The organism is Neorhodopirellula pilleata (assembly GCF_007859915.1).
Classification (GTDB): domain Bacteria; phylum Planctomycetota; class Planctomycetia; order Pirellulales; family Pirellulaceae; genus Rhodopirellula; species Rhodopirellula pilleata.
Map to the genome: position 1 here is coordinate 302,552 of NZ_SJPM01000004.1, position 57,671 is coordinate 360,222.

Annotated in this window: 38 protein-coding genes (2 of these 38 running past the window's edge); 24 read left to right on the plus strand and 14 right to left on the minus strand. The window is 54.9% G+C overall.

What is annotated here, in order from left to right; genetic code table 11:
- A protein-coding gene (gene thrC, locus Pla100_RS12130) for a threonine synthase (protein ID WP_146577941.1) crosses the window boundary here: on the plus strand, positions 1-1,381 show its 3' portion. 47 nt of this gene lie to the left of the window's left edge; 1,381 of the gene's 1,428 nt are visible here — the last part of the coding sequence; its start codon lies off the left edge, out of view; the stop codon is at positions 1,379-1,381.
- A gap of 134 nt (positions 1,382-1,515) precedes the next feature.
- Here the strand turns inward: thrC and Pla100_RS12135 are convergent, their stop codons facing one another.
- Together Pla100_RS12135 and Pla100_RS12140 are read right to left on the minus strand one after the other, a co-directional pair.
- Positions 1,516-1,983, minus strand: a complete 468-nt coding sequence (locus Pla100_RS12135; protein ID WP_146577942.1) for a thioredoxin family protein — start codon at positions 1,981-1,983, stop codon at positions 1,516-1,518.
- 343 nt (positions 1,984-2,326) lie between these two features.
- A complete protein-coding gene (locus Pla100_RS12140) occupies positions 2,327-3,265 on the minus strand; it encodes a DUF1571 domain-containing protein (protein WP_146577943.1) in 939 nt (312 codons plus the stop codon).
- Between the two features lie 315 nt (positions 3,266-3,580).
- Here Pla100_RS12140 and Pla100_RS12145 point away from each other — a divergent pair, with 315 nt between their 5' ends.
- Positions 3,581-4,042: an eL24 family ribosomal protein gene (locus Pla100_RS12145; RefSeq protein ID WP_146577944.1), complete on the plus strand. Its 462-nt coding sequence runs from the start codon at positions 3,581-3,583 to the stop codon at positions 4,040-4,042.
- Positions 4,043-4,161: 119 nt separating this feature from the next.
- On the opposite strand, the gene aroB is transcribed toward Pla100_RS12145, so the two are convergent.
- On the minus strand, positions 4,162-5,289 hold the full coding sequence (aroB, locus tag Pla100_RS12150; RefSeq protein ID WP_146577945.1) for a 3-dehydroquinate synthase: 1,128 nt from the start codon (positions 5,287-5,289) through the stop codon (positions 4,162-4,164).
- Positions 5,290-5,394: 105 nt separating this feature from the next.
- On the opposite strand from aroB, the gene Pla100_RS12155 reads away from it, so the two are divergent.
- Entirely contained in the window at positions 5,395-6,039 is a 645-nt protein-coding gene (locus Pla100_RS12155) for a hypothetical protein (protein ID WP_231602990.1), read from the plus strand.
- A gap of 11 nt (positions 6,040-6,050) precedes the next feature.
- On the opposite strand, the gene Pla100_RS12160 is transcribed toward Pla100_RS12155, so the two are convergent.
- From Pla100_RS12160 to Pla100_RS12190, 7 genes are read right to left on the minus strand one after another with little or no spacing between them, the layout of a single operon-like run.
- Entirely contained in the window at positions 6,051-7,823 is a 1,773-nt protein-coding gene (locus Pla100_RS12160; protein ID WP_146577946.1) for a hypothetical protein, read from the minus strand.
- The gene (locus tag Pla100_RS12165; protein ID WP_197167871.1) at positions 7,820-8,389 is read right to left on the minus strand and encodes an RNA polymerase sigma factor; all 570 of its coding nucleotides are present in this window, start codon (positions 8,387-8,389) and stop codon (positions 7,820-7,822) included. The genes Pla100_RS12160 and Pla100_RS12165 overlap by 4 nt, the downstream gene beginning before the upstream one ends.
- A gap of 50 nt (positions 8,390-8,439) precedes the next feature.
- On the minus strand, positions 8,440-9,747 hold the full coding sequence (locus Pla100_RS12170; RefSeq protein ID WP_197167872.1) for a TIGR02679 family protein: 1,308 nt from the start codon (positions 9,745-9,747) through the stop codon (positions 8,440-8,442).
- A complete protein-coding gene (locus tag Pla100_RS12175; protein WP_146577948.1) occupies positions 9,740-13,879 on the minus strand; it encodes a TIGR02680 family protein in 4,140 nt (1,379 codons plus the stop codon). Before Pla100_RS12175 ends, Pla100_RS12170 begins: the two co-directional genes overlap by 8 nt.
- Positions 13,876-15,207, minus strand: a complete 1,332-nt coding sequence (locus tag Pla100_RS12180) for a TIGR02678 family protein (protein WP_146577949.1) — start codon at positions 15,205-15,207, stop codon at positions 13,876-13,878. The genes Pla100_RS12175 and Pla100_RS12180 overlap by 4 nt, the downstream gene beginning before the upstream one ends.
- The gene (locus Pla100_RS12185; protein ID WP_146577950.1) at positions 15,204-16,769 is read right to left on the minus strand and encodes a TIGR02677 family protein; all 1,566 of its coding nucleotides are present in this window, start codon (positions 16,767-16,769) and stop codon (positions 15,204-15,206) included. The genes Pla100_RS12180 and Pla100_RS12185 overlap by 4 nt, the downstream gene beginning before the upstream one ends.
- A gap of 37 nt (positions 16,770-16,806) precedes the next feature.
- A complete protein-coding gene (locus tag Pla100_RS12190) occupies positions 16,807-17,088 on the minus strand; it encodes a hypothetical protein (protein WP_146577951.1) in 282 nt (93 codons plus the stop codon).
- 13 nt (positions 17,089-17,101) lie between these two features.
- Here Pla100_RS12190 and Pla100_RS12195 point away from each other — a divergent pair, with 13 nt between their 5' ends.
- Together Pla100_RS12195 and Pla100_RS12200 are read left to right on the plus strand one after the other, a co-directional pair.
- Positions 17,102-19,960, plus strand: a complete 2,859-nt coding sequence (locus tag Pla100_RS12195; RefSeq protein ID WP_146577952.1) for a DEAD/DEAH box helicase — start codon at positions 17,102-17,104, stop codon at positions 19,958-19,960.
- A gap of 345 nt (positions 19,961-20,305) precedes the next feature.
- Positions 20,306-22,912 (plus strand): hypothetical protein, encoded by a 2,607-nt coding sequence (locus Pla100_RS12200; protein ID WP_231602991.1) that lies wholly within the window; start codon positions 20,306-20,308, stop codon positions 22,910-22,912.
- Between the two features lie 405 nt (positions 22,913-23,317).
- Here Pla100_RS12200 and Pla100_RS12205 read toward each other — a convergent pair whose 3' ends face one another.
- Positions 23,318-23,917: an RNA polymerase sigma factor gene (locus Pla100_RS12205; protein ID WP_146577954.1), complete on the minus strand. Its 600-nt coding sequence runs from the start codon at positions 23,915-23,917 to the stop codon at positions 23,318-23,320.
- A 307-nt stretch (positions 23,918-24,224) separates the two neighbouring features.
- On the opposite strand from Pla100_RS12205, the gene Pla100_RS12210 reads away from it, so the two are divergent.
- The 6 genes from Pla100_RS12210 (at position 24,225) to lepB (ending at position 31,391) form a co-directional block, all read left to right on the plus strand.
- Entirely contained in the window at positions 24,225-25,667 is a 1,443-nt protein-coding gene (locus Pla100_RS12210; protein ID WP_146577955.1) for a HEAT repeat domain-containing protein, read from the plus strand.
- A gap of 81 nt (positions 25,668-25,748) precedes the next feature.
- Positions 25,749-26,330 carry a DUF3365 domain-containing protein gene (locus Pla100_RS12215; protein WP_146577956.1) on the plus strand — a complete coding sequence of 194 codons (582 nt, stop codon included), beginning with the start codon at positions 25,749-25,751 and terminating at the stop codon, positions 26,328-26,330.
- A gap of 6 nt (positions 26,331-26,336) precedes the next feature.
- Positions 26,337-29,402 (plus strand): bifunctional serine/threonine-protein kinase/formylglycine-generating enzyme family protein, encoded by a 3,066-nt coding sequence (locus Pla100_RS12220; RefSeq protein WP_146577957.1) that lies wholly within the window; start codon positions 26,337-26,339, stop codon positions 29,400-29,402.
- Between the two features lie 331 nt (positions 29,403-29,733).
- The gene (locus tag Pla100_RS12225) at positions 29,734-30,297 is read left to right on the plus strand and encodes an RNA polymerase sigma factor (protein WP_146577958.1); all 564 of its coding nucleotides are present in this window, start codon (positions 29,734-29,736) and stop codon (positions 30,295-30,297) included.
- A 4-nt stretch (positions 30,298-30,301) separates the two neighbouring features.
- Entirely contained in the window at positions 30,302-30,589 is a 288-nt protein-coding gene (locus Pla100_RS12230) for a hypothetical protein (RefSeq protein ID WP_146577959.1), read from the plus strand.
- A 10-nt stretch (positions 30,590-30,599) separates the two neighbouring features.
- Positions 30,600-31,391, plus strand: a complete 792-nt coding sequence (gene lepB, locus Pla100_RS12235) for a signal peptidase I (RefSeq protein ID WP_146577960.1) — start codon at positions 30,600-30,602, stop codon at positions 31,389-31,391.
- A gap of 189 nt (positions 31,392-31,580) precedes the next feature.
- On the opposite strand, the gene Pla100_RS12245 is transcribed toward lepB, so the two are convergent.
- Complete coding sequence (locus Pla100_RS12245) at positions 31,581-34,061, minus strand: dockerin type I domain-containing protein (protein WP_231602992.1); 2,481 nt, start codon at positions 34,059-34,061, stop codon at positions 31,581-31,583.
- Positions 34,062-34,692: 631 nt separating this feature from the next.
- Here Pla100_RS12245 and Pla100_RS12250 point away from each other — a divergent pair.
- Positions 34,693-37,569: an SHD1 domain-containing protein gene (locus Pla100_RS12250; protein ID WP_146577961.1), complete on the plus strand. Its 2,877-nt coding sequence runs from the start codon at positions 34,693-34,695 to the stop codon at positions 37,567-37,569.
- Between the two features lie 82 nt (positions 37,570-37,651).
- On the opposite strand, the gene Pla100_RS12255 is transcribed toward Pla100_RS12250, so the two are convergent.
- A complete protein-coding gene (locus Pla100_RS12255) occupies positions 37,652-37,912 on the minus strand; it encodes a hypothetical protein (RefSeq protein WP_146577962.1) in 261 nt (86 codons plus the stop codon).
- 256 nt (positions 37,913-38,168) lie between these two features.
- Here Pla100_RS12255 and Pla100_RS12260 point away from each other — a divergent pair, with 256 nt between their 5' ends.
- The 3 genes from Pla100_RS12260 to Pla100_RS12270 all read left to right on the plus strand — a co-directional run bounded on the left by Pla100_RS12260 (position 38,169) and on the right by Pla100_RS12270 (position 43,229).
- Complete coding sequence (locus Pla100_RS12260) at positions 38,169-40,157, plus strand: hypothetical protein (protein WP_146577963.1); 1,989 nt, start codon at positions 38,169-38,171, stop codon at positions 40,155-40,157.
- Between the two features lie 83 nt (positions 40,158-40,240).
- Complete coding sequence (locus Pla100_RS12265; RefSeq protein WP_197167874.1) at positions 40,241-41,662, plus strand: hypothetical protein; 1,422 nt, start codon at positions 40,241-40,243, stop codon at positions 41,660-41,662.
- A gap of 223 nt (positions 41,663-41,885) precedes the next feature.
- On the plus strand, positions 41,886-43,229 hold the full coding sequence (locus Pla100_RS12270) for a sulfatase family protein (RefSeq protein ID WP_231603016.1): 1,344 nt from the start codon (positions 41,886-41,888) through the stop codon (positions 43,227-43,229).
- 14 nt (positions 43,230-43,243) lie between these two features.
- Here Pla100_RS12270 and Pla100_RS12275 read toward each other — a convergent pair whose 3' ends face one another.
- On the minus strand, positions 43,244-43,441 hold the full coding sequence (locus tag Pla100_RS12275; protein ID WP_197167875.1) for a hypothetical protein: 198 nt from the start codon (positions 43,439-43,441) through the stop codon (positions 43,244-43,246).
- Positions 43,442-43,828: 387 nt separating this feature from the next.
- On the opposite strand from Pla100_RS12275, the gene Pla100_RS30725 reads away from it, so the two are divergent.
- The 9 genes from Pla100_RS30725 to Pla100_RS12325 form a co-directional block, all read left to right on the plus strand.
- Positions 43,829-46,774 carry a sulfatase-like hydrolase/transferase gene (locus tag Pla100_RS30725; RefSeq protein ID WP_197167876.1) on the plus strand — a complete coding sequence of 982 codons (2,946 nt, stop codon included), beginning with the start codon at positions 43,829-43,831 and terminating at the stop codon, positions 46,772-46,774.
- A gap of 201 nt (positions 46,775-46,975) precedes the next feature.
- A complete protein-coding gene (locus tag Pla100_RS12290; RefSeq protein WP_146577966.1) occupies positions 46,976-48,478 on the plus strand; it encodes a sulfatase in 1,503 nt (500 codons plus the stop codon).
- Between the two features lie 469 nt (positions 48,479-48,947).
- A complete protein-coding gene (locus tag Pla100_RS12295; RefSeq protein ID WP_146577967.1) occupies positions 48,948-49,139 on the plus strand; it encodes a hypothetical protein in 192 nt (63 codons plus the stop codon).
- Between the two features lie 127 nt (positions 49,140-49,266).
- Positions 49,267-50,520 carry a DUF1559 domain-containing protein gene (locus tag Pla100_RS12300; RefSeq protein WP_146577968.1) on the plus strand — a complete coding sequence of 418 codons (1,254 nt, stop codon included), beginning with the start codon at positions 49,267-49,269 and terminating at the stop codon, positions 50,518-50,520.
- 629 nt (positions 50,521-51,149) lie between these two features.
- A complete protein-coding gene (locus Pla100_RS12305; protein ID WP_146577969.1) occupies positions 51,150-51,683 on the plus strand; it encodes a sigma-70 family RNA polymerase sigma factor in 534 nt (177 codons plus the stop codon).
- Positions 51,680-53,236, plus strand: coding sequence for a LamG-like jellyroll fold domain-containing protein (locus Pla100_RS12310; RefSeq protein ID WP_146577970.1), 1,557 nt, complete (start codon positions 51,680-51,682; stop codon positions 53,234-53,236). Before Pla100_RS12305 ends, Pla100_RS12310 begins: the two co-directional genes overlap by 4 nt.
- 29 nt (positions 53,237-53,265) lie before the next feature.
- A complete protein-coding gene (locus Pla100_RS12315) occupies positions 53,266-54,741 on the plus strand; it encodes a sulfatase-like hydrolase/transferase (protein WP_197167878.1) in 1,476 nt (491 codons plus the stop codon).
- 159 nt (positions 54,742-54,900) lie between these two features.
- On the plus strand, positions 54,901-56,475 hold the full coding sequence (locus tag Pla100_RS12320) for a sulfatase (protein ID WP_146577972.1): 1,575 nt from the start codon (positions 54,901-54,903) through the stop codon (positions 56,473-56,475).
- A gap of 15 nt (positions 56,476-56,490) precedes the next feature.
- On the plus strand, positions 56,491-57,671 hold the 5' portion of the coding sequence (locus Pla100_RS12325; RefSeq protein WP_146577973.1) for a sulfatase family protein. Its footprint extends 310 nt past the window's final position; only the first 1,181 of its 1,491 coding nucleotides appear in the window; the start codon lies at positions 56,491-56,493; its stop codon lies beyond the right edge, outside the window.

The window sequence follows — 57,671 nt, forward strand, 5'->3', positions numbered from 1 at the left end:
CTTTCAACGCTGCATCAACCCCCAGTGCGGGGCCACTTACGAAACACACAGCGTTCGGACTTCATGCGATCGCTGCGGCGATTTGCTCGACATCGCCTACGATTGGGACCGCGCGGGCGTGCCTGATTCGCTGAGCTATTTCGAGCAGATGTGGAGTCAACGGACCAATCCGGTCCGATTCTCAGGCGTTTGGCGGTTCCATGAGCTCTTACCGTTCGCGTCCCAGAACGAATTGGTGACCGTCGGCGAAGGACAGACGTTGCTGCAACAGGCCAACGAAGTCGCCAAGTATGTCGGTTTAAACGAGGGTCAATTGCACCTCCAATACGAAGGCATGAACCCGTCGGGTAGTTTCAAAGACAACGGTATGTGTGCCGCCGTCACCCATGCGAAGATGATGAACGCCAAACGGGCCGCCTGCGCCAGCACGGGCAACACGAGCGCGTCGCTGGCGTTGTACTGCAGTGCGACCCAAGCGATGAAAGCGGTGATCTTCATCGGTAGCGGCAAGATCAGCTACGGTAAGCTCAGCCAAGCACTCGACTACGGCGCGTTAACGATCCAAATCGCGGGCGACTTTGACGACGCGATGATCCGCGTCCGCCAAGTCGCCCAGGAACTCGGCATCTATCTGGTCAACAGCGTCAACCCGTTCCGATTGGAAGGACAGAAAACGGTCATGTACCGCGTCCTCGAAGCGCTCCGTTGGGAAGTTCCCGATTGGATCGTCGTGCCGGGCGGAAACCTGGGCAATAGCAGCGCGTTCGGCAAGGCGTTTCATGAACTCAAACAACACGGTTTGATCGATCGCATCCCACGCTTAGCGGTCATCAACGCCGGCGGAGCCGACACGCTGTACGAATTGGTCGAACGCCGCGGCGTCCGTTGGAACGGTGGCAACGTGAACATGGAACCGATCGTGTCGTACAACGATCACATGGATCGCGAAGGCATCCGAGCCGATACGATCGCCAGCGCGATTGAAATCAATCGTCCCGTCAATCTCAAGAAGTGCTTGCGTGCGCTGGAATGGATGGACGGCGTGGTTCGTCAAACCGACGATCAGGAGATTCTGGATGCGAAAGCCAAGATCGGCGCGGGCGGATTCGGTTGTGAGCCGGCGTCGGCGGCCAGCGTCGCCGGGGCGAGGTTGTTGCGACGCGAAGGCGTGATCGCGCCGAGCGACAAGGTTGTTTGCATCCTAACCGGTCACGAATTGAAAGACCCGACCGCAACGGTCGCCTATCACACGACCGATCAAGAATTGTTCAACAAAACGTTGGGCAGCCGCGGAGTCACCAAAGCCAGCCACGCCAACCGCGCCGTCGCCGTGCCCAACGATCTGGACGATATCATCAAAGCCATCCAGCTGTATTCATAGTCTTCTCAGAAGAATCGGTGGGCTTTGTTGTGGTCGCTGGACTCGCAAGAGTTCAGAAGAGTGGATGGGGAGCACCGAAGTCTTGCGACTCCGGCTACTTTCGTGCGGCTCCGGTTACTCCATGACGACGCCGATTAGCGATGCTCGCCGATCCAGGACTGCAGTTCCGCTTTGCTCATGAAGCCGGTTTCGTCCGCAACGACTTCGCCGCTGCGAACGAGAAGCATCCGGGGAATCCCTGTGATTTGAAACTCTTGAGCCAAGTCGGGGTTCTCATCAACATCGATCTTCAAGACTTCGACATCGGCGGGAAGTTCACCGGCGAGCGATTTCAATTCTTGGTCGACACTGCGACAAGGACCGCACCAGGTCGCTCCGAACTTCACCAAGACCAGTTTGTCTTGATTGACGATCTCTTCAAATCGAGCCGGGCTGATGGCGACGGCCGGTTCGGCAGTCGTCCGATCGCCCAAGTTTGGCGGCGTGCAACCCGCCGTTCCCAGCAATGCACTACCACCGAGCAGCAACCCGCCAAGCAGCAACCCTGCGGTCAACAGGTAACCGGACCGGGGTTTGCCGGCGGAAAACAAACTTCTTCTCATAACATTGAACTCTAATAAAGGCATCACAAAGGATCTCGTTACCAAGACACAAGCATAACACTTAGCAAAAGGTGAGCCATGCTCGGCATGGTGATGGACCCTATTAAAATGGACATCCGCGAGGAATCACCGCCAAGGCTTCCGTCCCCGGCTATTCCAACACGACGCCGCCACCATTATGCAAGCCCGACGCGCGACGGCTCGTTGATTTAGTGCACGTTTGGGCGTTTTCGTTTAACGGCAAGCCGCAGGCGCCTGCGTTTTCAAACTCTGTCGCCTGCGGCTTGCCGTTAAACGATTAGATCAACAGCCCGTCGCGCTTCGGGCTTGTATCCATCGACTATCAATAGAAGTTGTACGTTTTATTGTAGGGGTCGAAATCCGCGTCGGTCAGTCCGACGTTTACTTGGAGATTCAAGTAGTTGTATTCCTCGATCACGCTGCCAGGTTCTCCGTTTCGCGACGGCCAATCATAAGCCACGTATCGGATCGGCATGTTCAGTTGATCGTCCATGAACACCTGAGCTTGATAGAACTCCGCATCAGGACGCTGAGTCGGTTGGGTCACTTCGAGGACCGTGCAAACGCGGTCTTTCAGCTTCGCACCTTTGCGGAATTCGCATGTCACGTCTTCGTGCGCGAGAGCTTTCTCGCCACGTTCGATCAATTTAATGATCATATTCTCGACGCCGATTTCGGTCATCGGATACCGTTGACCACGCATCGCGAGCATCCCGTCAACCGGCAGATTGACCGTCGGCAGGAACTTGCCTTTGAAGCCACCTTCGTGAGCGATCAGTTTTCCGTCGTTGCGGTTTTCAACGAAGATCACCTCGCGTCCTTGCACCGAAGCCGGTTTGAGAAACGAAATGTATACGCTGAACGGCTGGATCATTTGACCGCCGGAGACCTTTCGGTTGCGGACCTTGATTTGCATGTATTCGTGTTCACCGGTCACTTCGCCGATGCGTTCACGTTTGACCAAGATCGCTGTGTAGTCGTTGACTTCCGAACGAGAGATTTCGAGCGATTGGCGAGCCATGTCCAGGCCACGACGCAGAGCGGCTTTACCAGGCGAGTCCATCGGCATTGCTGATTGCTTGGGAACCGCCATCGCCGCGTTGGCCACGCGATGAACGGGATTAGCCCATTGGCCGGGAGCCCCGGGGGCTTGGGCGGACGCATGCGCGGCGAACGCGCCTGAGACGATTCCGGTCGCGAGACCGAGAAACGTCCGTCTGGGTAGTTGCTGGTTCGGCGAGGGGCGTTGAGACGTGTTCATGACAATCCGTTGTGCAAATCCGGGTAAAGCGGGAGTCCGAGGTCGACCATCCTTGTTATCGACGAACCGTCGATCGTCAGGACAGTGATTCAGGTGATCGCCCAATCGACCGAATCAATCGACACGACCAACACGATGGGCCGGGGCGTCTTCATCGTGAAACTAACAGAAACCGCGAATCCAGGACCAGACGAATCATTCAATTGACTTTCGGGTGTCCGTCTCGCTAACCTGTAGGGGTCAGGCAAAGCCGTCTGGCGAAGTGGAGAGGCCGCTTCGGCCTCAAAGAAAACACAATTTCGAGAGAGAAACCTGATGAAAAACCGTCTTTTATCGCTGTTTGCCGTGTTGATGGTCGCTTCGGTCACCGTCATCGCCGGCGAGACACAACTCGCCAGCGACGTCAATTTGGACGGCGTGAAATGCATCGTCGCTCCTCGTGACGCCCAAGCGAGCAAGTCTGCCGAGTACAAGGAAGGCAAAGTTTACTTCTGCTGCGGCGGTTGCGCCGGCAAGTTTGCCGCTTCAGAAAAGAAGTACGCCACCCAAGCGAACCGACAATTGGTTCAGACGAAACAGTACGTTCAAACCGGTTGCCCGTTGAGCGGTGGTGACGTCGATCCCGCGACTGAGGTGACCGTCGACGGTACCAAGGTCGCGTTCTGCTGTGGCAAGTGCAAAGCCGCCGTCGAAGGTGCCGAGGACAAAGAAAAGTCAAGCATGGTTTTCAGCGACAAGGCATTCGCCAAGGCTTACAAGAAAGCCGACAAGTCGTAAGCTGTTAGGCGAGCGGCGGCAGTTTTTCTACCGTAGCGGGATTCGCAAGAATTCCAATAACAAGCGGGGAATGCTTGCGAATCCCACTACATTGCGTAGGTTTTCATATGCCGCTCGCCTTACTGGCAAGCGTCGATCGCGAACCTGACTTGATCAACGGGCACGTCGCCCACCAATTCGACGTGTCCGATGCGGTCCGGTAAGACGAATCGTAACTTCCCGTGCGCGACTTTCTTGTCGCGAGCCATCACGGGAATCATGGCCTCGGGGTTAGCCTGCGGCCATACCAGTGGAAGTTGGGCATTGTCGAGCAATCGAGTCTGTCGATTGATTAAGTCGGCCTCACACTTGCCCAATGCGACGGCCAATCGCGCCGCCATTTGCATCCCGATCGCGACCGCTTCACCGTGCAGCATCGTTCCATAGCCGGCGGTCGCTTCGATCGCGTGGGCAAACGTGTGCCCGTAATTGAGGATCGCTCGTCGACCCGACGTCTCGCGTTCATCGTCGGCCACCACGCGTGCTTTTGATTGGCAGCTACATGCGATCGCGTGCCGAACCGATTGGGGATCACGTGCGACGATCGCTTGCATGTTGTCTTCGAGGTAGGCAAAGAACTCGGCATCTTCGATCACCCCGTATTTGATCACTTCGGCTAACCCGCTGAGGTATTCACGATCCGGCAGCGTCGCCATGAAGTCGGTGTCGATCCAAACCAGGTGTGGTTGCCAGAACGAGCCGACCATGTTCTTGCCACCGGGTAAATTGATCCCGGTTTTTCCACCCACGCTGCTATCGACCATCGCCAACAACGTCGTCGGCACCTGAACGAAACGCAGGCCTCGGGTGTAAGTTGCCGCCACGAATCCGGCCAGGTCGCCGACCACTCCGCCGCCGACAGCCACGATGACGCTTCGGCGGTCCGCGTTGACTTCGATCAACCGATTCCACAAGCGACCGAGGTTGTCGATCGACTTACTCGTTTCACCGGAAGCCACTTCCAACGCATCGACCCGTCCCACTCGTGCCTGTAAGGTTTTCTGCACCGACGCGGCGGCGGAATCTTTGACGGCGGCATCGTAGACCATGACCGCGTGCGACACGTCGCCGAGACTGCCGAGCAAATGTTCGCCCAGGGTTCCGCCCGACGCATCGCCCGCCTCCACCGCCGTCCCGCTGCCGATCACGATGGGATATCGGCGGTCCCCGAGTTCGACGGGGATGATGGTGGGATCGGTTAGCGGCATCGTATGAGTGAGTTTGGTGAAAGGCTCGGGAGGGATTGTCGTGTCGGGTATGCTACAACGTGTCTGATTATTTTCCTACTGTCCTGTCTTGTTTGAACTGTCCGCATGACTTCTCCCGGTGTTGTTCCCATGTCCGCGAATCCCGATGACGGCGAATCGATTACCGATGCTGCCGCCGACCGCGTCGGTGCATTGCAAGCCGAAAAGTACAATGATCCACGTGCGAAGTTCGGTGCCAAGGGCTGGATGGCGTTGCTCGCGATCGCGATCGGAGCGAGCCTTTTTACCTACTTCAGCGTCGCGGCGAGGCGGACCCGGTTGGTCGAAACAACGCGCTTTTGGGGACCCGAAACGATCACGGCGATCCAATTGGGCGATCACGTGATGTTGTTGCCCAAAGAAGGTTCCGATTTCGAACCTGTCGAACTGACCGCGTTCCCCGGACTCGGTCACCTTCGCAAGGCTCTCTTGCACGAGGATCACTACGAGTGGTCGACCGAGCAAGCGTCGAGTGTGGCGGAGTTGTGTGCGAACGAAGACGACACGCAGTGCGTCCGTTTGGAATTTTCCGACCCGTCGCTGAAGCGATTCGAGACCGCCCGAATCGACATCGAATTGAAACGCGGCATCGTGGGTCCCGCCGATCAACCTCACCGCGTCGCCGTCAACGACCGCGTCCGTCCGGCGCTGCAACATCAAATCGGCCTACTGATGCGGGTCAAACAAAAACGCTACGACCGCCGCGATTGAGTATCGCGGGATCAAGTTGCCGGGCTGACCGGGTATTCTCTGTTCGGCTTCACCAACACGGGTGAACCGAGGGTTGCGCCGAAAAACAGCCCGACGAGCAAAATCGCGAACCACAAAGCTTGATCGCGATAAAGATAGTCTTTGAAGCTAGGTTTGATGGCTCCCGGCACGTGGTTCAATCGATCCAACGTGGCCGCGCGCATCGTTTCGGAGTGTTTCAGAATTCCAAAATGTGATCTTGGTCGCAAATAGGATCGCAATGCCATCACGTCGACCACGTCCGTCGCCCCGTAAGCCTGTATCAAACGTACGGCAGCTTCCGTCGAATGAGGGTCACTGAAGTTCGCTGCGTTGAACGATTCAAATCCGCCCGACGGGTGAAACGGCCGTTTTGATTTGACTTGATGCTCGGCGAGCCAACGCCGCGCATCGGCAGCACGCTCGGCTCGAGACGGATCGCGATCGAGTTGCGTAAGCAACGTTGTGATGATGCTCGCGTACTCGAGCACATGGTAGCTTGCGTTTTGATCATCGAGTGAGTTCCACGTCGCCATCAATCGTGCGGCCACATGATCGCTCTCGAATGAGGTCAGTTGTCCTGTTCTCGCTAAGCCTACGATCATGGGTTCATGCTGGTCGAGGCTCAAAATGCTCGCGTCCGGACCTTCGTCAAGTAGTCGTGCTTTGAATCGCCGGAGTTCCTCGTTGGAGACTAGCTCCGTGATTGGAATGAGCCCTGTCTCGGTAGCAATGCTTGTCAAGTAGCCTGGATAGCGTGTGGCTTGGATATTGGTGAGCATTCGCGGCCGGACGTTCACCGGATCGTATTCAACATTATTTTCTTGTAACCATCGTGCGACAATTCCCCAGTACTTCCACTGGCCAGGTAAGTCCGGTTCAAATGTTTCGACGTACTTCACCATTGTGGCAGTGGTAACCGGTCGCCATAGCGTTTCGGTTCCAAACAAGACGAACAATCCGCAAACAGTCACGAGGAAAACGAACCCAACTGACTTCAAACTTTTTAAACCCTCGCCGTGTCGGGAAACCGGATAGACGAAGATCGCAAGAACCCCCGCTCCTAAGAAACATGTCGCCGCTATTAGCCGTGGATCGAGCAATGAGAATCCGTGCAGACCAGCAAAGGATTGGGATATTTGGGCAAGCATCACCAAGGTCATGATGCAGGAGGCGCCGATCGTACCGCGGTCGACCAGACCCGCCCGACCAAGCGTGACGACTAACGAAGTCGTTGCGATTGCCGAACCGATGAAGGCAAACAGCAGCGGAGTCGTCCAGCCGAAGAAAGGGGATGCCAATGTCAACACGAAGATGATCGCAGCAGCCCAACCGTAGCGGCTCCACCAGTTCTTAACTTCTTCATGGATCTTCGCCGCGTCGGCATCCGCGACGTCGATCGTTCGTTGAACGTTTCGAATGCGTATCAACCCGATAATCGTCACCGCGATCATCAGAATGGAGACCGCCGGGAACGCAAGGATCGCGATCAGTTTCGCAATTCCTCCCTTCAATGCTAATAGCGATTGGGCTGCCGTTGAGCTGCCACCGAGTAAGTTCACGGGCAACACCGAGGCGGCGATCCGAAGGAAAGCGTGCGGTTGATAGCTTGGTTCGTTGACATCCTTCTTTGAACGGCTGGTACGGGCTCGATGTACGCGGTCATGCACACCTTGATCAAACGCGTCTTGGTCGATGTTGAGACAACGTACGGCGGTACGTAGTTGGTCTTCGGGGATTAGCAGGTCGGGGTGATTGATGTTCATAGTAGGATTGCCTTGGCGAGTTGGAGACTGGATGGGGCGGTAATCAACCGCTCGCGAAGTCGGCGGCGGGCTTGGTACAAACGCCCTTCGACTGTCTTGGGCGTTACCGACAAGGTGGCCGCGACATTGGCAACCGAGGTTTCTTCCAGATAGTGCATCAGAATCACTTCACGCTGCTTTCGTGGTAACAATTCGATTTCTCGACGAAGCTGAAGAATTCGAGGGTCGAAAACGGAAGCCTTGGTCGACTCGTCGATGTTCGCCGCCAGTTCCTCCGTTGTGGTTAACCGAAAACGTCGTTCCCGGCGAGATGTTCCACGGCACCAATTTCGATACTTGTTCTTGGCGACGCCACGAAGCCATCTCCCAAAGACATTGGGATCGGTGGTGTCGGCAAGGCAGTCGTGTTGATTCAAGTAAGCATCGGCGAGACTATCCATTGCGAGTTCATACGCATCCACCGGCGGTGCCCCCCAGGATAGGACGAGCCCTATCAAGGGACCGCGAAACCTATTGAGCGCGTCTTCTAATTCCATCGGTGTCCCTCTCAAAGCAGTGCGTTGCATCGGTCTGAAAGGTAGTAACCGATGGACAGCCGAAACACTCAAGAATGTTTTCAAGAATGATGGTTCGTCTCGTTCACATCGGAACCGGAGGGCAAAAGTCGATCATCACCGGCACAATCCCGCATCAATCCGTCAATCACTTGTTCCTCGAAAACCACCCGCATGTGTTGTTCGATGGTCGCTTTCAACTCGTCGTCCCAAGTGGTTTCCGGCACGGGGCCCGTGAACGCGGGTGTGGACTCATCGGCGTATTCCGCATAATCGTTGGCCGACATCCGCCACGGCGTGGCCTGGAAACGGGTTCGCATTTGTTCGACGATCTGCAATCCGACACGATCGAAGTCGCCGTGGTATGCCAACGAGATGCCGTCTCGGTGAAGGGCAGCGAGTAACCCAGCGGCCGCGTGGGACGGTTGGCCTTCGATGCAAATCAGGGGCGACGACCGGCGTCCCAAACGATCCGCCGCGGCGGCGAGCACGGAGGGGTTCTCGCACACGAACACATCTCCACCGACATTCGGTAAAACCGTGGCAGGCTCGAATCGGGGCGGATGCAATCGAAGCTGGCGAAACGTCAATCGACACGGTTCGCCGATCTCCGCGTGGGCATTGAGCGTCCGGTCGATCAGCCCATCGCCGACGCATCGAAGATTCAAGACCAATACCGTCGAGGACAGTTCGTCCGCGATCACGTTGACGCGATTCCACCACTCGCGTTGACTGGTCGGGGGAGCTTCAAGGGGCTCCACGATCGTTTGACCGATCGCCCGGATGACCAATCCGCACAGCGGTCGCTGCGCATCCAAACCGTGCGAATCACCAAGGACCCGGGTCGCGAAAACCGGGAGCGGTGTCGGTGCATCGAGTGGTAACTGAGAGCAGCAATCCACCAATCGGCCGAGCAATCGTCGGCCTTCATCGAGATCACCCCTTGCGGCACGACGCAACGTTCCGTCTCGGCATATCATTTCGGCGAACGATACGAGCGAGAGTTGGTCGGTCGTTTCCCACGCGATCTCGCCGGGTAAAGCCAGCCATGCATCGGTTTCCCGTTGTTGTTCGATCGCTACGTGCCGTGGAGGCCGACCGAGCAGGATCGTGATCGCGGAGGTCAGTCCGTCGGCCACACCGCTATGCCGAACGACGTCGTCGAGTTCACGCAGATTCACTCGCAATGGACCGCCCGGTCGCGGTGGTTTGCCCAGCAGGGAAGTGACCGCTTCGATCGTCGGAGGAGTGGGGTTCTTGATCGTGATCGTACCGGATGCTTGAGGGTTTTTGGCGAGTCGACGATCGAGCCGCGCGATCAACTCGCCTAGCGCCGGATCACCTAGCAAGGCCTGGACGCGATCATTCATCGTTGGCCGCCTCCTCGTCGAACAACGATGCTTGCCGCATTCGTTCGTGTGAATCGTCGACGCGTTTTCCGTTGCCGTTCCAAACCCACCGCGTCGGCAAAATGGCATCGATGCCCCGCCGCGTGGCGAGATGATAAATTGCCAAGGAAGGCATCGTCGGATAACACCCCCATTCGCGTTCGCTCGTCATGACAAAGTCCAGATCGAACTGCACCAACAGGTCCATGAACTTGGCCCGCATTTCGTTATCAATGCCAACGAAGGCTTCATCCATCAGCACGATTCGCGGGGCGATCGAATCGGCCGAATGATAGTACGCCGACAATGCGGCGAGCATCGGGATGATCAACGCCACTGCTCGTTCACCGCCGCTACCGGTGCCGTGGGTGCGTTTGGTCAAACGTTGCCATCGTCCGTCGGTTTCTCGTTCGATATCGAACGAGAACCAAGTTCGATAGTCGAGCGCCTCGGCGAGATGTTGTTGCCACGTGCCGGCGTCGTCGCGGTTGCGGGCTTCTTGGATTTGTCGTTGAAGGAAACCGCCCAGTGCCGTTCGATCGGCGGGGCTCATCGCGGACGGTTTTCTCAACAGTGCCGCGCAAGCAACCTTGATGTCGTCGGCACCCTCTTGGATCGGTTTCCATTTGAAACGCAATCTCATCCCCGTGCTCATCGGCCGCGATTCGACTTCTTCGTTCATGCTTTGACACAACGAATGGGCGTCGCGAATGTTCAAGTGCAACGATTGTGCGATGTCACCGATCAAGCGTTCTTCGAACAGTTCGCGTTCTCGCTGCGTGATGACGGTTTCATGATGGCGAATCTCTTCGGCCAATTGGGTCGCCAAGGTCGTTGGCGAACAAACGACCCCGCCGAAGGGGATCGTGACGACAACAAGATCGTCTTGGGTTTGCGATTGAGGCGTATTGCCGGTCGGCAGCAATGCGTTTTCGAGCGATCGAAATTCCACTTGAATCGTGTTTTGCGAATCGTTCCACACGTCGTCGGATGTGGGCGTGTTGGGCAGTTCCGAACGAATCGCTTTGGCGATGTGAGCGGCCCGGGTCGGCGACCAGGGTGAGTCGGGGAGGTCCTGCGTCACCGCGATTTGGGCCAACCCCGCGTCGGCCAGTTGACTGACGCGAAGAATCGCGGACTCGCGGTCCGACTCGTGTCGACGCAACACCTCCCGCGACGTTTCCAAGCTTCCTTCAAGTTTGCCTTTGGCAGTCGCACGTTCGCTGAGCGTGTTTTGCAATTGCTTCAAGCGCTCATCGAGTGATTGTTCGAGGCGTTCGTTCTCGGCAATCTTGTCTTGGATCTCTTGCACGCTCGCGCCGACGTTCTGTTGCAACGTTTCGAGTTCGGTTTGTTTGGCGGCCAGATCATCGCGGGCGTGTTGGAGTTGTTCGGATCGTTGTCGATCCGTCTCGGTGGCTGCGTGATGATCGCCAAGGTAGCGGTCGTGAGTGGCCCGGTGCCGGCTGACGTCTTGTAAATCACGACGCAGCGACTCGAAGTTTCCAGAAAATGATTGCAACGATTGACGCAGACGTTCCAAGTCATCGAGCCAATCCGTCATCCCCAAGTCGGCCGCGTCGCGATCTCGTCGGGCAACCAGTTGCGATAGTGTGGCGCGGGCTCGCGTGACGATCGACAACTGATCGGACAAGCGTGATTCCGATCGAGAAAGAACATCGTGTGCCGAACGGGCCTGGACCAACGCGTCGAGCAGCTCACGATCCGAGGGAAACGTTTCGACCTGACGATTGATCTGAGTTTGTTGATCGTCGAGAAGTTGTCGTTGAGATTCGATCAATCGCAATTCGGATTCGATGGTCTGGATTTGTTGCGTGATGGATTCGATCAAACGCAAACGGTGTTGTTCGCGTGCGGTCGCGCCGACGTGCTCGGCGATGGGCTTGGACCAATGGCCGTGCGCCGGTCCGATTCGCCATGACCCATCTCGATCGACCCAGGCGTCCGCCGCATCGCGACCGCAGCCGATGCATTCCAATAACCGTCGCACCACATCGGGATGCATGCCTTCGGGAAGCGTTTCGGCCACGCGAAGTACTCGCGACAATTGTTGTTCCGCGTTCGCGATCGGTTTGCCGGCGAGGAGTGTCACGTCGTCGATTCCGTTTCCGGTCAAGGTGCCGTCGAGCGTCACGAACGCGTCGAGCAACCCCGACGCTTCCAAAGCGGCTTCCCAATCGCCTCGTTCTTTTTCGGGCACTTCGTCGCGAAAGTCACACAGTTCATACAACGGTGCACCCGCGCGAGTTGACCGCACGTCGACGTCTCGCGTGTGGGGAATCGGGGGCGGTTGATGTCCGCCGGATCGTAAACGTTCTCGCTGCGTATTCAGTTCGTCCAGGTTTTCACGCAACGATTCGGCTTGCCAGGCGAGCCGTTGTTTCTCGGTCGCGATTCGGGCGAGTGCCGCGTCGATGGCAGGTTTGACGATCGACCACGCCGTTTCTCGGGGGTTTTCTTCCGTTTCGCGTGTTTCGTTCTGGACTGCGTCGTCCTCGAACGTTTCGTCTTCGAACTCGCTCTCTACCGCGAGTTCTTCGCCCAGGTCCGGATGAGTGATGACGGACTGACTTTCGCGTGACCAATGGGCCAATTGATCGCGAAGCGTTTGTCGGGCCAAATCGACTTGAGCTTGGCGTTGGGCTAGCGATGCGGTGGCCTCTTCAACTTGGGTCTCGAATAAGCCTTGCGTTTTGAGTTCTTGTTCGACGGTCGTGGTGGCTCGAGTGATCTCAACTTCAGCTTTTCGTAATCGTTCCAATCCGGTCTGACAGAGATTGATCTGCTGTTCGATTTCACTGAGCGGCTTGGATAGGCTGTCGTGCGTCAATAGGTCTGGCGATCGATCGATGAAACGATCTTTGAGGTTTGCCGGCGTATCGAGCGAAACGAGTGTTTCGATCCGCGTTTCGGTGCGGCGGATCGCGTATTTCAGCTCATCGGCTTCGTTACGTAACCGCTTGCTCGTTTCCGCCAATCGTTCGGCGGCTCGCTCCCTTTCGACATTCGCTTGGTCTTCGGCTTTGGAAAGGCTGACGCATGATCGACGCATGTCGTCGAGTCGCAACGCGTCCTTCATTTCCGGTCGACTGCGGAGGGCGTCGAGGGCGGCGCGAGTCTTGCGGCGATCGGTTTCTGCTTGCGTTTGTTCGAGCATCGTTTGTTCGAATGCCTGCGTCGCTTCCTCGAGTTGCCGCGTGGTGTCGTTGATCGAGCGCAACGATCGTTCGTAACGATTGTGTTCGGACGATAATTCATCCACCCGCCGACGCAATGCGATTTGCAGATAGCGTCGATAGTGCTCGCTGAATCGCTGGGCCCCTGCACCGCTGCGGCGTAGCTCTTCCAGGCGTTCGCGTTGTTCGTCCAAATCCTTCATCGCATCTGCGACTTGGGTCAACACATCAACGGGCAGTGGGGGCAATGCGGTCGATAGTTGCGCGCTCATTCGTTGTTCGTCGAAATCACGCGATAGTTGAGGCACACGCAATTGAATCAACAGATCGATGAGAGAGCGATATCGGTTGCCTAAACGGAACAGCGTTTCATCAACGGCCCGGCGATAGTCGCCCTGTCGCGCATAGATGCGACTGCGATCACCAGGTAGGCGTGACAACGTTTCGTTCAAACGGGATTTGGAAAGTGGGACGGAATCCACAACAAGATCAAGGTCTTCGCCGATGCGTCCGTCCAAGGTAAAGAACCAAGCGTCGGCCGCACCGCGATGTTCGACCGCGTGCATCCCACAACCAAGCGTGAAGTATTGAGGTTGGTCGTCGTCATCGAGTCGGCCGAACTCGATCCAGGTATAGCCGAGTCGATCCCGATGCTTGCCGCCGAGCAGCAGGTTCCATTCGGGGCGTTTGCTGCTGCTGCGATCCGGCTCCATTCGTGTCGGCGACAATTCTGCGTCGAGCAAGAACGGTAGCTGCAATGCGAGCACGCGGCTTTTGCCCGTTCCGTTGTTGCCTCGCAATAACATCCGTCCGTCTTCGTACCAGAACTGTTCATCGGCGTAATGAAACAGATTGATCAACCCGCTACGGATCGGCTGCCACCGAGAACGTTTGGCCGAAGGCATGAGGTCTGTCATGACGATTTTCCTTTCTTGGATCGCTTGATCGATTCCAAGCCGAACCGGCAAATGGCGGGTAAAATCTCGATCCGGTCATCGCCTTCGCTTTGGCGAATCAAGCGAAGCATCTCAAGTCTCATCAGCACTTCACTTAAGAGTTCTTGGCGATCGGATGCCTCGTCCAATCCTTTTCGCCAATGGGTTTGGTGTTCTTTGGCTAGTTTGTTTAAGTGCAACATCAGCATCGAAATCGCAAACGTCGGGCGATCGGATTCCGTTCCACGAAATTGGGTCGCGAGGAACTCTCCGATCAACAGCGTGGCATGACCGACGGTGGCCGCGTCGGGCATCTTGACATCGGTTAATGTGCCGTCAAGATCCAATAACGCAACACCCTCGCGACGGATCTCGGCGACCAAGCCGACGGCATCTTCAATCACCTGCAACAATCGCTGCCGTTGGGATTGCCAATAGGCGAATTCACGTTCGCTGAGTTGGTCAAAGTACAAGACCGGGTTGTCGAGCATCAAACCGATCAGCCGGTGTTCGATTTCGCGAGGTCGCATCTCATCGTCGTCGCGTTCGGAAGGCAACATGGACGTTAATAATTCGGTCATCGCCCGTGTGTCGTGATTCGTGGAGGGATCGAGCACAGTGCCGGGCAAGGAGCGAGGTAAGTACAACACATCGACTAGCAATCCTGGATCGATGTCGTACAAGCAGTCCACCGTATCGCTTTCACCAAACTTGGATTCGTCGCCTTCGACGCGGCTGAGTAAACCTTCGCGCAGCAACATCCGGACGATGCAAACCAACGATCGTCGTGTGGTGGCGGTTTTCAGACTGAATTGAAGGCCTGCCGTCGCTAACTCGGGAATCGATTCGGCGGCGCGGATGATTTCGTCGGCCAGACGTTGTAACGTCGTTTGTCGCCCGGAGGTGTGTAGCACCGAGAGTGCCAAGCACCACATCACGTACCGCGAGCGAGAAAGTGATCCGCCTGCGGAGGCTGGATCGATCGCGCCTCGGGTCGCATCATGAATGTCGACGGTCCGCTTGACCAATCGAGCCGAACCGCTGCGGAGGATCAACGTCCAACCGGTGTAACGGGCGAACCAATTGGACAGGTACGCTTGATGGCGTCGAACTAAGACAAAGCTTTCTTCATTGGCGTAGCTCGATTTGGATTTCGTCGACCGGTCACGACCATCGCCCCGCATTCCATCGCCGAGCGTCAAGATGGGTCGCATCAACAGCGCCCGCAATGCCCGGCGTCGCTCTTCGTGACGGGTCGCATCGAGGACTTCGGAAAGCGGCGAACGGGGACTCTCGTCGGTGGCGATCATGAGTAAACCGTTGGATCGTCGAGGGAGTTGTCGAGAGAATGGTCGAGGGGATAAATGTGGATGAAAAAGTCGGGACCATGAAAGACTCCCCAAGCGGATTCTAGATGGCACGTTTGCTCATCATCGGTCGATCGCAGTTCGATCGCCAGGGCACCATCGGTGCTGGTCGCTTGAACCAGTTCGTCCTCGTGACCTCGCAACGTCAAGGCTTCGCCGAGCAAGTCCAAGAACAACTGAAACGCGGACGCATCCATCGCCGCAAGGACGCTGATCCGCCGGGTGCCGTGAGTGAGCAACGCAGCGTGAGCCTGTTGGATCTGATCCGCCTCCCGTTCTGCTTCGATCCGCAGTCGTGCCAATTGTGGGCGATTGTCGATGATCCGCGGCAATCGCGCCGACCGGGGCACCCGCCCGGTTTTGCGTAAGCTTGGGGCGATCATCAACGGCGGCGAGTCCGACCACGATGTCGTTGGAGCGATCGGTCGCTGGTCCCGATCGATCAACGTCGCGTCGGAAACCGTGAAATGTCGCGCTGGTGCGAGGGCGAAAGCGGTCCGCCACAAGCGATGGGCGTCACGCGAACTGCCGCATCGCGCGAAAGCGATCGCCAACGTTCGCAAATCAGCCGATCGATCGGTCGTGCCGCTGCGACGTTGGTTCAAACGGCTTGCTGCGGCCGCGACTTCTCGAATGCCCGTGCGTGCCAATCCACGTAGTTCGTCGGCTTGAGAAGTCCGTCCGTCGATCGCGACGAACCATCCGACGACGCCCCGCCATCGATCGCCCAGCAAGCCGGCAACGTCGGCGATCCGTTGGGCCGTGACGTCCATCTCATCGATCGTGCGATGCGTTGCGATCGAATGCAGCATCGCCTCGACCATCATCGTGTCGACCGATTCGATCATCCCTTCAGCTTCGGCGGCGACGAGCACGACTTGATTGAGAAACCGTTCAAGGTAATGAACCAAACGTTCTTTAAAGGCCAAGAACGCGTCGACGGACGTGCCACGCAGTTCCACCGTGGCCTGCAAGTTGCGAAAGAACTCTTGAGCCTGGTCGGTTAGCGAATCCAACTCTTGGAACAAACCATCGAGTAACGAACTCGCCTTGGCCGCATCGAACGGTGCCGCGACGGGTTGTTCTTGAGCCTTGGCCATCGCGATCAATTCGGCCAACCGATCCCGCACCGCCGCTAACGCGGTCGCCTGCAAGGACGCGGGCGTGTCGATCAATTGGCGAAACAGTTCGATCGCCCGCATCGCCGCTACACCGGGACCGGTCAATTGATAGTAAAGGTGACGCTTGTAAAAATCCTCCAGCGAAAGGGCCAGTGAATTGTCATGGAAGGCTTCGAGGTTGCCCCACTGGCAAAGCTGGTCCATCGCCGAGGCGACCGATTCCTCGTCGAAATCCCCGCCCGTCGTTTCATTAAGCGAACCGCGAACCTCCGACGCCCGCAGATTCAACTGAAACCCCGCCCGCGCTCGCGCAAACACACTCAAAATCCCCGTATAAAGTTCGGCATTGGGGGCGTTCAGATGGGCGAAACAGGTAATCGACATGGGGTGAGGGATTGGTGAACTCGCGAGTTGAAAGCAGTCACATCATAACGTAGCTTCCGATGATCCGTAGCCGGAGTCGCAAGACTTCGGAATCCGTGTGGCACAGTAGCCGGAGTCGCAAGACTTCGGAATCCGCCGGATAATCCTCTGAACTCTTGCGAGTCCAGCTACCACGAGTCCAGCTACCACGATTCCGGCTACCACGAATACCGAGCCACCCCCGCCAGCCCCCAACAATCGCCAATCCCAGATCGGGATTGATCCGTTGGCCGCTCGACGTTCCAATGACCGCTGGATCAATCTCGTTCGACTCAAGCAAGGAATCTTTCGCGATGGCTGCGACTCAGTTGAAGACCGCCCAAACCGAGGCCAATACTCAGACCAGTGGCTCTCGTTCCAAGGCGAGCGGCGGGAAAAAGTCCGGCAGTGGTTCGTCGCGAAAGAAACAAGTCAACGTTTTTCATCAACGCCTCGGGTCGTTGACCTATCACCAAGCGTGTCAAATGCTCGGCGACGAAGGAGGCAAGTTGATTCGCGTCGGAAGTCGTTTCACCGAGATCGAGTCCGACGACGATGTGTTTCTCGGCGGTGACCTGTTGAGAATCAATCTCGCCGATTGCATGGCCAAGTACGGCGGACCCGATGAAGAGCCTGAGTTTGTTGGAACCGTCACCGTGACGATGACCTTGCAATCGGCTCGCGCCAAACAAATCCAAACCAACTGCAATCACTGTGATTCGCATTGCCATCACGTCGGCGCGGCGTTGGGATATTTGCTCGATTCCAAATCGGTGCTCGGTTTGGCGATGCCGCCCGATGAATCCGTGCCGTTGGAAAATTTGACTGAGGACGAACTGCTCGCCCGGGCGATGGCCGAACGTCAAAAGCGAGCCGACGAAGAAGACATGCGGGTCCGCAGCGCCGACCCGTCGACGCCTTGGGCCGACTACGTAACGACCAGCCACAACACCGGCAAAACGTATCGCGTTTCACTCCGCGGGCTCGAACCTCATCAATCGTATTGTTCTTGTCCCGATTTTCGTACCAACGGTTTAGGGACTTGCAAACATATCTTGCACGTCGCTGCCAAAGTCAAGAAACGATTCGGCGTCGCGGCGTTGGAACAGCCTTACCAACGCAAGCATGTTTCCTTGCGATTGCATTATGGCGACGACTTCGGCTTGCGTTTCAACGTGCCGACGCGCAAGAACCCGAGCGTCGAGGAAATCGTCGGCGACTTGGTAGACAAGTCGACGACCGACGCCGCTGATGTGATGCGACGGATCGAGGCGCTCGAAACCAAAGGCCGCGAGCTAACAATCTATCCCGACGCGGAAGACTACATCCAGCGACAACTGACCACGGCGGAAATGGCCAAACGATGCGCCGAAATTCGACGCGATCCGGAGCGTCATCCAATGCGGACCGAATTGCTCAGTGCTACCCTCTTGCCTTACCAACTCGACGGAATCGCCTTCGCCGCCACCGCCGGCCGCGCGATCCTCGCCGACGACATGGGTCTGGGGAAAACAATTCAAGGTATCGGCGTGGCGGAATTGTTGGCCAAGTGGGCGGGCATTCGCCGCGTATTGATCGTGTGCCCGGCGTCGCTGAAGAACCAGTGGCGGACCGAAGTCGGACGGTTCTGCGGACGCTCGGTGCAGGTCGTCTTGGGTAACGGCCCTGAACGCATCGAGCAGTACCAAAGCGACACGTTCTTCACGGTGTGCAACTACGAACAAGTGCTCCGCGATCTCGAGCCGATCGAATCGGTCGATTGGGATTTAATCATCTTGGACGAGGGCCAGCGGATCAAAAACTGGGAATCCAAAACCAGCAACATGATCCGGTCGCTCCGCAGTCCGTATCGCTTGGTGCTCTCGGGCACACCGCTGGAAAACAACCTGGGCGAATTGTTCACGGTCGCCCGTTTCGTGGACGAAAACCGGCTCGGTTCCGCGTTCAAGTTCTTCAACCGGCATCGCGTCGTCGACGATCGCGGCAAGACGATCGGCTATCAAAAACTCGACGAACTGCGTCAAACGATCGCCCCGATTTTGTTGCGCCGCACCCGCGGCGAAGTCTCCAAACAACTGCCCGAACGGATCGACGAGATTGTTCGCGTCACGCCGACCGAAGAGCAAAAAGAGATCCACGACGGACAGATGCAGATCGTCGCCCAAATCGTCGGCAAGAAGTTCCTCACCGAAATGGATTTGTTGCGGTTGCGGCGGGCGCTTGCGATGGCCCGGATGTCCTGCGACAGCACGTTCTTGGTCAACCAACAGGAACCCGAATACAGCAGCAAGTTGGAACGACTGCACGAGTTGCTCGACGGATTGATCGCCGACCCGCATCGCAAGATCGTGTTGTTTTCCGAATGGAAACGAATGCTCGATCGCGTCGAGCGTCGCCTCGATATGATCGGATGCGAGTACGTCCGCCTGGACGGCAGCGTGCCGCAAAAGAAACGCCCGGCAATCGTCGCCGAGTTCCAAGAAAACCCGGACTGCCGCGTGATCCTCATGACCAATGCGGGATCGACCGGTTTGAACTTACAATCGGCGAACGTCGTCATCAATTGCGACCTGCCGTGGAACCCCGCCGTGTTGGAACAACGCATCGCGCGGGCACACCGGATGGGACAAAAGAATCCCGTGCACATTTACAACATGGTTTCCAGTGAAACGATCGAAGAGCAATTGCTCAATACGTTGGCATCCAAACAAGAACTCGCCAACGCGTCGCTGGACATCGACAGCGAGATCAGCGAGGTCGCCGTCAGCAGCAGCACCGACGATCTCCGCCGTCGCCTCGAACAGATGGCGTTGCCCAAGTTTGCCGCTCCGGTCGACGAAAGCAGCCAACGACGAACCGAGGCCGAGTTGGAACAAATTCATCGACATCGCGAAGACATCTCCAAAGCGACCGGCGACCTCGTCTCGGCGGCCCTTGCACTCGCCGGGAACCTGCTCGGCGGAAATTCGCAAGGTGGGCATTCGCAGAACGGTGACGCGGAAACTTCATCCGAACCGACACCCGAGCACATCGCCAAGGTCGATCGTTTGACCGAGAAATTATCCAAGACGATCGAGACCGACGAACAAGGCCGCCCGCAACTCAAGATCACGCTCCCCGACCAAAACGCCCTGCGATCCCTCGCCGACACATTGGCCCGTTTGTTGGGTTAAGGATTCTGGTGATGCAATTGAACTTTGTAACGCGAGATCAATAAGTCACGCATCTTGCCAGTGGTGGCGACTCATCGTCGCCGCTTCATTGAAAGATTTTGCATAGCCTTTGACTCGGGTATCGGGTTTCGACATTGCCTGATCCCAAAACTCGAGGCGGACCGCATGCGAAGTGTTTCCCTGACCTTGGCAACCGTCTATCAGGCAATTACGCTCAGTCTATGCTGAGCGGGCAATCTGTAGCGTGATTTCGATGGCGAGAAGTTATTGATGAGAGTCAACGAGTGGGGCAAACGATTGCATCGGAGCTTCATTCCGATGACGTTATTGTTGATCGTGTTTTTGTTGGCGTTTGTCATCCCGATCATGGTGCCGGCTTGCATGCTTCACATCTGGTTGTGGCTTCAGCACCCTCGAACGCGCCAGCACTATTGGATTTTTACTGGATTGATGGCGGTACCTGTTGTACTTTTCATCATGCTACCGCTGATCGGCAATGCCATCTATGCGCGGGATGGTCATGGATCGGCAGGGTTGATCAGCACTGAATACCTTCCTGGCATGTTGTTTATGCTTGCCGGGGCGGGTGTGGTTCCGATTCTGTATCGATTCGTTACATTCAACGGGATCGTTCCGCTTTCACGTCAATTTCGTGACCAGACTTCGCCTCGAGCCAGCATTATTGATGGACTTGCTCTCGTCCTTATGTGCGCGTTCGTCTTTTCGGCGACGCAGATCATCAATAAACCGTCTCGCTACGACTATTCTCCTCTGTGGTCGCTGATCGTTACCGTATTGGTATCGCTGCTTGCTATCGTCGCGATGCGAATCAATGCTCGATGCAGTCGGGCACAAATGTTTGCCAACGTTGCCGCGATCTGGATAGGCGGTTGGCTAGCATTGAAAAGCATTCTGTGGGGAATCGAAGCGGTGATGCGATCGTGGTTAGGCGGGCTAGATCCAGGTCCGTCGGCTGGAGCGTCTTGGCTGTTTATCAACCACCGCTCTGACTGGGAGGAACTTGCTAGCGGATTTGGGACGTTCGCGATTGCAATCTTTCCGATAGTTTGCCGGAAGTATGGGTTGGTTCTGATACCCATTCGCGAAAGAAAAAAACAAGTAGTCGACGGGAATCTAGATGAATCCGATTTCATTTATGCTCCTGAAGGTGGCGCATGGCTCGGCAGGTTGGCTGGACACCTGTGTTTGTTAGTGATGATTGCCATGCTAACGCTCTATCCGTTTACCAGGACCGGAGAGTACAGCATCGAGGGCTATCGAATCGCCGGTTGGCCACTGGTGTATTGGCACGCCGAACAAACCATACCCTCATCTGCCGCGTGGTATTGGACCGATTCGTCGATTTGGCAATCAACTGAATTCGACCAAGCGGCTTTGATGATTGATGTTCTGCTGACACTGGCCGTGTCGTTAGTGATACTTCCTCTGCCATCGTTGTATCGTCGAGTATCGCCGCGGTCCGTCTTCACCGCGAGATGGACTCTGGGGGCAGCATTCGTAATCGCGGTTTCCTGGGACGTCTTTCTTTCAACGATTTACAGTGACTGGCGACTAAGTCGAATGGAGTCGGTGACGGTGAATGACTATATCAGTGAAGGAGACTTCACGCTTTTGCAACGAGTCGCTCACGATCTTGATACACAATGGCGTGGTACCGAGGATCGGTTAAAACGAGGCGGACCTCGTGATATCACCATTCACGGGGCTACCGCTGATGAAGTCGATGCCGCTATCAGGCTAGCACCATCCCTCAAGGTGCTGACGCTAAAAAATTGCGACTTGCCCACAGACCGAGTTTCCGAGCTAGCGGCAGATACGAGATTCGACAACTTCACTTTCGAGAACGACGGTATTCAAGACTGCGGCGTTGTAAGAGCAGTTCGTTCAGGACGCGATTTCGGAATTGGCGAAAGTTACACGCTCGAACTGATTGCCAATGGTGGCGAAATTGTTATCCCCGATGGCGTTAGAGAGTTGCAAATCGTGATTCCGCATCGTCGGGATTCTGTATTCGACCTGAAGGGGATGGCGGACCTGTATTCTTTGAAGGTAAGAAACACCTTCGGTGATGTTCCAAATTCGGTGTGTCGAATTCGAATAGAGCATGCTCCAAACTTGGAACTCATCCGCTTGGATACGATGCAGAGGTTTGCTCTTGAGCTCGAGTCCATACCACAACTCAAAGACCTATATGGTTTTACCAACGAAGTCGGTTCCGCAGGAGCTCGATTGACTGATCTGAAATTGTCAGGAGTTGTTGATTTGGAGTCAATTTTTCTAGATCTTACAGAACTCACTGCGATCCAATTAAAAGGTATGGACGATCGACTGCATCTGAAGCAACTGTATCTAGGAATGGATTCAATAGTCCAGTCCCCGAAAAACGTTTCGCGTAGATGCGAAGATGTTCAGCAACTGCTAACACCGCTTTCGGTTATTCGATCAGCGAACAATCTGGAACTGAGAGGGTTAGTCTGTGATCACACGATCCTTCGTGATTTGCCGATGGTTACAAACGCACTCACTCTGAACGACTGTATCTTTCTAGATGATGTTAACGCCGGTGCGTACGAGCAATTTGTAGCGATCACTCATTTAAACATCGAAAATTTAGTTGCGACCTCTCAGCAGATCCACGATTTGGAGAGCTGTGCCATCGACACTGTCGTCGTCAACAAGCGAGACGACTTCCGGATCGATGCCATCATCAAATCCGCAATGCCTCGTGTCGTCAGTTTTCCCGACTGGCACTACAGTCCGTACGGGAAAATGGCGCAGCATCTTGCTGATCTGACTGAATACGTCAGGGCCACCGGGAAACCAGGAAGATTCAATTTGCGTATCGCCGACTTGCGTCACATAGTTCCTTGGCTTCAGACGATGATTGACGACGCTCGAATGGCAGGTGTGAAGGTTCGAATCAATCCGTAGGACCCAAAGTTGATGAAGAATTCGCCCCTCCCCACTCACGAGGATGCTTTGTCCACGTTCTTAATTGCGGTTCTCTTTTCTAGCTCGAGGAATGTTGATTTTGAATGACCGCACACTCATCAACAGTTTTTGGCAGCAAGATTATGGGCAGGAAAATGGGTGCTGGTCATCTTCCTGCCAAAAAAGGGATGATTCAATAGTCGAATCAATGTGTGAGGTGCGTTCTTCAGTTCTCTATATCGACCACACGAAGCAGAACCTCCGACGAGCCTCGCTCTCTTTTCGTGTACTTCGTGGTCACCCCCAAACGTTGAAAGGAGTTTTGGCTGTTTCGGGGTGTTCGATTGGCTGCGGGAAAGTGTTGGCACTTCGTTCTTCGCAGTTTGTCAGCGCGGGATCTTGGTTTCAGTCTTTACCGTCCTGGAATCTGGACGCCAACTGCTCTTTGATCCGTTCGAGCATTCGGCGAACCGTGCGAGGGGAGCATTCGATTGCTACCGCGATTTCTGTTGTACTCAGATCCTGAAGTCGAAGCTCGAGGCACTGTCGCTCGATCGGCGAAAGAGGTTTCATCAGGGCCTCGATTTCGTCGGACAGCATCAGTGCTTCTTCGATCGTCGGTTCTCGAGCCATCATCGTGGGCGGCATCTGTCGTGACGCCGTGTCGCCAAGATCTTCGGTTTCTCCATCGATCGATCGTTTCGCAGCACGGTGATACTCAACCTGCCCGAGCGTCTTGTTGATCGTGATGCCAGCCAACAGCCGCCACAGATCCCCACTGCGTTCCAAACGATAGTCGCCATCTCTCGCTTGCCGAAAGAAACTTCGATAGACCGACTGCACCACATCATCGGGGTCGATGCGTCGTTGCATTTTCTCGGACAACCGAGACCGCGCCAAACCAGCCAGCCGATTGACATAGCGAATGAAAATCAATTCGGCTGCTTGTTCGTCACCATCTCGCCATCGCTGAAGCAGAACTGCGGAATCGGGGTCGTCATTCATGGGCAACTTTTGAATCGAGGAGTGGGTTTTCCATGGGCATTTGCCAACTTTTAAAATCAGATTCTAGTCGATGGCAAGGAAGCCCGGAAAACGTCCGCTTTGCCGTGCAATCAGCCTTAGAGGGGTCTAATCGCGCGGTGGTGAAGAGGGAAAAAATCATTTTTGCATTTTTTCTAACCATTGCTGGCCGCGCCGGCGAAGGTTATCGGATTCACCGGTAGAAGCGAGTCAAAAGCAGACCGCACTTTGTCATCCCTCAATCGGCTTGGCAACGATTCTCCGCTCAACAACCGCCAGGATATTTAAAATGGTCATCAATCACCCTCTTGTATTCAGTTTCATGCTGATCCCGTTGCTGACTCTTTCAGGAGCTGGCCATACCGACGAGCTGGCCGCTGATGTTCCGAGCCAAATTGTCGCCTTGCACAACAGTGATTACCAAGCGATCCAAGCGACTTTAAGTCCTTTGGTGAGCGGTCTGAGAATTCAAGATATCCTCCAACTCTCAACCCATTCCAATCCCGAAATGCGAGCGTTCTTCCTGATGAACTTGCTGGATAAGCTTCCGCCGGAGTCCGCCCAGGTAGCGATCACGAGACTAATGGAAGACACGGACGAAAAAGTCAGCCGTCACGCAATCGAACAACGCTTGAGGTCGATTGGTATCCGAAATCGTTATGGCGAGCCAACAGAATCAGATCGTGACGCCCTGTCTCGTCTTGACGCTCGGGATATTCGACTCATGATCAACCAAATGGGCCGCGACGGTGCGTTGGATTACGCGCCCAGTTGTCGAGGTCTCGTTCCATCGGTCAATTCAAACATCAGCTGGGCGCTCAGTCACGTCGGCGGCCCACTGGTTGATATGGTAACCGATGCGGCTTCGCACAATGAGGCCGCCGTGCGGGCACGCATCGCGATCGTCTTGGGGAACCGAATCGTCATGGACGGAACAACCATCAGGGCACTGATCAAAGGACTTGAGGATCGCGACATCTCCGTTCGTATTTCGTCAGCCACCGCACTCGGCAATGCGAAGCAAGAAACACGTCAGGTGAGTGCAGCCTTGATTCGGCATCGCAGCTTGAACGCGACGTCAAGCGAGCACAAGCAACTTCGAACAGCTATCATTGATTCGTTGGGAAAACTATCGTCACCGAATTGCTGCAACGTGCGATATCTCGTCGAGGCGTTGGAAGACGAAGATTTCCCCTCTCGCCGTTTGATTTCTACGCATCTGGGTCGTCTCGCAAAGACAGACCCGTACGTCACCTCCGTCTTAATCGAATTGCTCTCCAGCGACAAACCCTGGGTCGTCGAGTGTGCTCTAAGTTCATTGAAAACAGTCGGCACTGAGGCCGCATCGGCCGTCCCGAAATTGAAGCAGATGTTGCAAAAAGAACTGTCGCCCGTCATCGCACGCACGCTTTGGGCGATCGAAAACAACGCAGGTTCTGTTTTGCCGTGTTATTCGGCCATCCTGAAAAGTGGGAATCAAACAAGTGAAGTCATACAAATCGAAGCCCTAACAGGACTGAAGGAAATGGGGCCGTCGGCCGGTTCAGCGGTCAGCGACATTGTGGAACTCCTGGACGCTGATCGCCGAGTCGCAAGGATCGCGATCAGCGTCCTTCGAGCAATAGGACCCGAGGCGAAGGCGGCCGTCCCCAGCTTGCAAAACATCGTTGATACCAAGAAAGAATCGCTACACTCGTTGGCAAAGTATGCCCTTACCAAGATCAAAGGATAGATTCTCGGTTCGATTCTACCAATCCATCCCATCATTCTCTCGAAGCTGAATTGTCATCAATATCTCTATAGGACCGATCCAATGAAACCAAGAAAATTCGCTCTGTACGGCCTGATCACCTTGATCCTAGTATCCGCACCGTCTTCATTGATTGCTCAGGAAGCAAGGTGGGGGTCATTCAGCGATATGCACGATTTCTACACCGATATGTTTGTCTCCAGTGCGGGCTTTGGGCCGACTCGACTGGTTTCTCCACAGGAGGCATCCATCCGCAGGGAAGAGCTGCATCGAGACATTGGCACTCCGGCGTTGAGGGTCGCTGGCAATGCTCTTGAAATTACCAATCAAAGTTTGATCGGACTAGATCGCGAGTCTCCGATCGTTTTTCAAACGACCAACGCGGGGATGATGAGGCGAATGCGCATCGAATCTTATCAAACACGCGAACCGAACGAGTTCGAACAACAAGCAATCCAAAAAATGAAAAACGGACAGACGGTAACTTATCGCGTTCATGAAGACCGATTAGGTTATACGGTGTACGGAGCATTGAGAGCAATGCAAACGTGCGCCAAGTGCCACGACGTCCCGCAAGGAACATTGCTCGGTGCGTTCATTTTTGAATTGAAACAGATAAACGAGAAAGTTGCGAAGGCAGATTAACAAACGGTGGATCAGCGACTAGGTCAAACCGAGATCGACCAGCTATGCGATGCGTTCGAGGACGCTTGGCGACGTAGCGATGCGCCGAAACTGGAAGACTATTTGGTCAAGTCGGTTCATGCCGACGCGGGCGAGTTGCTGAGGAACCTGCTCGAGATTGAACTATGGTGGCGACGCAACGAAGATCCACCGCCGTCAAAAGAGTTCTACGGACAGCGGTTCCCTGATTCGCGAGATATCATCAACTCGGTATTCGCTCAGACAGCGAGTTCCCGTTGCGATCTCGACACCGTCTCGGTGAATCAAGCGTTTGATACACCGCGAGTTCTCCGCAAGACAGACGGTTATAAAATCGGGTTGGAATTCCAAGACGGTGACTACGAACTCTTGGAAGAAATCGCTCGTGGTGGAATGGGGGTCGTGTTTAAGGCACGTCATCGCAAGCTCGGTCGCATCGTCGCCCTTAAGATGATCCTTGCTGGGCATTTTGCAGGTCACGATGAGGTCGAGCGATTTCAGTTGGAAGCTCAGGCCGCAGCGAAACTGGATCATCCCGGTATCGTGCCGGTTTACGAAATCGGAAAGCATGCCGAACAGCATTTCTTTGCGATGGGATTTGTCGACGGAATCAGTTTGCAATCCAAGTTAGCGGGCGGACCGTTGCCGCCGCGAGACGCCGCAAATATCTGCAAATCGATTGCCGATGCGGTGCAATACGCACACGAACATGGTGTGATTCATCGGGATTTGAAGCCGGCCAATATTCTATTGGATAGCAACGGTACCCCTCGAGTTACCGATTTCGGATTGGCAAAACAGATTGATGCGAATAGCGATCTAACGCGATCCGGTGCGATCGTGGGCACTCCAGGGTACATGCCGCCCGAGCAGGCTTCGGGGAGCACGGAACAAGTCGGTAAGGCGAGCGATGTGTATTCTCTCGGGGCGATCCTGTATTGCCTGTTAACCGGCCGACCGCCTTTTCAAGCCGCGACCGCGATCGACACCGTGATGCAGGTCATCGAACGGGTTCCCGTTTCACCTCGCTCACTCAATGAGAACATTCCACGGGATTTAGAAACCATCTGTTTGAAATGTTTGGAGAAACAACCTGCCAAACGATATGGTTCCGCTGCCGAATTGAGTTCCGAGCTGGATCGCTATTTGAAGGGTCAACCCATCTTGGCGAGGCCCATCCATCCGGTCGAACGCGGATGGCGGTGGTGTCGGCGCAATCCCGCCGTCACCGTGCTGTCCGTTTCGGTCGTCTTGTTGCTAGTGCTGGGAACGATCACGTCCATCTCTTTTGCGCTCGCTGCCAATCGGAACGCGATCTTGGCGAAGCGAAAGGCTGACGAGGCGGTGCAGTCGTTGGTAACGGCGGTCACGTTCGCACCTCCAGATCGGGTTTCCGATTCGATCGACGCTCTGCGTCCATTCGGCGACCAAGCCGTCACGATGTTAAAAACGAAGTTTGACGCTTCCAGCGGAGTGGAAAAACTTCAGCTCGCGTTCGCGTTATCGCAGCTAGAGCACCCTGAAATCAGCTTTCTGGTAGATCAAATTCCCAGCATACCCACGGATCAATCTCAAAATTTGCTCGAGAGCCTGGCGACGCAAAGGATAGTCAGTCGAGAGCTCGTGCAGCGAGAATTGACCAGGATCACCGAACGCATCGAAGAGGAAAAGGATCTCAAGGGGAGCGCCAACAAGATTGCCAGATTAACATTGACCGCGATGGATCTCGGCGCAAAAGAGGCTGCCGTCGATTGGTTATCGACCGATGGCGCTTTGAAACGAGTATCCGAGACGGTGCGTTCCGAGGTGCTTTCGATCGCCCCGGACTGGATTCACGATTGGGATTCTTGGCAAGCACTGCTAACCGATTGCAATAGCGACGACGTGCGCTACGCACTATGCCTTGCGCTGGGACGTGTGATGCCAGATCGCGTGCCACCGGCAAGCCGTCAAACTCTAACCCATTTGCTCGAAAATATCCGGAACGCAACCAACGACGCTGGCGTTTTTAGTGCATCCGATTGGTCACTTCGGCGGTGGAAGGGCGACGGTGGACGGACTCGAGAAGTAGATCAATCCAACATTCACCCCGCCGTCGTCGTCGACGAATTCGGCGTCGAGATGATTCGCATCCCGGCCGGAGAGTTTCGAAGGTCAGATGGCGGCAACGCGTCGACGGTCAAGCAGGCATCACGGATCGTCGCCTCTGACCGGTCCCAACTCGTCACTTTGCCAGAACCGTTTTACATGTCGCGGTTTGAAATCACAGTCGAACAGTTCCGCAAGTTTGTTGCGGAAACCGATTTCGTAGATCCGTCTCTCGATCGTGATCAAGCGAACGCTACGCCTTCTCAGGCATCCATGGCCGTGAACTCGATTTCCCAGATATCGCCACAGATAGCGAGCGAGCCGGTTCTCCAGGATAGTCGAATCCCGGTAAATGACATTTCGTGGGTCAGTGCCGCCGCGTTCTGTAATTGGCTCAGCCAAAAGCATGCACGAACACGTGCGTACAAGAGGAGCGAAGAAGGAGGTTTGGCCGTCGACTGGGAGGCAAACGGTTATCGACTTCCCACCGAAGCTGAATGGGAATACGTCTCTCGAGCTGGATCCACTTCCACCTATTTTTTCGGCGACGATTTTCAAAAGATCCAGTACTACGCGGCACCGTTGAAACGAGATTTAGCGGAGGTCGGATTGTTCATGCCCAACCGATTCGGTGTTCATGATATCTATGGCAACGTCGCCGAATGGTGCAACGATGTTTATGGTCCCTACGGTAGTTCGCCTTCGGAGAACCCGAGAGGTAAAACGGTGGGCAACGTTCGCGTGCACCGAGGTGGTTCGAGTAACGATTCCCAGGGAACGCTCTGTTCCAGCACGCGGTCGCAGGCACGGGAAAGCTACCGAAGTCCCTATTTAGGATTTCGTGTCGTTCGCTCGATCGATCAACCCGGCACTGGAATGGAACAATCCGAACGATTCTCGCCGGACAAGTACAGTCGAGCGTTGGTTCAATCGAGTCTTCAGACGCTTTACCATCTTCCAGATTGAGAACGCTGGGAAACTTCACACCGACAGACTCGTGTTCGGTGAGAGCTCTTTCATTTCTTTCAAACGCGGAGCACGCGGAGACGCAGAGGATCGCGGAGTTTCAGACTACACGCGAGCACAATGCTCTATGGATCGTTGCGTTTCGACGACCTCTGCGTTCAAACTTCAACCACACTTATGGAAAAGGTGCGTTATCCTTTTTTCAAACTGTTTCGTTGGAGGGGCTTCCCATCGAAACGGGGCTTTTTCCTTTTTCTAGGGAACGTATCGCGTTAGCCGGGGTAAGACTCTACAGCCGTCCCGCAGTTGTTCTTACCTTGAAGTCACTCTTTTGAATCGCACCGATCCAGCCGAATTGATTGCTCACGCGATTCAAGGCGATTTGTCCGCATTCGAAGCGCTCGTTCATCAGCATAGCCCCGCGATGCTGCGTTTCATTCGCGGCATCCTGGGTGACGAACACGATGCCGAGGATATTGCGCAACAGGTATGGATTCGCATCTACCAAAATCTGCACGTATTCGACGAGCGTCGAGGTGCGTTTCTTACTTGGCTCTTCCAGATCGCTCGAAATCAGTCTCTCAATACCATCCGAGCCCGTGGTCGTTCGCCGATCAGCTTCCAGACGCCAGTGCCCGAACCGAATTCGATATCCGATCCGCTAAAAAACATGATTATGCGGGAAGAATTTGCGTTGTTGGATCAGGTGCTCGCTCAACTTCCCGCCGACCAACGAACCGCATGGATCCTCTCGGAACTGGATGGCTTGAGCCAAGCCGAGATTGCCGAGATCGAGCAGATCCCCACCGGCACGGTTAAGTCTCGGGTGGCTCGCGCCAAAGCGTCATTACGACGGCAACTTAGTTCAAGCACTCCAACCATTGAACGGAAATGAAACCATGAATGAACCCGATGATCCGATCGACGAGCGTTACGAACGCTGGAGGCAGCAGAGAGCGCAGATGAAACCGGATGAGAATTTCACTGAGAAGGTCATGGCATCGATCTCGATGGAATCGGACGATGGGCGACCGGACCTGACATTGGCGACGAATCAAACCAAGTTGATCTGGTGGTTGGATTGGCGCCATCATCCGATCGCGACCGCAGCAACGGTGTTGCTCGCGTCGCTGATCGGTTTTGTCCGGCTGATCGCGGTTCTCCTTCTCGGAATTCAAACACAGTAAAGAGAATGCAATGAAGAACGAATCAAATGAAATCACAATCGCACCTCGATCGCCGATCCACGCGATCATCCTATCGCTCGTGCTACCGGGGTTGGGGCATTGGTACTGCGGTCGGTTCGTTGCGGGACTGGCGTGGGCACTTGCCACCACGATCGCTACCACTGTGGCGCTCGGGCTGCTTGCTCGACATCAGCTTTCGCTCGCTTGGCTACCGGTGACTTTGGTGATGACCGTGGCGTCATGGGACGCGTGGAGGGCGGCGCGGCAATGCCCGTCCGACTACCGTCTTCGCGTATGGAACCGCTGGGATGTTTACTTGATGTTGGTTTGTTTGTGCTCGGTCGGAAGCCTGGGTTTTGTGTTTGTGATCAAGCAGCATTATGTCGAGGCGTTTGTCTTGGCGACGGACGACATGCATCCCACGATGACCAAGGGGGAACGTGTCTTGGTGAACAAGACTGCTTATCGCCACGAAGCCGTTCAGCGTGGGGATGTAATCGCGTTTGCCCACCCCGAGTATCCGAAGAAGACTTACATGAGGCGAGTTGTGGCGATGCCAGGAGACGAGGTTGAGATTCATGATGGTCAACTTCGTATCAACGGCGAATCGGTTGAAAGCTACGCGAACGCCGATACGGCCGATTTTGGTCCACTCACGGTGCCTCGTTTCAACTGCTTTGTACTCGGTGACAATTGCAACGAATCCAAAGATAGTCGGCACTTCGGTCCGGTCCCCATCGCGACCGTTGGAGGAAAAGTTTCCGTGATTTTTTTCCCGCGCTACCAGAGGCTTCCTTTTTGATCAACAACGTGCGGACCATCGGGGATTCCGCGATCATTGCGACCCGGCTCGCGCCGGCAACGCTGTTGCCGACTTGAAGGGCTTAGAGTTGCTTGCTGAAATTGGCTCGCTAGGTTGCTCAACGCAGAGCACGCTGAGACGCAGAGGATCGCGGAGTAGGGCGAGGGAACTCGGGCTTACGGTGGGCTGTCAAAAGGTTTTTGTTACCGCGATTTTAGGCTGCGCAAGTTTCCTGTCACCTCCACCAGCGAAGCTGGGGGAGGTCGGATCGAGCGAAGCAAGATCCGGGAGGGGGCATCCCCAGGGCAAACCAAGCCGATCCAACGAAACAACGCCCGTGCCCCCTCCCTCGCGGACTCCTGAACGTCGTCGCTCGACCTCCCCCAAACTGCGTTCGGGAGAGGTGACACGCGGAAGTAAAACATCGACAGGAATCACAGTGTCAATACCAACTTTTTGACAGTTCAGTACGATAATTCGTTCGGTATCAACAACGCCGTCCGTGAGCAATCCAACGAACTCGTAAGCATCAACTCGACGACGACCACCTGTTGCGATGGGCTCTCCGATCGGCTCGGGTTCGGACATTCCTCGTGGCACCGTCGCGTTGAGCACGTTGATCACTTGCAGCGCATCGACGGCAGTGATGCTGCCGTCGTGGTTGACATCGAGGAACGGGCGTTTCCCATTCTCGACACCGTTGTCATTGGCTAATGCGTTCAGGGCATTGATGACGATCAACGCGTCCAAAGCGCTCACTCGGCCATCGGCGTTAACATCCGTCGGAGCAAACAGATTCGTCGGTGCCAATGGATTGAGCGAATGATCGCCCGCCGAGGAAGTGATTTGATAAGTTCGCATCGAATTGGTCGGATCAAACAGAATTGCATATGTTCTTCCGGCTTCTAGCTCGGCGGATAACGTTCGTTCTTCGACCGTCCCGATGGACTCGAATCGATCGTTGACGACAAACAAATTGGTCCATGCAAGAGATGAAGAATGTGTTACGTCGATCGACTCGACTTCGATGAACGAGTTCGCTTCGGCTTGGAACTGAATGGCGATCGTATTGACGTCAGATGGGATAGCCTGTTGTCCCTCAACGGTTTCCACTACGAGCGTTCGATGGTTGGAATTGAAAGTTCGATCCGATCGAGAGAACGTTATGTCGTCAATTCGTATGTCGACCTGTCCGCTTCCGCTCATGGAAACCGAGCGAAAAGTAATGGTTCGTGCGCGACCACCAAGCGATCCGATCGGAATCGATCGACTCACTCCACTGGTCGTTGCGAGGGATTGTTCATTCGTGGCCATTGAATCGAGCGATATCGATTCCACCAAGATTTCATCGATCAGGATTTCCAAAACGGCGTTATCGTCGGAACTACCGAAGTTCACCTCGTATTCCAGTTGGGATACGTTCTTGGGAAAGTAAACCAGGTTGTGTGTCCGGCTTTGCCCGGCCTCGGTTAAACGCACTGCTCCATCGCCACTCGTTTGCCATTGGCTGTCTCCGCCACCTCCATGGAACACCCATCCGGGAACCTCGTCAGACGCATTTCCAATGAGATCGAGGTTTCCGTTGTAGATTCCTGGAGTCCAAACAGGTTCCCACCGCGCGTTGGTAATCTGTTCAGTGGTCAGTCCGAGCGAACCCAGGCCGATCGAATTGGGCAAGCCGGTATCTCGGTTCACGATTGCTTCGGGAGTGTGGTCGTGCTCTTGACCCAACCCAAAGAACACCGCGGCCGGCCGATCGTTAGGCGGGATGACCCGAGAACTGAAGGCATAGCCTGACGTTGAATCGAGACTAGTCACACTATCGATATAAAAGTCGTTCCACACCGCACTATGCGGGATGAAAAAATCTTCCGTGGCTTGGGTGAGTGAAACGTTGTACGCTCCCGGAATCGGGCGACCGCCGGGATTGATGGGAATGAGTCCGAGCGGATTGGTCTGATAGTAGACGTCGGCGAAAGTCACATTATTCCAAACCGATGCACCATAGCCATCTTCGGTTAAACCGCTACCACCGAGCACTTGAGGTGCGCCCAGCTCAAACAGTCGTTGTGATCCGTCGATGGGGAGTCTTGCTTGGTCAAAATCATGAGGGTCAAGATAAGTAACATGATCGACCGGTACTTTGAATGCGGCCAGTCGTTCGATCGCTTCGCTGGTGACTGCGGTTCCGAAGCTGTGGCCGATAAAGTGCAAATTGATCGTGTTGGCTGATCCAGCGTCGGGATCAAACAGCCCCAAACCGGCACCAATACTGAATAAGGCATCACCGGCCGCTTCGCCCCAGCCTGCCGAATCGTTGTTCGATGCGTCACCCCAATCGAAAAGAAAGACCAACTCGTTTCCGGTTTTTGACTCACTTGCCAATAGATCGAAAGTGATCGCTCCGTCCACCGCCCCCACATCGATATCAACCAAGAATCCGCCATTGCGTTCGACGATCGCTTCGGCGAGTGGCATCAGCGAATCGCCCGCGCCGTCGATTTGAAAGCCGTGGGTAACGATGGTCGCCGAGTCGAAACGTCCTGCGATTTGATCGCGTGCGTCCTCGAGCGAAAGTCCGGTGGCGAGTTCGGCAGCGAACATTCGGCGACTGGAAAGGCTTTCGATTCGCAACAGCCGAAAAGCGGATTGCTTTTTCCCACGAATCATGGCGTTCAACCTAACAGAAAGAAGTGTGGTGTCAGAAGTAGTCGTTGCGGGTTCGACGCTGAGTAGGCGGCATCGTACGAGGAAACGGACTGCCAACATAGGTCGCCCACGTCAGGCGTTTCCGAGGAAAGTTCTCGCTGACACCCCGGCCCGGATGATAGGGTAGAATCTCCGCATGAACATTCTCCCCTTCTTTTAATCTTTCCCTTTCTGTTTCGTGGCTTTGCAGGGCTCGTTACTTGCCGATACCCCATGGCTTCGGCATGTCGTCGACAATCAGCACCGAGGTGCTGACGGAGTCCGGCTGGGGGATTTTAGTGGCGATTCGTTCCCCGACATCGTTATTGGGTGGGAAGAGGCGGGTCTGGTGAAGCTGTGTTTAAATCCCGGACCGCATCATTCCAACGAACGCTGGCCTTCGTTAACAGTCGGAGTAATGGCAAAGCGATTGAATTACTTCCTGATGATCGCGTACTGATAACCGCGAACACGGTCGCCGGTCCAGATCCCGACTTACCGGGTATTTGGATCCGTGAAAAGGTTGCAAACGCTTACAATGTCGTCTTTAATTGTCGCTTCAATTCACCCGGCTAGTCTGGGCATCGTGGCATAAACAAGAGGGGATATCTGGGTGTTTTTTCAACGCAACATCGATGCGGCGTTAACCGAGATGAAGGTTGGTTTCCGCCTCTTCTTGCTTGGCGTGTGTTGGGCGGTACTTTGCGGCATGTGTTCTCGTCAAGGTTTTGCTGAGGTTCCGAACCCAAACTCGGCCAATACGCAGATCCCCGATCCCGTTCGCCCGGGAGATCATGTCGAGGTTCGCTACTTGTCGAAGTGGTGTTCCGGGACAGTTGTATCGATGATTGAGGGAAAGGTCTCGGTCCAATACAGCTTCAATGGGCGTGAGTCCACTCGTGATTTTGCTCTGGCGGATATTCGTTTTCCCAATGGTGAAGGACAGTGGGCACTTTGGAAAACCAGCGACGGTAAATTGCGAGTGGAGGCTCGCTACATCGCCCGGGACGAAACAAGCGTGATGATTCGCAAAGAGGACGGCAGTGAACTGACATTGCCGATCGATTCTTTGACCCTGGACCTTCGCCAGAAAGTCAAACGAACACCGATTACTGGTGAAGAAAACAAAATCGATGGCGCTGACCCGGTTCGTCTGGGTGACGAAGTCGAAGTCTCACCTTATTCAAACGAGTGGTTTGACGGCGTGGTGACCCAAGTCCGGATCGGCGAGGCCCAGGTGCGTTATCAACGACTTGGTCAGGATACAGAGGATGCGTTTCCGTTTGCCAAGATCCGTTTCCCCAATGGAGAAGGGCCATGGCGAAAGTGGTCCGATACCAGCGGTCAATTTACCGTGATTGCTCGGTACCTTTCACGCACCGAGACCCAAGTCACGCTTCGCAAGCAAGATGGGACCAACGCGACCGTGCCGATCGATCGACTGTCGTTGGAGTTAAAGAGGTGGACGCGGTCGATCCCCATCACTGGAAAAGAAACTCTGATCGACGGGGTCAGTCCTGTCCGGGTTGGTGACACCGTAGAGGTCAGCGACGGCTCCCGTTGGGTCGAAGGTTTGGTCTCTCAAAGCGGAATGGGGATCGCGTTTGTCGAGCGGTTCGATGACAACGGAGTGAGCCAAGGCAAGCGAGAGTTCCCACTGACTAAGGTTCGATATCCCAATGGCGAAGGTTCTTGGCGAAAGTGGACCGGACGAGGCGGTTCGACGGTGGTTGCCAGAATGCTGTCCCGAGACGAAACGCATGTTGTTCTCTTAAAAGAAGACGGGCAAAACGTTCGCGTGCCGATCGATCAATTGGACCGGGGGCTGCAGCAAGAGCTCGAGCATGTCGTGCCTCAAGTAAAGCGACCCAAACTCACAACATTCGTTGCGTCCGGTCGTTCGGTTGGGCTAATCGGTACGCTGCCCGATTTCCGTTCCTTTCCATCGGTTCAGCCGCTGTCAATGGTACCATCGTGGAGTGATGGGAGTGTCAGTTTTCCGATACCCAACGCGGACACAATCTCAACCATCGTTCCGATCGCTGGAAAGCAGAATTGGTTGCTCTTGGGAACCCATCCATCAAGCAATTATCGAGGCGAGCCACAATCGCAGGTGCATTGGATTGGTCCCGAAAGGCAAGAATACAAGCCCGGCCCCAGGTTGGACGAAAAGGAACAACTGGTCGACTATAGCGTCGAACAGAATCGTATGCTCACGGCATTTTTTCCCGATGGACTTATCGGCAGCGAACACTGGCAACTATCGACCTACCAACTCGGCGCCGGTGATCAATTTGCGGAACCAGAGATGTCCTGGGAAATACCCTCTTCGAGGCGAATCTCGTATCAATCCTTCTCACCCATGGCACGACTGGTTGGTTCGCATTATGTATTGGTCATTGATTCCAATACAGCTCAACTGTATGACTTGAAACAACAGCGGATCCTTTATTCAGTTTCAGACGTATTCTCCAGAAAAATTGAACTGCATCCCTCCGGTGACTTCTTTGTGTTGGATATTGCCAACGCTGGGAGTGTCTTAATCGAGACATTGACGGGTAAGGCGGTGGCAAAACAGTTGGGATCGGCGGCGATCGGTTTTAGCCCAGATGGTTCCCAGATTCTTCGTTTGACTCAAGACTCGCTTGAAAAATGGGACATCGGCGAGGCGACCGAGCCGGTCATCTTTCCGCGCCGAAATGTTTCGACTCAAGGAAGCCCGCAACTGCTCGATGATCGGTACATTTGGATCGATGGATTGATCTATGACACCCAGAAAAAAGCGGCCATGTGGAACTACGACATGCCCAATAACACGACTCGCCGCGTCATCGGAAATCGATTGGCGGCGGCAATGGCTCTTGGATCCAATGATTCTGATCGACAAGCGATCGTCGGTATCGCGAAGGTGCCGCACGACAACGCCATCGCGTTGATGGAACCGTATTCGGTCGACGACATGCTGGCGTTGCGACCAGGCAAGCCGATTCGATTGATCCAAAGCATTGATGAGCGAATCGCTAACTGCATTTCTGCGGTGGTGACGAAGAACGGCTGGGTGCCTAACGACGGAGCCGGTATCGTGATCTCGGGTTCGGCCGGACGAGGTCCTACGGAAACGCACGTCTATGACAAATCCCGATTTAGCTTTGCGCCTTTTATGCGCAACCGGATACCCAGCGTAAACGCACAAACCGTGTCCGTTTCTCCTTGGAAACAATCGGTCGAGGTTCGTCTTGGTGAACTGGTCCTCTGGAGTCGTAGTATGGGTTTCGTTCCTTCAACACTTCGGCTGGAAGACGGCGAATCGGCTCAACAAAAGGTCGACGAATTGACGCAACCGTCGTACACCCTGTTTGAACGTTTGGAAATTCCCGCTGAAGTCTTCTATCCGGTTTTTCGAAGCGGCGCTGGTAGAACGAGCTTAACCCCGGGTGGGTTTGTGGACCAAGCCTACTCGCAAGGTGCCAGTGCAGGTAACGGTCGCTAAACGGAATTCGATGCTCCTTTTTTTTCGAGTCCAGCCGCTGTGTCCTCTTTGGATCGGTACCCGATGGTTGATGATCGGGCTTTTATGGGTTGGTTCGATCGGCCTGTCCATCGACTTCGTTGCCGATGAGGGAACGGTTCTCCCAAGGGCGACCGGTAGTATTTGCTCCTTCCATGATTCGTTTTCTGCCATTACCAGCACCTTCGGCGATCCATTGGCGATGGACGGCACATCCATCGCTATCGCGTGTGACTTCCAACAGGCCGTTCGAGTCGGCTGCCGAGCCAGCGTTCTCACCATTGCGTCCGGGAGATGAACCGATCAAGAATCGGCCCTCTTTCATTGGGATCGTCCTGGTCAGCGGAGTTCCGACAATTCCCGCCGGAGTCGCCAGCAGCAAGAGGCTGGTGACACAGCGTTGTCAACGAAATTTGGCGTGACAGATAGATGAAACGAAACAACCAGACCAAGGTGATAGATTGTCGCGATTTGTGAAAAAATTTGAGCTGTATTCGCATGCCGCGCGGCCGTGCAAAAACATCCGTCAAGTTCGTATAAACTCTTGGGCTCATTCGTTTCGTACCCGGAGGTGACTCGTCATGTATGCGTCCGATAAGGCTCGTTTTGCTAAAACGCCGCTGGCTCAGCGACGTGGAATCTATTTGAGTAATTACCCTGATTCGTGGTTTCAGTTCGCGCTACGAAACGCGTCGGACCCCGCGGTTCTCAAGGAACGGTTGAAGGGAATCGGGCATGTCACCGAAGACGTGACGAAGTCGGTTTTGGAAAAAAACTTCCGACCGCCAGTGGGGGCTTGGACGCTGCTCATCCACCTGAACTTCGGATCGTGGTCGATCCTGCCAATGATGCAACGTTCACCCGAACTGCTCGATGACTTGGGCGGAATGATCGAAGGCGAGTACGTCATCATTCGTCACAGCGATTGCTCAGGCGTGTACTCCATCATGAGGTTTTGTGATGGTCGGAAGATGGATCATATCTACAGCGACGGCGAGCTTTGGGATGATGACGAAGAAGACTATGACGATGAGTTTGAAGACGAAGATGAAGACGAAGCAGAGGGCGAAGACGAAGATGATTCGATCGATTTTGATCTCAACGGTGTCCGAAGCGATACCTACACGATGGAGTGGTTGACTGCGCAACCGGATCTCTTTTCCGCGATGCATCAAATCATGGTCGATTGGGACGCCCTGATCCCTGATTATTGGTGGGACGAAGAATCCGGTCTAACCGCGTATCAAAAAGAACTATGTGGGACGAAGTTGATCAAACGGATCGACTTGATTCGCTTCGGCGAGATGGACGATCGGGCGAACGAGCAGGCCTCCAAGGTTCTTGTCGATTCGATTCGGGGACGGGACATCGATGGTGTTCGCCAAGCGTTGTCCGACGGCGCGTCATTGACGCAACTACCCGAAACTGAGCTTAGCGCGATCGATCTGCTGTGTAACTATTTGCCGGCCGGTGATAAAAACGTTGTCGAGATCGCAGAATTACTACTCGCCGCCGGCGCGAATGCGGACGGTAGAACGCCCCTGGGCAAGAGCAAGTCGAAAAAGAAAACACCGTTGACTCAGGCGATCGGGGCCAATTTTTCATCGCCGCGTATGATGTTCGATTTAGCGAACCTGCTGGTGCGACACGGCGGCCGAATCTCGGCAGATCCAAATCAGGGCTTGGACGAATCGCCGTTGGAAGCCGCGTTCAATCGTGCCGATCCGGCATGGATGCGTTGGGCATTGAACTTCGATCAACCGCCGGAAATGTTGGAGGAGTTGCTCAAGCGTCATCGCCGCGGGCTCAAACAAATGGCTTCTTTCGTGGACGACGACTATGCCGCCGAACAACAGAAACGCTATGAGCCGATCGTCGCCATGGTGCAGCGAGCCATCGCAGGCGAGCCGCTCGATGATGTTGCCATCGAGGCAACGATCGACAAAAGTGATGCAGAGTATCGAAGAAAGCACAATCAGCTACGTCAAGCCGGAACCGGTTTCGCTAGCGAGATGGAGCGACTTGCTGGCACGTATGCGACTGAAAACGTCGATGGCGAAACGATCCCCGTGTTCGGTGGTTTCGACATCACGTTAAGCTGGATCGAAAGTGTCCCCTCGGAGCTGAATTTAGTGTCTGCCGATCTATCAGATTGGGCTGAGGAACCGGAAACGCAAGCTTGGGTCAACGAATTAGAATCGCAGGCGTTCAAACCGGTTGGCCACTTCCGAGATGAAGGAGGTTGGATCGAGTTGATTGCGCACTGCCAACCGTTTCGGGACCTATATGCCGTGATCGAGAGAATCGGCGACGATGTTTGCCACCGTATCATCCGGCGACTGACCGGTAATCGGCTCATCATGGCGACTAATCAAAAACGGATGTGGAATCAAACGATCGAGAACGTTGAAGTCCACTGGGTGACTCACCGCGATCCCTCACATCTTTTTCTGCGACCGATCATGGCCGCAACCAAAGACAGCGAAACGGCAAGCATCGAAGGGTTCCAGCATGATTACGCGATGGCGCACCAGCTTCTGCACCAAAAACTCCGGCAAGTAGCCGTGTGAATCACAAGTCGTACCATCGCAACCGTCGATCAGAACGCAAACAACAGTTCACTATGCCGACCACACGAAACAAAGCCATTCTGATGACATTCTTGTCTCCCATCGAAATGGGGCGGTATCGTTCGATAGAAACCCTTTGGTTCACGATCGGGTTTCTGTGCCTCGGCTTGATCGGAATGGGGGCCGATGCTCTTGCCGAAGATGGCGGCACGCCGGTTCGGGCAGAACTCTGGACTCATCTTTCTTCAGACGCTAAAGCCATCAACGTTCGCGGGATGTCGGCTCACTTCGACGATTCCGGTGACCGCCGCGTGTTGAGACTGGAGGTGCCCGAATTGAACGTCGCCCTCGGAGAGATACATTCATCGGGAAGGGGAATCGCCTGGGTGGGCCTGCCGCCGCCTGCCGAAGGCTGGGATTTAGGTTCCGCCGAGTGCGTCCAAGCCAGGGTTCAGAATGCAGGAGCCACGCCAGCGGAAGTGACCCTGTGGGTCGTCGGTTCGAATGGATGGACCGCGGTCGGGGATTCCTCGGTACTCAAACCCAGTGAGTCAACAACACTCCGTTGCCTCCTTCGGGAAACGTTTCCCGACGGGACGCCCAAGATCGACCCGATTCGGATTAAGGAGATCCGCGTGATGGTTCAGCGAGCCGATACAGCCGCGATGGTTGTTTCGGACATGATTGCCACCGGCACGGTGGAACCGTGGGTGCGACCGACCGGACGCATCGACGTGCCGGACATGGTGGAAGGTTCGCCCGCGCCCGGTCGTCGTGTTCGTTATCGCCTCAGCGATGATCCCGATGCGGAGATCTATGGCACGCTCTATCTGCCGCCGGACTGGAATCCCAACAAACGCTATCCTGTGATCGCGGAATTCCCAGGCAACATTTTCTTTCATGCCAAGGCGTGCTGGTCGACCGGCCGTCCCGAGCAATGCCAGATGGGATACGGAATCACGTTGGGGACCGACGCCATCTGGGTCAGTTTGCCGTTTGTCGATCGCGAAACAGGACAGATCGCTGAAGCGGGCTTCGGCTCTCGTGAGGGCGACGACACCGCAGCGTACACCGTGCGTGTCATCGACGACATCTGTGCCAACTGGGGTGGTGACCGGGACAACCTAATTCTGTGCGGGTTTTCGCGCGGCGCGATCGCTTGCGGTTACATCGGGCTGAGGAACGATACGATCGCCGGACTCTGGAAAGGATTCGTCGCCTGCCAGCACTACGACGGATCAAACTGGAGGCAATCGCGGATGGAGGACGCGATCGAACGCGCACCTCGCTTTCGCGGACGGGCCATTTTCCAGGTTGATAACAGTGGTAGCGCCGATAACACTGGTGGCACCGCCAACTATGAACAACTCATGGCTCACACCGATCCGGCGGTCAAGTGGACGTGGGTTTCTTCAGGGCTCGGCTCGCACGCCACGGCGATGTTCTTAGACGACCGCCCCAGTACCCAACAATTGCGGCAATGGTTTGATGGTTTACAGCGTTAGCCCCCGTTTCGGCAAAACACAACGAAAGCTTACGCCCGGCGGCTAATTGTTTTCAGATAGGTTACAATGGCTCGACGAAATGGTCGACACGATTCGCATCAAGAAACAGGTCACACGAGAAATGAGTCACACAATGAAGCGGGAGTTGGTTTGGAAGTTCTCGAACACTTCGATGATGGACTGGTGTCCGTGGTTACCATTGCTGTTGGCATTGATCGGCGGAATGTTTGCGTCGCATGTGGCGGCGGCCGGTCGTGAAGGATCGCCCAACGTCATCGTGATCTTCACCGATGATCAGGGCTACGGCGACTTGGGATGTTTTGGCTCGCAGACGATCGCGACGCCGAACTTAGATCGTTTGGCCAGCGAAGGCCGACGCTACACCAGTTTCTATTCGGCTTGCTCGGTTTGTTCGCCTTCACGAGCCGCTTTGTTGACGGGGTGCTATCCCAAACGCGTGGGCATGCACAAGCACGTACTGTTTCCCCAAAGCGACTATGGTCTTAACGCGAGTGAGTACACGATCGCGGATCATCTTCATGCCAACGGTTATGCCACCGCTTGCGTGGGGAAATGGCACTTGGGCCATCACGCCGAAACGCTTCCAACTTCGCAGGGATTTGATTCGTACTACGGAATTCCCTATTCCAATGACATGAATCATCCCGACAACAAGGGCAAACCCAGGTTACCGTCGGACAAGCTGTGGGCCGACCAAGAAACCGCAGTGACGATTTGGAACACGCCGTTGGTTCAAAACGAAGAGATCATCGAGCTACCGGTGGATCAACGTACCATCACGCGCCGCTATACCGATCGGGCGATCGAGTTCGTCAAAGCGAACCAAGAGAAACCGTTCTTCTTGTATCTGCCCCACTCGATGCCACACATTCCGTTGTACGTTCCTGACGATGTTTATGACCCGAATCCACAGAACGCGTACAAATGTGTGATCGAACACATCGACGCCGAAGTTGGACGTTTGGTGCAAACACTCCGTGATTTAGAGTTAGCAGATAACACGCTTGTGATCTACACGAGCGACAACGGACCTTGGTTGCAGTTCAAGAACCACGGCGGCAGCGCCGGGCCGCTGCGCGAGGGCAAAGGAACGACATTCGAAGGCGGACAGCGAGTGCCGTGCATCATGTGGGCTCCCGGTCGCATTCCCGCCGGGACGAGCACCGATGCGTTTGTCTCGACGATCGATTTGTTGCCGACGATCGCCAGTGTGACGGGCCATCCCTTACCGGAAAATGATCGCATCGACGGGATGGATGTTTCGGCCACCTTCGCGAGCGATTCATCACCACGTGAGGAGTTCGTGTTCTATTCCGCCCAAGGAATCTTGGAAGGCATCCGCATCGGCGATTGGAAGTATTTGGAGAAGAAGCAAGGGAAGACTTCGAAGATCAATCACTTCCTATTCAATCTGGCTCAAGACCTGGGCGAACAAGACAACCGATACGAGCAAGAGCCGACTGTCGCCGCGAAGCTGAAGTCTCGGATGGAAGCGATCGATCAAGAGATCACCCAAAACGCACGCCCCGTTTGGCGGCGACCTTAGAGCCTATCCTTGCCTCAAACGCGGACATCGATGTGTCCGCTTTCGAGCTGTTTTTGAACGCTTTGGATTTGACCGATCATTTGCTTGATTGCGTCACCGGTATCCTGCAGAACGCTGATTTGCTTACCCAGCAACGCCGCATCGATCTTAGCCTGCGTCGCATCGCGACGGGCTTGCAAGACCGGTTTGACGGCTGTCGAGATGGAACTCATGTTCGATCTTCCCATACAAAAAACGAAGAACTGAACGACGATTTTCGCCTATTGCAACTCTTGGTCAATTTCCGTCGGCGTGTCGGGAAAAAATGGAAAGTTTTGAGGAAATCTTGTTAACGATTCCCGTCCGCATTCGGCATACGTTCGCATCGGCCAGTGGAAACTGCTTCACCCGACCCGAAAGAAACATGGAACCCCGCAGCTCTACGACATTGTTGCGGATCCCGCCGAGTCCAGCGACGTCGCGGCGCAGCATCCTGATGTCGTGAAAAGGCTGTCTGCGGTCGTGCAATCCTGGAATGCCACGCTGCCCACTCAGTACAGCAAGACCAAAGACAAGCAAGACTGAGCCGTTTTGAAAGCCAATAACTAGAATATGCGATTATGAATATCAAACTACTGTTTCTATTGTTTGTCGGCACTGCCATCGGCCATGTCTTTGCCGCCGAAGTAAAACCACCCAATATTGTTCTCATCGTCGCCGACGATCTGGGCTATGCGGATGTACTGTTCAATCCTCAACATCCACCGGAAATCAGCACGCCACATCTTGACGCTCTGGCGAAGGAAAGCGTGATCTGCCGACAGGGCTACGTTAGCGGTCATGTTTGCTCGCCGACGAGAGCCGGCTTGATGACGGGACGTTATCAGCAACGAATGGGCCTCTACACCGGCGGCGAAGCCGGTTCGGGATTGCCGATGAGTGAGATGATCTTTCCACAGTTTCTCTCGCCCGCCGGCTACATCAGTTGTCAACTCGGTAAATGGCATCTGGGGCCGACACCGCAATGGAGCCCAGCCCTGCGAGGGTTTGATGAAGTCTTCGGCTTTCTCGGCCGAGGTGCTCACGATTATTTCAAACTGAACGACCCAAGTGACCCGATCTATCGTGGTACTCAACCGGTGCAGGAAAGTGGCTACTTGACGGATCGACTCGGCGAAGAAGCAGTGTCATTCATCCAGCGTCACGATGCTGATCCGTTTTTTCTCTATCTGGCATTCAATGCCGTGCATGCACCATTGCAGGCACCCGCCGACGAAGTCGCGAAGTTCGACACCGGCAATCCAGACCGCAATACGCTATTGGCGATGGGCAAGCGAATGGACGACGCGATCGGTAACATCGTGGCGACGCTGAAGCAAGAATCGGTCTGGGATAACACGCTGCTGTTCTTTATCAGCGACAACGGCGGGCCTCTCGCACAGACCGCCAATAACACTCCGCTGCGCGGCGGCAAGCATCAAGATTATGAAGGCGGTGTTCGCGTTCCGTTCTTGGTTTGCTGGCCGGGCAAGTTGACACCCGGGGAAAGCCAAGCGGTGGTGAGCTCGCTTGATATTCTTCCCACCGCGCTCGCTGCCGCCGATATCGCTTCGCCCGAAAAGTCATCCTTTGACGGAATCAACATCCTGCCTATTCTTCGGGGGGAAACAACGCCAACGCCGCGCGACCTTTTCTGGTGTGCCGGTGCCGAAGAAGGTTGGTGGGCGGTCCGCTCGGGCGACTGGAAGGTCGTCGGCGATAAGCAACGCGTCGGACTTTTTGATTTGAGTCAGGACGTTTCGGAAAAACAGGATCTTGCTCAACAGATGCCGGAGAAGCTTGCTGAGTTGACGGCACTGCACGACTCGTGGTTGGAAGAGATGGCGTATCCAATGAAAGGTGGCGCTAAGCGATACGGTATGCCAGCGCCTCTAGACAAAAAGGCAAAGGGCACGAAAAAGCCTAAGAAACGCAAGGCTTCTTCTGACCCGTCCGTGTCCGCCGATGGCGATGTGCGTGACGCGTTTGTCGCTCTTCCTGCAAAGCCGCAGAAGGCTGCGTCGAGTCGCCCGCCGAACGTGTTGTTTCTGGCCGTTGATGATATGAACGACTGGATCGGTTGCCTGGAAACGACTCCACATGCGATCACCCCGAATATCGATGCGCTTGCGGCTCGCGGGGTCAACTTTACGAATGCGCACACCGCCGGAGTATTCTGCGCGCCTAGCCGAGCGGCGATCTTCTCGGGCCAATACGCGTCGACCACGGGCTGTTACACCAGCCCGAACTACTTCGTTCATCATCCTGAAATCGAGTCCCTGCAAACGAGTTTCGCGAAAGCGGGCTACACAACGCTGGGCGCCGGAAAGCTTTATCATCACCCCGCCGGAGCGATCGACCAGCGAGGGTGGGCCGAATTCTTCCTACGCAACCAGTTCCAGCGAGAAGGCGGCTGGGCTCTCGAATCGTGGAGCAGCGATACACCAGTGCCGCAGCCGTTTCCGGCAAGTATCTACAACCGAGGCAAGCAGATCACCGGCGGGTTGTTCCTCGAATGGGGACCAATCCCGAACGAGCGCGAAGAGGAGATGGCCGACACGATCCGCATCAATTGGGCCGTCGAACAATTGAAGCAGAAGCATGACAAACCATTCTTTCTAGCTTGTGGCATCTACGCGCCTCACTTTCCCAACTACTGTCCGCAAAAATACTTCGATATGTACGATCCGGATCAGATTCCGTTGCCTCCGATGAAGGATGACGATCTGGAAGACTTGCCACCCAAAGTTCGTCGCCAAAAAGAGAATCGTCGGCGAGCGCATCACGACAAGCTGGTTGAGATCGATGCGGTCGACGACGCCATTCATGGTTACCTGGCCTGCATGAGCTACGCCGATGCGATGATGGGTCGTGTGCTCGACGCCTTGGAATCCAGCCCGTATGCGGACAACACGATCGTCGTCTTTTGGAGCGATCACGGATACCACCACGGCGAGAAAGGCGACTGGGGCAAACACACACTCTGGGAACGAACTTCCAACGTGCCGTTTATCTGGGCGGGTCCCGGAGTGACTCAAGGACAAAAGTCCGACGTCACGGTCAGTCTGATTGATATGTACCCGACGCTGGTTGAGATGTGCGAGCTTCCACGACCGAGTCAGACCCTTGAAGGCGAGTCGCTTGCCGAAACGCTTATCGATCCGACAATGGCATCGGATCGCAATGTGTTGCTACCGTACATGACTCCCGGTGAGTTTGCGATCATCAATCGCGACTGGCGTTACATTCGTTACGGCGACGACGGCGAAGAACTCTACAACGTCCGCGAAGACCCCAACGAATGGAACAATCTCGCGTCTGATCCGCAGTACACCGACATCATGGCTGAACTAAGCCGATCAGCACCGCAATCCTTCGCCGCCCCAGAACCAAAGCTGAATGAACGTAAAGACCTCGTTGTCGAGGGCGAGACATTCCGCTGGCAGCAAGGCAAGGGGAATTACGTTCCACATCCGAAGTATCTGCCGTACAACGCGGCAGTCGCATCACCGACCGAACAAAAATGACAAGGCTCTGTCTGAAAAGGGGTCTGAACCTTTGGAGGCAAGTCATCTTTTCCGAGTTGATGGCATTGCCGGAGAGGGTCAGACCCCTTTTCAGACAGAGCCTAGTCGTTTTTGACTTGCGAAGGTTTGGCGAACGACCATTGACTTGAAACTGACCGGCCGCGCAGGAATGCGGCTTGATGAACTGCAAAGCGAAAGCAAATGAATATGAGACGTGAGATGCGGATTACTCTAACCCTGACATGCTTCCTTTTGATGGCAACTTCCGCCATCGCGGCGAGGCCCAATATTTTGTTTATCGTCTGTGATGACTTAAACACGCACGTCTCGACATCCGGTTATCCGGACATCCAGACGCCAACATTCGAGGCCCTCGCGAAGGACGGCATGACGTTCTCACGAGCATTCTGTCAGTATCCCGTGTGCGGGCCGTCGCGGGCTTCGTTTCTAAGTGGTCTGTATCCGGAATCGACCGGCGTGCTGGACAATAAATCAGACATCCGTCAGACGCGACCGAACACGGTCTCGATGCCGCAGTACTTTAAAGACAACGGCTACTGGACGGCTTCGATTGGCAAGGTCTTTCACAACGAAAAGGCTGACCACGGCGACGTAGCATGGAGTGATGCGCCGCCGTGGTTCGAAAACGACGAGCTGCCAGTCGTCACCGAAGCGCGGAATAAATTCGAACAAGAATACGGCAGCGTTGAAAAGGCCGCAAACAGACCGAAGTGGCGAGCAGCCATGAAAGCCGTGCTCGATCCACTAAACGCACAAACCCCACCCGGTCACGGTCCTAGCGGGCTCCGGGATGAGCAGCACAGCGATGGCAAGAATGCTCGCCAGGTTATCAACTGGCTTAAACGAAAGAGCCACGGAGACAAACCATTTTTCATCGCCCTTGGCATTCACAAACCGCACGTTCCGTTCTTAGCACCGGACAAGTATTTCGATCTTTATCCACGCGAGCAAATTCAATTTCATCGCGACCGCGCGGACCTATGGAACAGCATTCCCCGTGATGCTTCCGCCAATCGATTCAAGGAATTTGATTTCGAACTGGGAGTTGAAAACGAGCCACGTCGCCGCGAGTTCATGCAGGCCTATCATGCGTGCGTGTCATTCATCGACGCACAGATCGGGCTTGTTCTACAGACGCTCAAAGACGAGTCGCTGTATGACAACACGATCATCGTGCTAACCTCCGACCACGGGTATCACCTCGGCGATCACTTTCTGTGGGGCAAAGTGACGCTGTTCGACATTGGGGCGAAGGTACCCCTGATTGTTCGTGTCCCCGGCGTGACCAGCGCTGGTAGCCACAGCGACGCGATGGTTGAGCTTGTTGATGTTTTTCCCACCCTGACGCAGCTTGCTGGTTTGGAGATGCCACAACATCTACAAGGCACATCGATCGCCCCAATACTTCAAGACCCGTCCCGTAAACACGCGAAGGACTACGCCTACAGCGTCGTGTCCCGCGGTCCAAACCTCGGCTTCGCCGTCCGCAACCAAAACTGGCGCTACGGCAAATGGCCCAGCGGCGAGGAACTCTATGACCTGAACAAGGATCCACATGAACGAAACAACGTCGCAAACGATTCCAGGTTTGCTGAGCGTTTAAAAGAACTGCGAGCCGTGCTGGCCGAAAAACAGAATATGGCAAGAAGCCAGCGTGAATCGCCAACGGTAAGTGACGATTAATCTGAACGCGCTATCGTCAAATGAAGACGTGTTCGACGAAACGATCGCAAGAATCCGCAGCCGACCGAATGGACATAGGCTCTCACTGGCGGGGTGTTGATTTAGTCTGCATCGTAACCCGAAGCGTGAGCGAGGGATGAGTCAATATCCATTATCCCTCGCTTACCCAGCGGGTTACCAAAAAATCGCAAATTCAAAACTCACGTGTCGGGTTGCGATTAAATCAACAGCCCGGTAACGCCGTCGGCTCACTGAATCAACACGCCGCCGGTGTTGTGGATCAACAGCAAACCGTGGACACGAACGCCCGCGAAGTACCTGTGTTCGAACGTGTTCGATTCTTGAAAAGAGCGGATTCGCAAAGAAATTCCAAAATTGTCGTTAAACCGGCAGTTTCTATGGAGTCTTTACCATCCGAGGGTCTCGCCAAGGGGCTCATTCTTTCCTTCACTTCGGCATCAAGGTTTCCATGATGAAGTTTACGGGCGGTTTCTCATTCATTTTTTTCGCGTTCTGCTTAGCGATTTTCTCGGGGTGCGGCGGGGCGACCGATGCGACCGTGGTGGGAAGCGAGGACGCGATTGCCAACTATCTGGAAGAAAACCCAGAGGCCGCGACTGAGGACGACGAGAACTTTGTGGATGATTATCCAAACGACTGACCCACGAATAAATAATTAGAACGCTTCGTTTGTCCGTCATTCCAATGTTGTGTTCTGAGATATTGCGTTTTTTTATGAACATGGCGCTGTGCCATGCTTCCGGTTATCTCAAGCTAGGAGAATTATCGTGTTTAGTAAGCAAGGCAAGCGAGCATTTACACTCGTTGAGCTTCTCGTCGTGATTGCGATCATTGGCGTCTTGGTCGGGTTGCTGCTGCCAGCCGTTCAGGCAGCTCGTGAGGCGGCTCGTCGCATGAGTTGCAGCAACAACTTCAAGCAAATCGGGTTGGGGATCCACAACTATCACGCCGCCTACAATCAACTGCCCAAGCAGATGGGAGGGACGTTTTCTTCTGGCATGAATAGCGAAACCCCTCCGGGGTCGAATGCCAATAGACTGAGTTGGCTTGTCGGTTTAACGCCTTTTTTCGAACAGCAAGCACTGTGGGAACAGATCAGCAATCCATTGCAGATTGGTTCTGGAACGTGGCAAGCGATGGGGGCAGATCCTCAAAAACGCTATGGCGGTGGCAGTGGTCATGACAGTCATCGCTACGAGCCATGGCTGACTGAGATTCCAACGCTAAGGTGTCCCAGTGATCCCGGGTTTGGATTGCCGGCCCAGGGGCGTACCAACTATGGAGCCTGCATGGGTGATGCTTGCCACCAAATGGATGGCGGCGGCATCAACGATTCCGGTCAGGATTCCGATCCGTCATCAGACTCCAACGAAGTGGAAACTCGAGCAGCGTGCCGTGGCGTGTTTGTTCCTCGCAAAGTGATGAAGTTCCGCGACATCTTGGATGGTCTGGCCAATACCATCTGTGCCGGCGAAATCGCCACAGACTTGGGCGATCTGGATAGGCGAACTCACCAGTCATTTAGTGGGCTCGCTTCCGAGCGTATTTGGAACGCTGGCAAATCGGTCAAATGTGAAAGCTATGCCGATCCCGCGAGGCCTCAGTTCCTGGATCCCAACGGGACACAGCCCACGGAATACAAAACCAATGGATCGGGGCCGGAATTCAAGCGTGGATTCAAGTGGGCGCATGGTGGTGTGCTTTATACCGGCATCACAACCATCTTGCCTCCGAATAAAGGTTTTTGTCATGATGGACGAGGGTTAGGAGCGGCTCATAATCACCATGACGATCGTCCCGCGGTCGCCCCGCCCAGCAGTCGCCATCAAGGGGGCTGTCACGTTCTGATGGCCGATGGTGCGGTCAAGTTTGTGACCGACAGCATTGAAGCAGGCAACCAGCAAAGCGCCCAGGTCCGTGTGGGTGGCGCGTATGTGGCTCCTGGCTCGGAGAGCCCATTCGGAGTTTGGGGGGCTCTCGGAACTCGGGCTTCAAAAGAGGTTATCGACGAAGCGTTTTAAGCGAATCGAACGCCTTTCGGAACTGGCAAGTTCCAGTCCGATGACCGAGGAAACGCCCGCTGCGAGCGGGCCGTTGACTTATTGAGCCGACGGCGATAGCGGGCGGTTGACTTAGTCCTCATCGAAACCCGAAGCGTGAGCGAGGGATACTTACAGAGGATTTAATGACGTTGGATCCCTCGCTGACGCATCGGGTTACGATTAAACCGATAGCCCGCTAGCGGGCTGTTGATTTAGTCCTCATCGAAACCCGAAGCGTGAGCGAGGGATACTTACAGAGGTTTTAATGGCGTTGGATCCCTCGCTGACGCATCGGGTTACGATTAAACCGACAGCCCGCTAGCGGGCGGTTGACTTAGTCCTCATCGAAACCCGAAGCGTGAGCGAGGGATACTTACAGAGGATTTAATGGCGTTGGATCCCTCGCTGACGCATCGGGTTACGATTAAACCGACAGCCCGCTAGCGCCATCGGCTCACAAGAAATCAATCAGTGGCTCTCTTTTAAGCACTGATTGCGCATGACAAACAATGAATTCTCGAACGTCCATGGTCCACTCGGTCGTGCCTAATTGAGGGTTAATTTGCAGATTTTTCGTACAATTATGACGTTCTGTGGAGTTGACTTGCATGAAAAGTGAATCCTCTAACAATCATGAAGAGTTTTTAAGACTCTTTACAGCGAACGAATCGGCAATTCGCGCTTATGTGCGTTGTTTGGTGCCTACGAGAGATGATGCCGCCGATATCATGCAGGGTATTTCGCTGGTGTTGTGGGGTAAGTTTCACGAACTCGAGGAATTGGATGGTTTTCGCAGTTGGGCGTTGGCTGTGGCTCGCTACGAAACCCTGGCTTGGCACCGAGACCGGGCTCGGGATCGGCTGGTTCTTGCCGGCGACGTGTTGGGGATGATCGCCATCGATTCGGCTCAACAGGAGAAGCGTTTGTCGGCACAGCGTGATGCGTTAGAAAACTGTCTAAAGCAGTTGCCGGTGGACAAGAGGCATCTGGTGCTTGGGGCGTATGAGCCAGGAGTTTGCATTCAGGAGGTTGCCGAGCAAAGTGGTCGGACTGTCGCGGCATTTTACCAGTGGTTGCACCGAATGCGTCTGCGCTTGCGCGATTGTTGTCGTCGATCGCTCGAGACGGAGGGTTTGTCATGACCGATTTTACAGATGTCCGCCAGTTGTTCTCGCATTATTGCCGTGGTGAAATCTCCGCCGAGCAGCTTCAAGCGTTGGAATCCGCACTCCGGGAAGATGCGGATTTGCGAAATGAATTTATCGAATACATGAACGTCGATTCCGGGCTTGGGCAGTTGGCGGCGTTGTCCAAGGGTGAACGGGCGGAAATCAGGTCTTTTGAGTTTGATGCCGAACTAAGTCGTCCAGCCGGTGGGGAGTCATTGAAACCGTCTGCGTTACCAGACGCGTTCTTCAAGTATTACCGAACGTCATGGTTGGTTGCAGTGGTTGCCGCAATACTGCTCCTGGCTACGGTCGCACGGCTCATCGGCTCGCCAGCGAAAGTCGCGACGTCCGTGGCGACGCTCGTGTCGCAGGTTGATTCAGCACTATTGCACGACGGCAAACCACTCAATGGAGTTGATTTGGGCCCCGGTAGATATGAGCTTAGTCGTGGATTGGTACACGTTCGGTTTGGGGCGGGTGTGATGGTGTATGTCGAGGCACCTGCCGATTTTGTTGTGCAAAGCGACAAGGAAGTGATGCTGCGAAACGGTCGGCTTTCTGCTTCCGTCCCGCCCGAGGGGATCGGCTTTGTTGTCCAAACTCCGGAAGCTGAAGTGATTGACTTCGGTACGGAATTTTCAGTTGACGTCGAGCCTGGCGCGAGTGAGGTTCATGTGTTTGATGGACTCGTTCGTGTCCATTCAGGTCGAGCCGGCGACGACGATGAGGCCGCAGGGATGGACGTCAAAGGATCTCAGGCGGTTCGGATTACCGATGGGGCGGAGAAGCCCGTCGATATCGAGCTTGCCAGAGACCGATTTATTCGCAACTTTGATGAGCCGTGGCTAAACTACGCGTTATTGGTCAATGATTTATCGCCTCTTGCCTATTATCGAATGGCAATTCGTGATTACGGGTTGGTCTCGGAACCGCCCCAGTATTCCGGTGTCGTTTTGACAGGAGAAGGTAGACGTCCGCCACATGCCCAAGGTGTATTCGCCGGCGGCTCATTGCGAGTCGGAGTCGATTCCAGCGGCCGTGGAGGACGCGTCGATTCACCGCCGCCATTGACTACCGGACAGTTTTCGCTGACTGCCTTTGTGTATCGAGAGTCGCCCGCACAGAACTCGTTGGTTGCCACAAATTTCAGTGCAGAACGTGGAAACTTTGCCGTGTCTCTGAATGAAAACGGATTGTTGCAGGCCACCATCAGGACCAAAGATGGCGGCGAGACCTCGATCACAGGTGGCTCGTCAGTGCCTCAAGAGTTTTGGCGACACATCGTCGTGACGGCAGATGGTCAACAGCTAAAAATTTATGAAGACGGGAAGCTAGTAGCGTCTGCTCCGTGCACAGAAATCGTAACCAGCGACTCGGATACGATCTGGTTCGGGACGGACGAAAATTCGAACCGAGTATGGGATGGCCGCATTGACGAGATGGTTCTTTTTGATCGAGCACTCACTGAAGCCGAAGTCGCCGCCCTCTATCGCACCGCTCAAGAAGAGATTGATAGCCTGAAATGATCTTTCACTACAAAAATTCATTGCCACGCATGCTAGTCCGAATTGCATCGGCCATGCTGTGTGCGATCCTGACGATCGGCACCTCCATGGCAACATCAGCCGACCGGCCCAACATTGTGATCATCCTTGCGGATGACCTCGGGTACGGAAGCCTTAACAGCTATGGCGCGGATGAGTCGCACATCCGAACCCCAAATATCGATCGGTTAGCCAGGCAAGGACGACGCTTTTCTGATGCGAACACTCCTTCGTCGGTTTGCTCGCCAACACGCTACGGATTACTGACCGGGCGTTACGACTGGCGGACGAATCAGAAACATGGCGTGGTGAGCACGACCGACCCGCTGCACATCGACACGTCACGGTCAACGATCGCGTCCCTCCTGAAGTCGGTCGGCTATCGCACCGCAGCGATCGGGAAGTGGCACCTAGGGTATGGCACAAACAAGGCGGACTTCACCAAACCGCTGACTCCCGGTCCGCTGGATATCGGCTTCGACTATCACTTTTCCGTTCCGCAAAATCACGGAGACGCTTCGGGGGTTTATGTACGCAATCGGGATGTCGTCGGCTTGCGTTCTGATCGACGTATTCCCGCCGGAAAGTCTCCATACGGTCGAGACTACATGGGAATCGACGCTCCCCAGCGCGTCGATGAAAATGTGATGGGCGAGCTGACGACCGAAGCCGTTGAGTGGCTCGACCGGCAGCCTAACGACACGCCGTTCTTTCTGTACTTTGCCCCGGTGGCGATCCACTTCCCTTATACACCGTCGCAGACGACAAGAGGTAAGAGCGGAACGGGCCTCTACGGCGACTGGATTGGTGAACTCGATCTATCGGTTGGAAGGCTTCTTGATGCGATCGATCGCATGAACGCCACGGAAAACACTCTCGTCATTTTTACCAGCGACAATGGTGGCGTCCTGATGACGGAAGGCGAACGCCCCGAGGCGGATGCCTATCGAGCTGGGCTTCTTTGTAATGGAAAATGGCGCGGGCGAAAGCATAGTATCTATGAGGGCGGTTTTCGAGTTCCGCTGCTCGTTCGCTGGCCTGGACACGTTGAGCCGGGCACTCTTTGCGACGAAACGGTCAGTCTCGTCGACATCTACTCAACGCTTGCCGCGTTGATCGATCAGCCGGTGCGCTCGAATGAAAATGTTGCTGAAGACAGTTTTAACGTGCTGCCAGCAATTCTTGGCACGCAATACAAAGAACCGCTGCGATCATCCATGATTGTCCACAGTCCGAATGGAAACTACGCGATTCGAAGCGGCCCATGGAAGTACATCGAAGGCATACCAAGTCCGACCTTAAAGCAACCTCCGCAGCGAGACGAATTGCACTCGCAGCTTTACAACTTGCAGAACGATCCTGGTGAGCGCAACAACGTAATCGATGTACATCCTGAGGTGGCGGAGCAGTTAGCCGAGTTGCTTAACAACGAGCGTATAAACGGCAGGTCCTCAAGATTAACCACCCCGCTGAAACACGAAGACTAAGCATCGCGTGAACAATAAGTGATGGATTCTTAACGTGGCGTCGACTTTCAGTCGACGTTTCACGGTTTGGCGACTGAAAGTCGCCACCACTTAATGTTCACGCGATGCTAAGTCAAAAACAAACGCAGTTTAAGCCAATTCAATGAAGCGAACTCTCTCATGAAAACCATCCAATTCATATCTGCGCTATTCGTCGTGACTGCCGTCGGTTTGGGCACGCCACGAGTGGTGATTGGCGCTGAAAAGCCGAACATTGTACTGCTGTTCATTGATGACTGGGCCTGGAACGGGTCGCCCGTTTCGATGGATGACGCGATGCCGAATTCTTCGATGCCGGTACTTCAAATGCCAAACATCGAGCGGCTCGCTCGCGAAGGCATGAAGTTTCGCAATGCTTATGCGTCGCCCCAATGTTCGCCATCTCGTGTGTGTGTGCAAACCGGACAGTCTTCCCCGCGAAATGGTTTCACCGTGTTCATGAGCGACCGGGGACAGGACTACTTCGATGAAAGCAATTCCTACAAGAGCTTCCCTGTCATTCCGTGCGTTTCGGACATGACCATCGATAAAGACGCAGTGACGATCCCCGAAGCCCTGAAGCCGCTCGGTTATGTTAGCGCTCACATTGGCAAATGGCACATGCGAGGCAATCCCGGCGACGAAGGATATGTGCTGCATGATGGCGACACCAGCAATACCCCGGGCAATACGGTGCCCCAAGAGAATAATCAGCGGTTGCCTGACGATATGACCGATCCCAAACTCATGTTTAGCATCACGGAGAAGGCGATCGGTTTTATGGATGAGCAGGTAAAGGCAGGCAAACCCTTTTATCTTCAAATCTCACACTACGCGATGCACGAAGGCCGCGAGTGTCTGCCGAGGACACGCGAGAAGTACGCGAAACACCCGCTGGTTCAGGAATGGTACGAGAAGAACGGAACGACGGCGAACAAGGTGAAACGTAAACAGGATCCCGCCATCTGGCTGGGAATGGGCGAAGATCTTGACGGACGAATCGGAGCGGTGCTCGACAGCATCAATGACCTCGGAATCGAAGACAACACTTACGTTGTTCTGATTTCCGACAACGGCTATCGACATCACGAACTCGAGCTCACGCCAGGACTCGCCCAACCACACCACGCTCACAAATGGTGGGTTTGGCAGGGCGGCATCCGCGTTCCGATGATTGTTCGAGGCCCCGGTATCAAGGCGGGCTCAACCTTCAAAGGCAATGTCGTCAACTACGACTTCCTGCCGACGTTCGTGGATTGGGCTGGCGGAGAAACATCGTCGCTCAAAGACATCGACGGAATCAGCCTGACTGCCTACATAGCGGGTAAGGAACCGGACGACACGTTTCTCAACCGCAACCTTTATTTCCACTACCCGCATTACCGATCAAGCATGCCGCATTCGGCGATCGTTTCTGGCCAGCGCAAACTATTGCACTTCTATGAACAGCCCGACATTCCGATGTTGTTCGATCTGTCAGGCGACATGGGTGAAGTCCACAACATCGCCGCGCATGAATCGGATACGCATCAGCGACTTTTCAACGACATGATGAGCTATTTCAAAAAGGTCGGCGCAAGAATCCCCAAACCCAACCCCGACTTCGACGCATCCGTTTACGAGCAGGACAAGGAATATCCGAAACGCAAGCTCTGGGGAGCGTTCACCGGAAGCAGACCGCTGGAAGTTGACGAATCAGCATCAACATCGAATTGACGGAACCCTATACAAATGTGCCGAAACCTTTTTGCAATTTTAGTCTTCTGCCTGGCGGCCACGCATTCGCATGCTCAATCGGAGCCGCAGAAACCCAACGTGATCGTTATCCTCGCTGACGATCTGGGTTATGGTGATCTGTCGTGCTATGGAGCCGACGATATTGCCACGCCCATTATTGACCAGATGTCGAAGGAAGGAGCCAAACTCAATAGCTTCTATGTTTCTCCCGTCTGTTCGCCGACTCGCGCTTCGCTGATGACCGGCAGCCATTCAACGCGAGTCGGTATCGGCGGTGTCCTGTTTCCTCGGAATAACCACGGTCTGAACCCGAATGAGATCACGCTGCCTGAGTTGCTCAAAAACCAAGGTTATGCGACGGCCATCGTTGGTAAGTGGCATCTTGGCAATCAAGACATGTTTCAACCGCTCAACCACGGGTTCGGTTATTGGTACGGAACGCCGTCGTCCAACAGCCAAGGTTTCTATCCCACACTCAAGCATTACGCAGCCGATTGTGTGTTTCGCGAAGACTACACCCGTCAGAACATCCTCGAATTGAAAGAAGCGAATTGTCCGCTTGTTCGTAACAACGTCGTCATCGAAGTGCCCGCAGACCAGACGCAGTTCACCCAGCGGTACACCCACGAGACCATCCGCTTCATTCGCGAAAACAAGAACAAGCCGTTCTTTGTTTACTTGGCTCATAACATGCCGCACATTCCACTGCATGCTTCCGAAATGTTCGTGGGAAGCAGCAAGCGAGGTATCTACGGTGATACCGTCCAAGAACTCGATTGGAGTACCGGTGAGATCTTGCGGTCTCTGAAAGAACTTGGGCTCGACGAGAATACGCTGGTCATTTTTACGTCCGACAACGGACCGAACACCAATACAGGCGGCAGCGCCGGCCCGTTGAAAGGCGACAAAGGTTCGACATTCGAAGGAGGCGTCCGAGTCCCGTTCGTTGCTCGTTGGCCGGGAACCATTCCTGCGGGCACGGAGTCTGATGAAGCCGTCACATGCATGGATCTGCTACCGACGCTGACCCGAATCGCGGGCGGCGACGTGCCGGATGATTGTCTGATCGACGGAAAGGACATTTGGCCGCTGTTGGCCGGAAAGCCAGACGCCAAGTCGCCCCACGAAGCTATCCATTACCTGCGCGGTCGCTCGATTCAGGCGATCCGCGTCGG

Excerpts from the sequence above, each read along its gene's own strand:
- Pla100_RS12185 (WP_146577950.1), bottom strand. The coding sequence starts at position 16,769 with ATGTCGATTACCTGTTTCGCCCATCTGAACGCCCCCAATGCCGAACTT.
- Pla100_RS12175 (WP_146577948.1), bottom strand. The coding sequence starts at position 13,879 with ATGACAGACCTCATGCCTTCGGCCAAACGTTCTCGGTGGCAGCCGATC.
- Pla100_RS12310 (WP_146577970.1), top strand. The coding sequence starts at position 51,680 with ATGACCGATTTTACAGATGTCCGCCAGTTGTTCTCGCATTATTGCCGT.
- Pla100_RS12295 (WP_146577967.1), top strand. The coding sequence starts at position 48,948 with ATGATGAAGTTTACGGGCGGTTTCTCATTCATTTTTTTCGCGTTCTGC.
- Pla100_RS12315 (WP_197167878.1), top strand. The coding sequence starts at position 53,266 with ATGCTAGTCCGAATTGCATCGGCCATGCTGTGTGCGATCCTGACGATC.
- Pla100_RS12155 (WP_231602990.1), top strand. The coding sequence starts at position 5,395 with ATGACTTCTCCCGGTGTTGTTCCCATGTCCGCGAATCCCGATGACGGC.
- Pla100_RS12195 (WP_146577952.1), top strand. The coding sequence starts at position 17,102 with ATGGCTGCGACTCAGTTGAAGACCGCCCAAACCGAGGCCAATACTCAG.
- Pla100_RS12260 (WP_146577963.1), top strand. The coding sequence starts at position 38,169 with ATGTATGCGTCCGATAAGGCTCGTTTTGCTAAAACGCCGCTGGCTCAG.
- Pla100_RS12290 (WP_146577966.1), top strand. The coding sequence starts at position 46,976 with ATGAATATGAGACGTGAGATGCGGATTACTCTAACCCTGACATGCTTC.
- lepB (WP_146577960.1), top strand. The coding sequence starts at position 30,600 with ATGAAGAACGAATCAAATGAAATCACAATCGCACCTCGATCGCCGATC.
- Pla100_RS12160 (WP_146577946.1), bottom strand. The coding sequence starts at position 7,823 with ATGAACATCAATCACCCCGACCTGCTAATCCCCGAAGACCAACTACGT.
- Pla100_RS12145 (WP_146577944.1), top strand. The coding sequence starts at position 3,581 with ATGAAAAACCGTCTTTTATCGCTGTTTGCCGTGTTGATGGTCGCTTCG.
- Pla100_RS12320 (WP_146577972.1), top strand. The coding sequence starts at position 54,901 with ATGAAAACCATCCAATTCATATCTGCGCTATTCGTCGTGACTGCCGTC.
- Pla100_RS12305 (WP_146577969.1), top strand. The coding sequence starts at position 51,150 with ATGAAAAGTGAATCCTCTAACAATCATGAAGAGTTTTTAAGACTCTTT.
- Pla100_RS12215 (WP_146577956.1), top strand. The coding sequence starts at position 25,749 with ATGAAACCAAGAAAATTCGCTCTGTACGGCCTGATCACCTTGATCCTA.
- Pla100_RS12180 (WP_146577949.1), bottom strand. The coding sequence starts at position 15,207 with ATGATCGCCACCGACGAGAGTCCCCGTTCGCCGCTTTCCGAAGTCCTC.
- Pla100_RS12140 (WP_146577943.1), bottom strand. The coding sequence starts at position 3,265 with ATGAACACGTCTCAACGCCCCTCGCCGAACCAGCAACTACCCAGACGG.
- Pla100_RS12165 (WP_197167871.1), bottom strand. The coding sequence starts at position 8,389 with ATGCAACGCACTGCTTTGAGAGGGACACCGATGGAATTAGAAGACGCG.
- Pla100_RS12265 (WP_197167874.1), top strand. The coding sequence starts at position 40,241 with ATGACATTCTTGTCTCCCATCGAAATGGGGCGGTATCGTTCGATAGAA.
- Pla100_RS12205 (WP_146577954.1), bottom strand. The coding sequence starts at position 23,917 with ATGAATGACGACCCCGATTCCGCAGTTCTGCTTCAGCGATGGCGAGAT.
- Pla100_RS12230 (WP_146577959.1), top strand. The coding sequence starts at position 30,302 with ATGAATGAACCCGATGATCCGATCGACGAGCGTTACGAACGCTGGAGG.
- Pla100_RS12135 (WP_146577942.1), bottom strand. The coding sequence starts at position 1,983 with ATGAGAAGAAGTTTGTTTTCCGCCGGCAAACCCCGGTCCGGTTACCTG.
- Pla100_RS12210 (WP_146577955.1), top strand. The coding sequence starts at position 24,225 with ATGGTCATCAATCACCCTCTTGTATTCAGTTTCATGCTGATCCCGTTG.
- Pla100_RS30725 (WP_197167876.1), top strand. The coding sequence starts at position 43,829 with ATGAATATCAAACTACTGTTTCTATTGTTTGTCGGCACTGCCATCGGC.
- Pla100_RS12270 (WP_231603016.1), top strand. The coding sequence starts at position 41,886 with ATGTTTGCGTCGCATGTGGCGGCGGCCGGTCGTGAAGGATCGCCCAAC.
- Pla100_RS12170 (WP_197167872.1), bottom strand. The coding sequence starts at position 9,747 with ATGAATGATCGCGTCCAGGCCTTGCTAGGTGATCCGGCGCTAGGCGAG.
- aroB (WP_146577945.1), bottom strand. The coding sequence starts at position 5,289 with ATGCCGCTAACCGATCCCACCATCATCCCCGTCGAACTCGGGGACCGC.
- Pla100_RS12245 (WP_231602992.1), bottom strand. The coding sequence starts at position 34,061 with ATGATTCGTGGGAAAAAGCAATCCGCTTTTCGGCTGTTGCGAATCGAA.
- Pla100_RS12275 (WP_197167875.1), bottom strand. The coding sequence starts at position 43,441 with ATGAGTTCCATCTCGACAGCCGTCAAACCGGTCTTGCAAGCCCGTCGC.
- Pla100_RS12255 (WP_146577962.1), bottom strand. The coding sequence starts at position 37,912 with ATGAAAGAGGGCCGATTCTTGATCGGTTCATCTCCCGGACGCAATGGT.